General features: G+C 75.3%; 45 protein-coding genes and 1 pseudogene (2 of these 46 only partly in view). 21 read left to right on the top strand and 25 right to left on the bottom strand.

The window, feature by feature from the left end; translation table 11 throughout:
• Positions 1–436: the final stretch of a geranylgeranyl reductase family protein gene (locus OIM89_RS01190; RefSeq protein ID WP_030696861.1), read on the top strand. Its footprint begins 788 nt before the window's first position; 436 of the gene's 1,224 nt are visible here — the last part of the coding sequence; its start codon lies beyond the left edge, outside the window; the stop codon is at positions 434–436.
• A gap of 410 nt (positions 437–846) precedes the next feature.
• On the opposite strand, the gene OIM89_RS01185 is transcribed toward OIM89_RS01190, so the two are convergent.
• Together OIM89_RS01185 and OIM89_RS01180 are read right to left on the bottom strand one after the other, a co-directional pair.
• Positions 847–1,527, bottom strand: a complete 681-nt coding sequence (locus OIM89_RS01185) for a response regulator (RefSeq protein WP_030696860.1) — start codon at positions 1,525–1,527, stop codon at positions 847–849.
• A complete protein-coding gene (locus tag OIM89_RS01180; protein WP_319802333.1) occupies positions 1,524–2,609 on the bottom strand; it encodes a sensor histidine kinase in 1,086 nt (361 codons plus the stop codon). Before OIM89_RS01180 ends, OIM89_RS01185 begins: the two co-directional genes overlap by 4 nt.
• 221 nt (positions 2,610–2,830) lie before the next feature.
• Between OIM89_RS01180 and OIM89_RS01175 the strand changes: the two genes are divergently transcribed.
• Positions 2,831–3,499, top strand: coding sequence for a hypothetical protein (locus tag OIM89_RS01175; protein ID WP_264490890.1), 669 nt, complete (start codon positions 2,831–2,833; stop codon positions 3,497–3,499).
• Between the two features lie 686 nt (positions 3,500–4,185).
• On the opposite strand, the gene OIM89_RS01170 is transcribed toward OIM89_RS01175, so the two are convergent.
• A complete protein-coding gene (locus OIM89_RS01170) occupies positions 4,186–5,403 on the bottom strand; it encodes an MFS transporter (protein WP_030699926.1) in 1,218 nt (405 codons plus the stop codon).
• Between the two features lie 117 nt (positions 5,404–5,520).
• Here OIM89_RS01170 and OIM89_RS01165 point away from each other — a divergent pair, with 117 nt between their 5' ends.
• Complete coding sequence (locus OIM89_RS01165; RefSeq protein WP_030699925.1) at positions 5,521–6,180, top strand: alpha-ketoglutarate-dependent dioxygenase AlkB family protein; 660 nt, start codon at positions 5,521–5,523, stop codon at positions 6,178–6,180.
• A 51-nt stretch (positions 6,181–6,231) separates the two neighbouring features.
• Positions 6,232–7,470 (top strand): ROK family protein, encoded by a 1,239-nt coding sequence (locus OIM89_RS01160; RefSeq protein ID WP_030699924.1) that lies wholly within the window; start codon positions 6,232–6,234, stop codon positions 7,468–7,470.
• 88 nt (positions 7,471–7,558) lie between these two features.
• Here OIM89_RS01160 and OIM89_RS01155 read toward each other — a convergent pair whose 3' ends face one another.
• Complete coding sequence (locus OIM89_RS01155) at positions 7,559–8,095, bottom strand: ATP-binding protein (RefSeq protein ID WP_030699923.1); 537 nt, start codon at positions 8,093–8,095, stop codon at positions 7,559–7,561.
• Between the two features lie 248 nt (positions 8,096–8,343).
• Positions 8,344–8,664: a hypothetical protein gene (locus tag OIM89_RS01150; RefSeq protein WP_257203829.1), complete on the bottom strand. Its 321-nt coding sequence runs from the start codon at positions 8,662–8,664 to the stop codon at positions 8,344–8,346.
• A gap of 324 nt (positions 8,665–8,988) precedes the next feature.
• Between OIM89_RS01150 and OIM89_RS01145 the strand changes: the two genes are divergently transcribed.
• Entirely contained in the window at positions 8,989–10,125 is a 1,137-nt protein-coding gene (locus tag OIM89_RS01145; RefSeq protein WP_047466777.1) for a PLP-dependent cysteine synthase family protein, read from the top strand.
• 12 nt (positions 10,126–10,137) lie between these two features.
• Here OIM89_RS01145 and OIM89_RS01140 read toward each other — a convergent pair whose 3' ends face one another.
• Positions 10,138–10,944, bottom strand: a complete 807-nt coding sequence (locus tag OIM89_RS01140; RefSeq protein WP_030699920.1) for a DeoR/GlpR family DNA-binding transcription regulator — start codon at positions 10,942–10,944, stop codon at positions 10,138–10,140.
• A gap of 268 nt (positions 10,945–11,212) precedes the next feature.
• Between OIM89_RS01140 and OIM89_RS01135 the strand changes: the two genes are divergently transcribed.
• A complete protein-coding gene (locus tag OIM89_RS01135; RefSeq protein ID WP_047466778.1) occupies positions 11,213–13,651 on the top strand; it encodes a hypothetical protein in 2,439 nt (812 codons plus the stop codon).
• Here OIM89_RS01135 and OIM89_RS01130 read toward each other — a convergent pair.
• The 4 genes from OIM89_RS01130 to OIM89_RS01115 form a co-directional block, all read right to left on the bottom strand.
• Positions 13,621–16,050, bottom strand: a complete 2,430-nt coding sequence (locus OIM89_RS01130; RefSeq protein WP_030699918.1) for a right-handed parallel beta-helix repeat-containing protein — start codon at positions 16,048–16,050, stop codon at positions 13,621–13,623. The two genes, OIM89_RS01135 and OIM89_RS01130, sit on opposite strands and share 31 nt — an antisense overlap.
• A gap of 126 nt (positions 16,051–16,176) precedes the next feature.
• Complete coding sequence (locus OIM89_RS01125) at positions 16,177–16,782, bottom strand: hypothetical protein (protein ID WP_030699917.1); 606 nt, start codon at positions 16,780–16,782, stop codon at positions 16,177–16,179.
• A gap of 86 nt (positions 16,783–16,868) precedes the next feature.
• Positions 16,869–17,738: an MOSC domain-containing protein gene (locus OIM89_RS01120; protein ID WP_264490889.1), complete on the bottom strand. Its 870-nt coding sequence runs from the start codon at positions 17,736–17,738 to the stop codon at positions 16,869–16,871.
• A gap of 76 nt (positions 17,739–17,814) precedes the next feature.
• On the bottom strand, positions 17,815–18,333 hold the full coding sequence (locus OIM89_RS01115; RefSeq protein ID WP_264490888.1) for a DUF6643 family protein: 519 nt from the start codon (positions 18,331–18,333) through the stop codon (positions 17,815–17,817).
• A 337-nt stretch (positions 18,334–18,670) separates the two neighbouring features.
• Here OIM89_RS01115 and OIM89_RS01110 point away from each other — a divergent pair.
• The 9 genes and pseudogenes from OIM89_RS01110 to OIM89_RS01070 all read left to right on the top strand — a co-directional run bounded on the left by OIM89_RS01110 (position 18,671) and on the right by OIM89_RS01070 (position 28,429).
• Positions 18,671–19,602, top strand: a pseudogene (locus OIM89_RS01110) (TerD family protein).
• Between the two features lie 90 nt (positions 19,603–19,692).
• Positions 19,693–20,478, top strand: coding sequence for a glutamate racemase (locus OIM89_RS01105; protein WP_217467773.1), 786 nt, complete (start codon positions 19,693–19,695; stop codon positions 20,476–20,478).
• Between the two features lie 60 nt (positions 20,479–20,538).
• A complete protein-coding gene (locus OIM89_RS01100) occupies positions 20,539–21,135 on the top strand; it encodes a hypothetical protein (RefSeq protein WP_030696084.1) in 597 nt (198 codons plus the stop codon).
• Positions 21,136–21,237: 102 nt separating this feature from the next.
• Complete coding sequence (locus OIM89_RS01095; protein ID WP_264490887.1) at positions 21,238–22,674, top strand: DEAD/DEAH box helicase; 1,437 nt, start codon at positions 21,238–21,240, stop codon at positions 22,672–22,674.
• Between the two features lie 59 nt (positions 22,675–22,733).
• Positions 22,734–24,353, top strand: a complete 1,620-nt coding sequence (lnt, locus tag OIM89_RS01090) for an apolipoprotein N-acyltransferase (RefSeq protein ID WP_264490886.1) — start codon at positions 22,734–22,736, stop codon at positions 24,351–24,353.
• A gap of 77 nt (positions 24,354–24,430) precedes the next feature.
• A complete protein-coding gene (locus OIM89_RS01085; protein WP_030696081.1) occupies positions 24,431–24,985 on the top strand; it encodes an NUDIX hydrolase in 555 nt (184 codons plus the stop codon).
• A 92-nt stretch (positions 24,986–25,077) separates the two neighbouring features.
• On the top strand, positions 25,078–25,878 hold the full coding sequence (locus OIM89_RS01080) for a 3-hydroxybutyrate dehydrogenase (RefSeq protein WP_047466785.1): 801 nt from the start codon (positions 25,078–25,080) through the stop codon (positions 25,876–25,878).
• Positions 25,879–25,942: 64 nt separating this feature from the next.
• The gene (locus OIM89_RS01075; protein WP_195730007.1) at positions 25,943–26,416 is read left to right on the top strand and encodes a hypothetical protein; all 474 of its coding nucleotides are present in this window, start codon (positions 25,943–25,945) and stop codon (positions 26,414–26,416) included.
• A gap of 75 nt (positions 26,417–26,491) precedes the next feature.
• Positions 26,492–28,429, top strand: coding sequence for a helix-turn-helix domain-containing protein (locus tag OIM89_RS01070; protein WP_030696087.1), 1,938 nt, complete (start codon positions 26,492–26,494; stop codon positions 28,427–28,429).
• A gap of 191 nt (positions 28,430–28,620) precedes the next feature.
• Here the strand turns inward: OIM89_RS01070 and OIM89_RS01065 are convergent, their stop codons facing one another.
• The 5 genes from OIM89_RS01065 to OIM89_RS01050 form a co-directional block, all read right to left on the bottom strand.
• Positions 28,621–30,045, bottom strand: coding sequence for an MFS transporter (locus OIM89_RS01065; protein WP_047466788.1), 1,425 nt, complete (start codon positions 30,043–30,045; stop codon positions 28,621–28,623).
• Between the two features lie 132 nt (positions 30,046–30,177).
• Positions 30,178–30,333 carry a CGNR zinc finger domain-containing protein gene (locus OIM89_RS29930; protein WP_078858093.1) on the bottom strand — a complete coding sequence of 52 codons (156 nt, stop codon included), beginning with the start codon at positions 30,331–30,333 and terminating at the stop codon, positions 30,178–30,180.
• A 66-nt stretch (positions 30,334–30,399) separates the two neighbouring features.
• The gene (locus OIM89_RS01060) at positions 30,400–31,275 is read right to left on the bottom strand and encodes a phosphatase PAP2 family protein (protein WP_264490885.1); all 876 of its coding nucleotides are present in this window, start codon (positions 31,273–31,275) and stop codon (positions 30,400–30,402) included.
• A gap of 12 nt (positions 31,276–31,287) precedes the next feature.
• Entirely contained in the window at positions 31,288–32,250 is a 963-nt protein-coding gene (locus OIM89_RS01055; RefSeq protein ID WP_151167386.1) for a hypothetical protein, read from the bottom strand.
• Entirely contained in the window at positions 32,247–32,588 is a 342-nt protein-coding gene (locus OIM89_RS01050; RefSeq protein WP_030696076.1) for a PadR family transcriptional regulator, read from the bottom strand. The genes OIM89_RS01055 and OIM89_RS01050 overlap by 4 nt, the downstream gene beginning before the upstream one ends.
• A 117-nt stretch (positions 32,589–32,705) precedes the next feature.
• Here OIM89_RS01050 and OIM89_RS01045 point away from each other — a divergent pair, with 117 nt between their 5' ends.
• Positions 32,706–33,308, top strand: coding sequence for a helix-turn-helix domain-containing protein (locus OIM89_RS01045; RefSeq protein WP_195730006.1), 603 nt, complete (start codon positions 32,706–32,708; stop codon positions 33,306–33,308).
• A 107-nt stretch (positions 33,309–33,415) separates the two neighbouring features.
• Positions 33,416–34,297, top strand: a complete 882-nt coding sequence (locus tag OIM89_RS01040) for a class I SAM-dependent methyltransferase (protein ID WP_151167380.1) — start codon at positions 33,416–33,418, stop codon at positions 34,295–34,297.
• Between the two features lie 59 nt (positions 34,298–34,356).
• Here OIM89_RS01040 and rpmF read toward each other — a convergent pair whose 3' ends face one another.
• Complete coding sequence (gene rpmF / locus OIM89_RS01035; RefSeq protein ID WP_023415765.1) at positions 34,357–34,527, bottom strand: 50S ribosomal protein L32; 171 nt, start codon at positions 34,525–34,527, stop codon at positions 34,357–34,359.
• Between the two features lie 461 nt (positions 34,528–34,988).
• Here rpmF and OIM89_RS01030 point away from each other — a divergent pair, with 461 nt between their 5' ends.
• The 3 genes from OIM89_RS01030 to OIM89_RS01020 all read left to right on the top strand — a co-directional run bounded on the left by OIM89_RS01030 (position 34,989) and on the right by OIM89_RS01020 (position 37,264).
• The gene (locus OIM89_RS01030) at positions 34,989–35,375 is read left to right on the top strand and encodes a hypothetical protein (RefSeq protein ID WP_264490884.1); all 387 of its coding nucleotides are present in this window, start codon (positions 34,989–34,991) and stop codon (positions 35,373–35,375) included.
• Between the two features lie 51 nt (positions 35,376–35,426).
• Positions 35,427–36,710, top strand: a complete 1,284-nt coding sequence (locus tag OIM89_RS01025) for a YhgE/Pip domain-containing protein (protein ID WP_151167377.1) — start codon at positions 35,427–35,429, stop codon at positions 36,708–36,710.
• Positions 36,711–36,781: 71 nt separating this feature from the next.
• Positions 36,782–37,264 carry a GreA/GreB family elongation factor gene (locus OIM89_RS01020; RefSeq protein WP_195730005.1) on the top strand — a complete coding sequence of 161 codons (483 nt, stop codon included), beginning with the start codon at positions 36,782–36,784 and terminating at the stop codon, positions 37,262–37,264.
• Positions 37,265–37,289: 25 nt separating this feature from the next.
• Here OIM89_RS01020 and OIM89_RS01015 read toward each other — a convergent pair whose 3' ends face one another.
• The 7 genes from OIM89_RS01015 to OIM89_RS00985 form a co-directional block, all read right to left on the bottom strand.
• A complete protein-coding gene (locus OIM89_RS01015) occupies positions 37,290–37,571 on the bottom strand; it encodes a hypothetical protein (RefSeq protein WP_226964794.1) in 282 nt (93 codons plus the stop codon).
• 98 nt (positions 37,572–37,669) lie between these two features.
• Positions 37,670–38,638 (bottom strand): DUF4073 domain-containing protein, encoded by a 969-nt coding sequence (locus OIM89_RS01010; protein WP_195730004.1) that lies wholly within the window; start codon positions 38,636–38,638, stop codon positions 37,670–37,672.
• A gap of 642 nt (positions 38,639–39,280) precedes the next feature.
• On the bottom strand, positions 39,281–40,951 hold the full coding sequence (gene ptsP / locus OIM89_RS01005; protein ID WP_264490883.1) for a phosphoenolpyruvate--protein phosphotransferase: 1,671 nt from the start codon (positions 40,949–40,951) through the stop codon (positions 39,281–39,283).
• Positions 40,948–41,226, bottom strand: a complete 279-nt coding sequence (locus OIM89_RS01000) for an HPr family phosphocarrier protein (RefSeq protein ID WP_030696068.1) — start codon at positions 41,224–41,226, stop codon at positions 40,948–40,950. Before OIM89_RS01000 ends, ptsP begins: the two co-directional genes overlap by 4 nt.
• Before the next feature lie 77 nt (positions 41,227–41,303).
• Positions 41,304–43,316, bottom strand: coding sequence for a fructose-specific PTS transporter subunit EIIC (locus OIM89_RS00995; protein WP_264490882.1), 2,013 nt, complete (start codon positions 43,314–43,316; stop codon positions 41,304–41,306).
• Positions 43,317–43,428: 112 nt separating this feature from the next.
• On the bottom strand, positions 43,429–44,376 hold the full coding sequence (gene pfkB / locus OIM89_RS00990; protein ID WP_030696066.1) for a 1-phosphofructokinase: 948 nt from the start codon (positions 44,374–44,376) through the stop codon (positions 43,429–43,431).
• Positions 44,373–45,134, bottom strand: a complete 762-nt coding sequence (locus OIM89_RS00985) for a DeoR/GlpR family DNA-binding transcription regulator (protein WP_047466796.1) — start codon at positions 45,132–45,134, stop codon at positions 44,373–44,375. Before OIM89_RS00985 ends, pfkB begins: the two co-directional genes overlap by 4 nt.
• 902 nt (positions 45,135–46,036) lie before the next feature.
• Between OIM89_RS00985 and OIM89_RS00980 the strand changes: the two genes are divergently transcribed.
• Positions 46,037–46,279, top strand: coding sequence for a DUF6411 family protein (locus OIM89_RS00980; RefSeq protein ID WP_047466797.1), 243 nt, complete (start codon positions 46,037–46,039; stop codon positions 46,277–46,279).
• A 51-nt stretch (positions 46,280–46,330) separates the two neighbouring features.
• On the opposite strand, the gene OIM89_RS00975 is transcribed toward OIM89_RS00980, so the two are convergent.
• Both OIM89_RS00975 and OIM89_RS00970 read right to left on the bottom strand, forming a co-directional pair.
• Positions 46,331–57,103 carry a non-ribosomal peptide synthetase gene (locus tag OIM89_RS00975; protein ID WP_264490881.1) on the bottom strand — a complete coding sequence of 3,591 codons (10,773 nt, stop codon included), beginning with the start codon at positions 57,101–57,103 and terminating at the stop codon, positions 46,331–46,333.
• Positions 57,096–57,671 carry the 3' end of a non-ribosomal peptide synthetase gene (locus OIM89_RS00970; protein WP_264490880.1) on the bottom strand. The gene runs 7,188 nt beyond the window's last position, so 576 of the gene's 7,764 nt are visible here — the last part of the coding sequence; the start codon falls outside the window, past its right edge — the gene reads right to left on this strand; its stop codon occupies positions 57,096–57,098. Before OIM89_RS00970 ends, OIM89_RS00975 begins: the two co-directional genes overlap by 8 nt.

Genomic DNA, 57,671 nt, shown 5'->3' with positions numbered 1-57,671 from the left:
CTCGCTCTCCTCGGGACACCTGACGCGCTGCCGGACCGACGACTCGCCGCTCTCCCGGGGGCGCGTGGTGGTCTGCGGGGACGCGGCCGGGCTGCTGGAGCCCTGGACGCGGGAGGGGATCTCGTACGCGCTGCGTTCGGGGCGGCTCGCGGGGGAGTGGGCGTTGCGGATCGCCGAGGCCCATGACGCGGTGGACGCGCGGCGGCAGGCTCTCAACTACGCCTTCGCCATCAAGGCGGGGCTCGGGGTGGAGATGGCTGTGGGGCGACGGCTCCATCAGCTCTTCGCCCGGCGGCCCGGGGTGTTGCATGCGGCGCTGACCGGGGTGCGGCCTGCGTGGAACGCCTTTGCCAAGGTGACGCGTGGGGGGACCACGCTGGGGGAGCTGATTCGGAATCATCCGGTCGCGGCGCGGATGCTCGCTGGGCGGGAGTGAGGCTGGCGCCTCGGGCTTCGGCTGGGGGTCTGTTTCGGCTGGGCTCCGTCTTTCGCCTGGGGTCGGCTTGACCGTGCCGGTCACTGACGGGCCCTCGGGCGCCGGCCGGGCTGTCTTCGGCCTGAGCTCCGGATCGACCGTGGCGGTCACCGATGGCCTCAAACGCCGGCCGGGCTACAGGGGTTCGCGGTTTCTCCGGTGCGGGGGTGGGGTGGGGCCGCGCCGGGGTACCTCCTCACAAACTGCAGGGTGCGGGGTCAATCGGAGTATGGCTGCCTCGTGTGCAGTTTGCTGCGGGGGCACCCCGGCACGTTCCCACCCCACGGTCTCGTACGCGGCCGACCGCCGGTGGGAGGGAGGGGCCCTGTTGGCGCAGGCGGGTTCCGTGTCGGGGGCGGAGGGTCTGCGGGCTACTTTCGGGGGGTCGGGTCGGCCAGGCCGTTTTCCCAGGTCCAGGCGGCGATGCCTACGCGATTGCGGGCTTTCAGTTTGGTCTGGATGTTGGCGATGTGGGTTTTGGCGGTGCCTGGTGAGATGGAGAGGTTTTCGGCGATCTCGGCGTTGGTGAGGCCCTTGGCGACCAGCCGGGCGGTCTCGGTCTCCCGGGCGGTGAGAGGTGACAGGGGTGGGGGTGCTGCCGGGGTGGGGGAGGGGGCGAGGGTCTGGAGGAGCCGGACGGTGATCTGGGGGCTGATGAGGATGTCGCCGGACATCGCGGCTCTGACCCCCTCGATCAGCAGGCCGGGGCCCGAGCGCTTGAGCAGGAATCCGCAGGCGCCGTCGTGCAGTGCCGTGCGCACGTAGTTGTCGTGGTCGAAGGTGGTGACGACGAGGACGCGTATCGGGTCGGGTACCCCGGGGCCCGTGAGGCGGCGGGTGAGTTCGAGGCCGTCCACGCCCGGCATGCGGATGTCGGCGAGGACCAGGTCGGGCCGCAGGGCGCGGGCGAGGTTGACGGCGGCGAGGCCGTCCGCCGCCTCGCCGACGACGCTCATGTCGGGCTGCGAACCGAGGATCAGGCGGAAGCCGCTGCGTACGTCCTCCTGGTCGTCGGCGATCAGGATGCGGGTCGGGCCGAGGGGCGTCGTCATGGTGTCTCTTCCGGGAACGTGGCAGGCAGGACGGCGGTGAGCTGCCAGCCGCAGTCGCCGTGCGGCCCGGCCGAAAGAGTTCCGCCGAGCGTCTGGGCGTGCGCGGTGAGAGCGGGGAGGCCGAGGCCACCCCGGGGAACGCGGCGGCGGGCCGGGGTGGAGCGGGCGTCGCCGTCGTCGGTGACCCGGAGCTCCACAGCGGCGGCCGTGGGGGTGAACACGACGGTGACGCGGGAGGCGTCGGGGGCGTGCCGGCGCACGTTGGTCAGCGCCTCGACGACGATGCGGTACGCCACGGTGCCCACCTCGCGCGAGAGTGCCTCAGAGACCGGGAGAGGCAGGTCCAGGTGCGCTTCGGTGGCTCCTGCTGACGTGAAGTCCTCGATCAGGGAGGGGAGGTGTGCAACGCCGGGGAGCGGCTCGGTGGCAGGCGCCGCTTCCGGGCCGTGCAGCATCTGTACCGTCCGGTCCATCGCGGCCAGGGCGCTCAGACCGGCCTTCTCTATGCGCTCCAGGGCGAGTACCGCCTGAGAGGGGTCGGTGGTGGCGACGAAGCGGGCCGCCTGGGCCTGGACGACGATCCCGCTGATGTCGTGGGCGACGAAGTCGTGCAGATCGCGGGAGAGCTGAAGACGCTGGGCACTGCGTGCCTCGGCCACCGCGCTCCGGCGACGCCGTTCCTGGCGGCGGGGGTAGGCGCCGGCCGCCACTGCGGCGACCGCCGGAAGCAGCCAGAAGGTGGCGATGCCGACAGCTTCCGGAAAGGACTCACCCGCGACCAGCGGCAGCGGCCACAAGGCCACCGCGAGAGCGGTCAGCGGAACGGCGACCGTGAGCTCCCGCAGAGGCGACCACCGGGTGACCACGCCCAGGAGAAGCAGCAGGACGGCGACCTCCGCCAGCTTCCAGCCGCCCCCTGGACCCGCCTCCGGCAGGGCGAAACTGGTGACCAGGGAGAGCACCGCACAGACCGTGGCCGGGCGGGCGAGGCGCCCGAGCCGCTGACGAACCGTGACACGCGGACGGGCGACCACCCACACCAGCGTGGCTGCGGCCGCGACCGACGGCAGCGCCCCCAACACCCCGGCAATCAGGCCGGTTGATTCCCCTAATTCCCCCATGGGGAGCAGCGTACGGGCGGGCGACGCGGCCACGCTCTCTGCCGAACGGCAGAGAAGAGCCGGGCGGCGGCGCGATCTTTCTGCCGACCGGCGGATGGGAACGAGGGCGCTTCAGCGGTGAGCCTTGACCCGTCCAACCCACCACGGCAACACAAACGCCCTTCCAAGCACAGGAGTTCGTCATGCGCATCACCGCAATCGGAGCCACTGTGGCAGCCGTCGCCGTCCTCGCGAGTCCGGTTGCCTCCGGTCCCGCACCCGCAGCCTTCGCAGCCCCCAAAGCCCCTGCCGCGTCCGTCGCGAACAACGCGAAGAAGCCCGCGAAGACCGCGAGCGTCCACGGGGAGGCGCGCATCTCCTACATCGAGTCGATCCACGACGACATCCGCTTCACCATCCACGCCGAACAGAGGCCGTTCACCCGGCCGATGCCTCCCACGGCTCCCGAAGGGCTGTCCACGGATGCCCGGGGCACGCTGAAGTTCTCCCACACCCGGGGCGAGGCCACGGGGTGGGCGGAGGCCACGGTGGACTGCCTGGTCACCAGCGGCCGGACGGCGACTCTGACCGCGGTCGTGACGAAGTCGAACGTCGAGGAGCCCGGCGCCCGGCTGGGCATCAGCGTCCAGCAGGGTGGCAAGGGCGAGCCGGACCGCCTCGGCTTCTCCTGGGGAGTGGTCAACGTCGACCCGGAGAACGTCGACGAGAACGGCCAGCTCGTCAGGCCGCAGGCCGGTTCGTGCATGGCCCCCGCACCGTTCACGACCGTGATCAAGGGCGGCTTCAAGGTGGTCCACGCCGAGATCACCAAGTCTCCGACGCAGCCCGAGGCCGCGATCCCCCGTGACTGACACCCTGACCGCAACGCCCGCACCGGTAGCGTCGCAGGTCCCCCGCTCCATCCGCTTGGCTTCCCGGCCTTCCGGTTGTGACCGTGCCGGTCACTGACTGGCCTCAAGCGCCGGCCGGGCTGTCAGGGTCGCGGTTCCTCCGGCACGGGGGTGGGGCGGGGCCGCGCCGGGGTACCTCCTCACAAACTGCATGGTGCGGGGTCAATTGGAGCATGGCGGCCGTGTGTGCAGTTTGCTGCGGGGGCACCCCGACACGACCCCACCCCACGGTCTCGTACGCGGCCAACCGCCGGAGGGCGGATGAGGCCGTCCCCCATACCGGGCCTCTCCACAGCGACCACCCTCGTCGGTCCCGCTCGCCACAGAGATCAATCGGGGACGGTCTGTCTTTTCCCCCACCCACCGGCGGGACGACGCCGACGAAACGGAAGGGCGGGGACGGGTCGGGGTGCCCCCGCAGCAAACTGCACACACGGCCGCCTTGAAGCGACTGACCCCGCACCCTGCAGTTTGTGAGGAGGTACCCCGACCCGGCCCCGCCCGACCCAGACGGCGAACGAACCGCGAACCCCTACAGCCCGGCCGGCGTTTGAGGCCATCAGTGACCGGCACGGGCAAAATCGGCAGACGGCCGAAAAGCCCAGCCACCCCACAGCCCCCCGGCCGGGCACCCTGGCCACCCCGACTCAAGCCCGGGCAGCCCCCCGGGCCCCCCACCCCACCAAGGCGGCCAATCCGGCAAGCAAGGCCACACTGACCAACGCCACAGGCAAAGACCCCCACTCCGCCATGAACCCGATGGCCGGCGGCCCCAGAAGCATCCCGCCGTACCCCAGGGTAGAGGCGGCCGCCACCCCACTGGGCCCAGTCAACGCCCCGGCCCGCTCGATAGCCACCGGAAAGAGATTGGCCAGCCCGAGCCCGGTCACGGCGAACCCGAGCAGCGCCACCCACAGCGAGGGCGCGAGCGCCCCGAAGAGCATGCCGACCCCGGCCACGATCCCCCCACCGACCAGCGTGGCGGTACGCCCGACCCGTTCGAGCAGCGCCGTTCCGCTGAGCCTCCCCACCGTCATCGCCAGCGCGAACACCGCGTACCCGGCGGCAGCCACCCCCGGCCGGGCGGCCAGGTCCTCCTGGAGGTGAAGGGCACCCCAGTCGGCCAGCGCCCCCTCGCCGTAGGCGGTGCAGAAGGCGATGAGCCCGAAGACGGCGACCAGCGCGCGGGCCCGCCCGGCGAGCGGCGCCCCCGACGCCCCCTCGGCCGGCTCGGGCCGTACGGGAGCGGGCATCGGCTGCCGGAGGAGCACGGGCGCGGTGGCGAGCGTGACCAGCAGGGTGACGACGCCGAGCAGCAGCAGGTGCCAGGTGGGCGACAGGTACCCGGCCACCGCCCCGCCGAGCCCCGCTCCGACCATCCCGCCGAGGCTGAAGGCGGCGTGGAAGGTGGGCATGACGGGGCGTCCGAGGGCGGCGACCACGTCGACGGCGGCGCTGTTCATCGCCACGTTGATCCCGCCGTAGGCCGCCCCGAAGACGAGGAGGACCAGGCCGAGGGCGAGCGCGGAGTGGGTGAGGGGCGGCAGCGTCACCCCGAGGGCGAGCAGCAGCGCGCCGGCGACGGTGACGGGCCGGCTGCCGTACCGCCGGCAGAGCCGCCCGGTCAGCGTCATCGTGACCACCGCGCCCGCGGAGACGCCCAGCAGCGCCAGGCCGAGGTCGCTCGCGGACGCCTGAGTCTGCTCCTTGATGGCGGGGATACGCACGACCCAGCCGGCGAAGACGAAGCCGTCGAGGGCGAAGAAGACGGTGAGGGCCCGGCGGAGGACCGACAGGGAGGAGGGGGGCGAGGAGGGTGAGGAGGCGCTGCGCGGGGTGGACCCGGGTTTGTTTATGAGCGGCACAAAATCAGGGTACGGGGTCGGGGGAGCAGGGCACAATCGGCGGGACAGCGCTGTCCCGGCAGGGTTCGGCGGCCCCGGAGCCCGGTCCCGAGGGCGCGCGTGTGCGAGCATTCCGGTATGGCCGCGCTCATCCCCCGCTCCCGCACCACGCCCGCCCCGGGCGCCGCGCACGTACCGGAGTGGCTGTCCGAGGAGCGGCAGCGGGAGCTGGTCGAGGCGTGCCGCGGGTGGGCGAGGGGGCCGGTGCCGATGCGCCACACCGAGTTGCCCGGGGGCGGGGTGATGTCGGTGCGGAGTGTCAGCCTCGGGTGGCACTGGAGCCCGTACCGGTACACGCGCAGGGCCGGGGACGTGAACGGCGCGCCGGTCGCGCCGCTGCCGGAGTGGCTGGTGGAGCTGGGGCGGCGGGCCGTCGCCGACGCGTACCAGGACGAGGCGGCGGGACGGGCGTACCGGCCGGACGTCGCGCTGGTCAACTTCTACGGGGCGGGCGCCACCATGGGCATGCACCAGGACAAGGACGAGCGGTCCGGCGCGCCGGTCGTCTCGCTCAGCGTCGGCGACGCCTGCTTGTTCCGGCTCGGCAACACCGAGGGGCGCGGCAGGCCCTGGCAGGACCTCCGGCTGGAGAGCGGGGACCTGCTGGTCTTCGGCGGGCCGTCCCGCTTCGTGTACCACGGGGTGCCCAAGGTGTACCCCGGCACCGCCGAGCCCTCCGTCGGCCCCGCCACGGGCCGCCTCAACCTCACCCTGAGGGAGACCGGCCTGCCCGGCTGAACCCCGGCGGCGGGCGCGGGGGCGGCGCCCGGACATGGGAGACTCGCCGTCATGAACGGCAAGTCGGCGCCCCGCACGGTCGGCGGCACACCCCCACGGACCCGGCTCGAAAGAGGGCGCGGCGCGCTCGGCCCCGCCCTGGAACTCGTCCGCACCGGCCGCGCCCCCACCCGGGCCGTCCTCACCTCGGAGCTCGGCGTCACCCGCGCCACCGCCGGGGTCGTCGCCGCCGAACTCGCCACGCTGGGCCTCATCCGCGTCGACGCCCGCCCCACCGCCGAGGGCTCCCAGGGGCGCCCCTCGCACCGCCTGTCGGTCGACCCGGAGGGGCCGGTCGTCCTCGCCGCGCAGGTGCACTCCGACGGTTTCCGGGCCGCCCTGGTCGGCCTCGGCGGGCAGATCGTCGCCACCACCCCCGGCTGCGAGACCGTCGGCGCCGATCCGGCCGAGGTGATCGGCGCCGTGGTGGACGCCGGGGCGGGGCTGCTCGCCGAGACCGGGCGGCGCTGTGCGGGCGCCGGGCTGGCGGTCCCCTCGGCCGTCGCCGAGCCCGACGGCACCGCCCTCAACCCGCTCCACCTCGCCTGGCCGCCAGGGGCCCCGGTCCGCGAGATCTTCCGCCGGTGCGTGGCCGAGGCCGGGGTGCCGGGCCCCGCCTTCGCCGCCAACGACGTCAACCTCGCCGCCCTCGCCGAACACCGCCACGGCGCCGGTCGCGGTGCCCGTGACCTGCTCTGTGTGGCCACCGGGCACCGGGGCGTGGGCGGCGCGCTGGTGCTCGACGGGCGGCTGCACAGCGGCAGTTCCGGCCTGGCCCTGGAGGTCGGCCACCTCACCGTCGACCCCGACGGCCGCCCCTGCCACTGCGGCGGCCGGGGCTGCCTCGACGTCGAGACCGACCCGCTGGCCTTCCTCGCCGCCGCAGGCCACCGGCCGGGCCCTCAGGGTTCCCTGCTCCAGCAGGCGCGCGACCTGATCGCGGCCCGCCCCGACGACCCGGCCGTACGCGAGGCCGTCACCGTCCTCGTCGACCGCCTCGGCTTCGGCCTGGCCGGCCTGGTCAACATCCTCAACCCGGACCGGGTCATCCTCGGCGGGCTCCACCGCACCCTGCTGGAGGCCGCCCCCGAACGGCTGCGGGCCGTCGTCGCCGACCGCAGCCTGTGGGGGCGCAGCGGCAGCGTGCCGATCCTCTCCTGCACACTCGACCACAACAGCCTCGTCGGCGCCGCCGAGCTGGCCTGGCAGCCGGTGCTGGACGACCCCCTGGCGGCCCTGGCCACCGTCTGAGCGTCACCGTCCGGACGCCGGTGGCGGAGGAACGGCCCCGCGGGCCCCTCGGGGAAGGGACCTGCGGGGCCGTCCGTTCACCGCGGGGTCAGCCGGCGAAGGCCGACCGGGCGGGAGCGGAGGGGCCGGCGGCGAGACCGGGGAGCGCGCTGTCCAGGGCTGCTTCGGGGAACGGGCCCGGCGTCGTCGCGCCGTACAGGGCCGCGCCGCCCGGCTCGGCCGGGACAGGGCAGGGGGCGGGCAGGGTGAACCACACGACTTTCCCGCTGGTCTCCCAGGGGCGTACGCCCCAGCACTCGCTGACGGCGGCGACCAGGGCCAGGCCGCGCCCGCAGGTGGCGTCCGAGGTGGCGTCCCGGACCACCGGCAGCCGCGGATCGCGGTCGCGGACGGAGACGGTGAGGCGGTCGAGCAGCAGTTCCAGCCGCACCGTGCAGCGCTTGTCCGGTTCCGCGTGCCGGTGGACGTTGGTGAGCAGCTCGGTCACGCCGAGTGCGGCTCGGTCGATGAGCGGATCGAGATGCCAGTAGCGCAGCTGTGCCGAGACGATTCTGCGTACCTGGCCTATCCGGGGCGGCAGGGCCTGGAGCTCCACCGCGCACTGCCTGGTCGGCTGGCTGATCACGGTTGCGACTCCCCGAATTGAGTCCGGCAAAGACGGCGTTCGGATGTCGGCGGCGACCGCACCCGGCCGCAGCCTGCTCAGAGGGCCGGCGGCTGGTTCTCAGCGTGATCGCCGGTAAACCCAGGGTGATGTGTGACCAGAGTGACGCAGGGGGCCGGGGCCTGCAACTCGCAAGCCCCCGGACGGCGGTGGCACTCCGTGCCCGCTCGCGCGCCGGTGCGCGCGCCCCCGGCGGACCGGCCTGCCGCTCAGCCCACCCCCCGGGCCTGGCCGACGGCTTCGCGGAGTCTGCGGACCGGCGACACGTGCGAGGCGGAGGCGGCCGCGGCGGGGCCCCCGAGGCGCAGCCGGTACCGGGTGTCGTTGAAGGCGATCACCGCCTGGTCGTTGGAGCCGAACCAGGGCCGCTCCACCCGGACTTCACGGGCCGGGGCGCTGTCGATGACCCGGCCGCAGCTGGTGAGCAGGGCGAGCCTGCCGTCCGCGACCCGGACCTGGCCGGCCCGCGTCAGCGAACGCAGCCGCCGCATGATGCCCACCCCCGTGGCCGAGAACTCCGACTTGCCCATGACGTCTCACCCCTCCAGCCCCTGGAGCCCTTGGACAGTGCCCCCCGGCGGTACGGACACCGGGACCGCACCGGACGGAACACCACGTCCCGCCGAGTGCAGTCTGCCCAACCAGAGGGCGGCGTACCACCTCTCACGGGGGCAGCACGGGGGCGCGCCCCCCTGCCCGTCATGCGCCCCCACCGCCCGGTGAAACGCCCGCCCCAGCAGTCCCTTTGAGCGCCTCAAAGTGGTGTTTATGCAGGTGAGAAGGGTGAGACGGGTGTTTATGATCGAGACGTCCGCCACCTTCGACGGCCGGACACCGAGCGTGAGGAGTCCGCGGTGACCACCCCCCAGCACGAGCAGGCCGCTGCCCGCCCCCTGCCCACCGCCGACGTCGACCGCAGCGATGCCGGTTACCGAGAGTGGCTGAAGGAGGCCGTCCGCAAGGTCCAGGCCGACGCCAACCGCTCGGCCGACACCCACCTCCTGCGGTTCCCGCTGCCCGAGGAGTGGGGCGTCGACCTGTACCTCAAGGACGAATCGACCCACCCCACCGGCTCGCTCAAGCACCGGCTGGCCCGCTCCCTCTTCCTCTACGGCCTGTGCAACGGCTGGGTCCGCCCCTCACGCCCCGTCATCGAGGCGTCCAGCGGCTCCACCGCCGTCTCCGAGGCGTACTTCGCCCAGCTCGTCGGCGTCCCCTTCATCGCCGTGATGCCGCGCACCACCAGCCCGGAGAAGTGCCGGCTGATCGAATTCCACGGCGGCCGCTGCCACTTCGTGGACGACCCGCGCACCATGTACGAGGAGTCGGCCCGCCTCGCGGCGGAGACCGGCGGCCACTACATGGACCAGTTCACCTACGCCGAGCGGGCCACCGACTGGCGCGGCAACAACAACATCGCCGAGAGCATCTACCAGCAGATGCGCCGGGAACGCCACCCCGAACCCGCCTGGGTGGTCGCCACCGCGGGCACCGGCGGCACCTCCGCGACCATCGCCCGCTACGTGCACTACATGCAGTACGACACCCGGGTCTGCGTCGCCGACCCGGAGAACTCCTGTTTCTTCGACGGCTGGCGGCTCGGCGACCCGGCGGTGCACTGCGACAGCGGCTCACGGATCGAGGGCATCGGCCGCCCCCGCATGGAACCGAGCTTCCTGCCCGGCGCCATCGACCGGATGATGAAGGTCCCCGACGCCGCCAGCGTCGCCACCGTGCGGATGCTGGAGGGCGCCATCGGCCGCCGCGCCGGGGGATCCACCGGGACCGGACTGTGGAGCGCGCTGCGCATCGTCGCCGAGATGCGCGCCGAGGGGCGCACGGGCAGCGTCGTCACGCTCCTCTGCGACCCCGGTGACCGCTACCTCGACAAGTACTACTCCGACACCTGGCTCGCCGAGCAGGGCCTGGACATCACGCCCTACGCCCGCACCCTCGACGCCTTCCTCGCCACCGGGCGCTGGCCCGGCTGACCCGGGCGCCGGTCAGCCCTGCGGCCCGGCCACCACCAGCAGCCGCAGCCGCTCGGCGACCTCGGCGCGGGCCTCCTCGTCCAGCCCCTCGTCCGTCACCAGCGTGTCGACCTCGTCCAGCGTCGCGAAGGAACTCAGGCCCACCGTGCCCCACTTGGTGTGGTCGGCGACCACCACCACCCGGCGCGCCGAACGGACCAGACAGCGGTTGGTCTCGGCCTCCGCGAGGTTGGGCGTGGACAGGCCCGCCTCGGGCGCTATGCCGTGCACGCCGATGAAGAGCACGTCGACGTGGAGCGAGCGGATGGCCTGGTCCGCGACCGGCCCGACCAGCGAGTCCGAGGGCGTGCGCACCCCACCCGTCAGCACCACCGCCGCCTGCCGCTCGGCCCCCGGCTGCGCCGCGTGAAGGACGTCGGCGACCCGCACCGAGTTGGTCACCACCGTCAGGTCAGGCACCCCGGTCAGCCGCTTGGCCAGCGCGTACGTCGTGGTGCCGCCGGAGAGGGCGATGGCGGTGCCCGGCGAGACCAGCGCCGCCGCCTCCCGGGCGATCGACTCCTTGGCGTCCGGCTCCAGCCCCGACTTGGCCTCGAACCCCGGCTCGTGGGCGCTGGCGTCGGCGGGCGGCACCGCGCCGCCGTGCACCTTCTCCAGCACACCCTGGCGGGCCAGCACGTCCAGGTCCCGACGGACCGTCATGTCCGATACGCCCAGCCGGCGCGTGAGCTCGTTGACCCGGACGCCGCCCCGCCTGCGCACCTCGTCGGCGATCAGCGCACGGCGCTGCTCCGCGAGGAGACTCTGCTGCTCGCCCACCCAACGCTCCGTCCTCCCGGTCCGGCGGCCCGCCGTCCCGGCTCCGCCCTGAGCGCGCTCATCCTCCCACGCGCCCCGGAAACACCCTCCCGGGCCCCGCCGCGGCTGGAACATGACAAGGAGATTCGGTGACGGGAGGTGTAAGGACGGCCCCTGGGGGAGATCCTTCTTCCGCGCCGGTGCGACCACCTGCCGCGCTCCCGGTACCGACCGCCCCGACCTGGGCCGTCCACCCGCGGCGACCGGCGCCCGGACTCACGGGGGAACAGTGCACCAGGACCAGCCCGCACCGCAGCCGGGCACGCCCGCGCCCGAAGCCCCGCCGCCCGCACCCGGCGGACCCCCGCCCGGCGGCGGCATCGCCGAGGACACCGCCCTCGAACTCCTCGTCCACGGCGTCGGCGGCAGCACCCCCGCCGAGATGCTCGACGACCCGTGCACCGTCCGGGTCAGCGGCGACCAGACCGCCGCCGTCCACCGCCGCGCCCAGGACGCCGACGCGGAACAGCGCCCCGAGGACTACCGCGGCAAGCCGGTCCCCGAGGCGTACGTCTGGTCCAACCTCACCAGCGGCAACGGCACCCGCGCCCTCTGGCTGCTCCTGCTGCCCTTCATGGTGGTCAACCTCGCCCACTGGATGCGCCCCTCCACCACCGGCCGACGCACCGCCGTCCGCCTCTACGGGCTGCTGGTGCGGCTGGTCGCCCTCAGCCTCACCGTGCTGCTCACCGCCGCCGCCTGCGAGGTCGCCCTCGACCTCGTCGCCTGGCAGTGCGCCGGCACCGCGAGCTGCTCCGGCGGGCGGGCCTGGCTCGGCTTCCTCGCCACCGACGCCCAGGGCAGCGGCGGCTGGTGGTCCCAGCCCGGCCGCCGCCTCGCGCTGGCCGCCCTCGTCCCCGGCGCCCTCACCGCCCTGCTCTGGTACCTCTCCCACCGCACCTGGCGCAGCTACGAGTCGCAGCAGCCGCTGCCCGCCGTCGACCGGGCCGAGCAGGAGGCCGAGGAGAACGCGCCCCACGCCGCGCTCGGCCGCCCCGGCTTCTGGTACGGCCGGCGCCTCGGCGCCCGGCTGCGTGCCGCCCACACCTCGGCCGGACTCCTCACCATCGGCGCCGCCGTCGCCGGACCCGCCGCCGACCACGACCGGCTGCCCGGCGGCCCGGCACCGCTCGGCATCGTCGGTTCCGCCCTCCAGGCCGCCCTGCTGGTCTCCGCCGTCGCCGTGGTCTGGGTCGTCTCCCGGCGCGGCCGGGCCGAGAGCCGCCTCGACGAGCACCTCGACCGCCTGGTCCGCGTCCTGCCCCTGACCGCCCTCGCCCTCACCCTGCTCAGCCTCGGCTACGCCGCCTGGTCCCGGCCCGGCTGGCAGTCGGCCGGGCGGCTCCCTGGCGACGAGACCTTCGGCGCGCTCGTCCTCGCCCAGGGCGTCCTGGTCGTCGCGCTCGCCGCCACCGCCCGCCGCCTGCACGCCACCACCCCGGAGCGCCGCACCGTCCTCAAGGGGCTCGGCGGCCCCGCCGTCGCGATGCTCGCCTGCGCGCTCGGCGGCGTGATGTCCGGCGGGGTCGCCCAGCGCGTCGCCGACTGGCTCGACAACGGCTCCACCCCCGGCGCCCCCGGCGGCCCCTTCCCCGGCCCGCCCGTCCTGCTCTCCTGGCAGGCGTCCGTCCTCCCGCCGCTCCTCGTCATCCTCCTCGCCGTCCTCGTCTGGTACGCGGTCCGCACCCACCGCCACGCCCGCCGGGAGGAGGCCCAGGTCGCCGCCGACTACCCGGGCGAGCCCCTCGACGCCACCCGCACCGCGAAGATCGCCTCGGCCCGCGCCATGGCCGCCCTCACCGACCGGGCGCCGGTCGTCGTCGGCGTCGTCTCCTCGGTCACCCTGCTGCTCGGCGCCGGGGCTCTGCTGGGCGCCTGGACCACCGGACGCGTCCCCGGCGAGGCCGCCCGCGACCTGCCCGCCGTGGTCAGCGGCGCCGCCGCCACCGCGCAGGCCCTCGGCTCCTGGCTGATCGGCTTCGGCTTCCTGCTCTTCGTCACCTGGGGGCGCCGCGCCTACCGCGATCCGGCCGCCCGCCGCACCATAGGCATCCTCTGGGACGTCGGCACCTTCTGGCCGCGCGCCGCCCACCCCTTCGCCCCGCCCTGCTACGCCGAGCGCTCCGTCCCCGACCTCACCTGGCGGATCGCCTCCTGGACCCGGGAGACCGGCGGCCGGGTCGTCCTCTCCGGCCACTCCCAGGGCAGCGTGCTGGCCGCCGCGGCCGCCTGGCAGCTTCGCCCCTCCGCCCGCCGCCGGGTCGCCCTGCTCACCTACGGCTCACCGCTGGAGCGGCTCTACGGCCGCTGGTTCCCCGCCCACTTCGGCCCGGTCGCGCTGACCACCCTGCACGGCGAGGTCGACTGCTGGCGCAACCTGTGGCGGCACACCGACCCCATCGGCGGCCCCGTCCGGGTCAGCACCGAGGGCCGCCCCGAGGTGGACCGCCCCGCGCTGGCCGACCCGCTCGCCCACGGCCGCACCGCCGCCCACCCCCTCCCGGCGCCGATCCTCGGCCACTCCGACTACCAGGCCGACCCCGCCTTCGCCGAGGAACGGGCCCGCCTGCTCGCCCGGCTGGAGCAGCCCGCCGCCGCCCTGCCCAAGCAGCTGCACGCGGCCGGCGGGCAGCCCGCTCAGGGCAGTACGGGCAGATCCTCCGGGTAGAGCAGGGTCAGCTCCTCGGTGCTCGGCGCCGAGAGCTGGGCCACCCGCCCGGCATGCCGCTCCACCATCGCCTCGAAGGTCTGCCGGGCGGTCCGGCCGTTGCCGAAGGCCGGGCCCTTCGGCAGCGCCGTGAAGTACTTGAGCAGCGCCTCGCCGGTGCCGGGGCCGAGCCGGTACTCGTGCTCGTCGGCCTGCTGCTCCACGATCCGCAGCAGCTCGTCGGGGTCGTAGTCGGAGAAGGTGATGGTCCGTGAGAAGCGCGAGGCCACACCCGGGTTGACGGAGAGGAACCGCTCCATCTCGGCGGTGTACCCGGCGACGATGACCACGACCGCCTCCCGGTGGTCCTCCATCAGCTTCACCAGGGTGTCGATCGCCTCCCGGCCGAAGTCCCGGCCGGAGTCCTCGGGCGAGAGTGCGTACGCCTCGTCGATGAAGAGGACCCCGCCGCGCGCCCGGTCGAACGCCTCCTGGGTGCGGATGGCGGTCGAGCCGATGTGCTCGCCGACCAGGTCGACCCGGGAGACCTCGACCAGGTGGCCCCGGTCGAGCACGCCGAGGGCGGCGAGGATCTCCCCGTAGAGGCGGGCCACGGTGGTCTTGCCGGTGCCGGGGGAGCCGGTGAAGACCAGGTGGCGGCGGACCGAGGCGGCCTTGAGCCCGGCCTCCCGGCGGCGCCTGCCGACCTCGATCATGTCGGTCAGCGCCCGCACCTCCCGCTTCACGCTGGCGAGGCCGACCAGCGCGTCGAGGTCGGCGAGGACGGTGTCGGCCGGGCGGGTCTCGTGGGCGGGCTCGGGGGCCGCCTCCGGCGCCGCGGGGGTGGTGGAGCGCGGGGAGGGGACGCCGCCGAGCAGGCCGACGGTCTGGGTGGCCGGCGCCGGGGGAGCGGTGGCCGGCGCGGGGGAGCCCAGCTGGGTGGACTCGTCGCTGGAGCACTCCTCCACCACGGCCCCCTCGCCGTCGGCGCCGCCTTGCGCGAACTCGAAGCCGCCCCGGGCGCACCGCTCGGTGCGGCACTTGCGCAGCGTGCTGCGGCAGCCGTCGATGATGTGGAAGCCGTATCCCTCACTGCCCGTCACCCGGCAGCCCTGGAAGGTGCCGCGGCCGCCCGCCGAGACGTAGAAGCCGGCCTCCGTCGGGGAGGTGACGGTGGTCCGTTCGATCAGGGGGTCGGCGCCCTTGGTGACGATGACGCCGGTCTGGGCGGCGTCGATGGTGCAGTTGGCGAGGGTGCCGCCGCTGCCGTGGTCGCGGAACCAGGCGCCCCGGCCCGCGCCGCTGATCCGGCAGTCGTCCAGCTCGGCGGTGGCGCCGCCGCTCACCGACACCGCGATGTTGCGCACCTGGGAGAGGTCGCTGTCGACCACGTCGGCGCGCGAACCCCGGTCCAGTACACAGAGCGCGTCCGGTACGTCGTGCACCCGGCAGCCCTCCAGCACCGCGGTGGCGCCGTCGCTGACCCAGACGGCCGGGTAGTCGCCGGTGCCGTCGTGGATCTCGCAGCGGTGGGCGTCGACCCGTGTGCCCGGGTCCCACACCGACAGGCCGTTGCGCCCGAACCGGGCCACCTCGGAGCGGGTCAGCGTCAGCACCGAACGCGAGCGCAGGTCCACCGCGTTCTCCGGCACGTCGTGGACGCGGCAGTCCGCCAGGGTCAGCACGGCGTCGGTGTCCAGCGTGACGCCGTTGCCGGTGACCCGGTGGACCGCGCAGTCGGTGAGGACCGCCGCCGCCCGGGAGGCTATCTGCACCCCGGAGCCGTTGATCTCGTAGACCTCGCAGCCCAGCGCCTCCAGGCTGGAGTGGTCGCCGGTGACCGAGAGGCCCGCGCCCGCCGCGTGGTGCACCCGGCAGCGGTCCAGTCTCGGCCGTCCGCCGCCGCGCACCGCGACCCCGGACTGGCCCGCCGCGATCACCTCGCACTCCTCGAAGATGCCTCCGCCGCCGTCCACCACGGCGATGCCGACCCCGGCCGGGTTGTCGACGGTGCAGGCGCGGACGGTGGGCCGCCCGCCCGCGCGGACCTCGATCCCGGCGGCGGACCGCGTGACGATCCGCAGGCCCGTCAGTTCCGGGGTGCCGTCCTCGACCAGGACGGCCGGCACCGCCGCGTCCTGCCCCTCGATGTGCAGCCCCTGGACCTGGGCGGAGGCCCGCACCGCCAGCGGAACCCCCTCCGGCGGCGCGATCCGCACCGACCCGGCCGACCCCTCCTGCCCGAGCAGCGTCACCGCCCGGTCCACCACGAGGTTCTCCCGGTACGTGCCCGGGGCGACGGTCAGGATGTCACCGTCGGCCGCGGCCTCCAGGGCGGCGGTGAGGGAGGCGTACTCGCCTGTGCGGCGCCGCCACCGCGAAGTACCGGTGTGCGTCACCTGGACCGTGCCCTGTGCCATGGTGTTGTTGTGCCCCCACCTCGTGTACGCGGGTCCTGCGGACTGTCGCCGGAGGAGCCCGGCCGGTCCACCGTAGCGCGCGCCGGATGGGGGAGTTGACCGGTCCGGGGTCGCGGAGCGCGACGGTCAGCTTCCGGTGCCGGTTCTGCCCCAGTCGGGGCCGACCCGCTCCCACTCCCGGTCCCAACAGGCGTACCGGAAGCGGACGATGCGCCATCGCGCGCCACGGCGCACGCCCTCGACGAGGACGCCCCACGCGGTCGCCGCGCCGATCCCGGCCAGCCAGGCGTGGGTCTGCGCCATCATCGGCGGCATCGGCGGCCGGGCGGGGGAGCCCCGCAGGTCCGTCCAGATCCGGAACCGGTCGCCGGGAGCCTCCGAACCGGGGGGCGCGACGATCCTGCCGGTGCGGGCCGTGCCGTCGGGGGCGGTCCAGTGGGCGACGACCCGGGTCCGGGTGTGCGGGGCCTGGGCCGTCTCGGGGTCGGCGTCGTAGACGGGCCGGCCGAGCGGCCGGTCGACCGTGGCGACGGTCTGCCGGCGCTGCGCGCGTTCGGCGGCGGCCGTCTCCAGCAGGGCGTGCTCGGTGGCCGAGCCGGCGGTCAGCGCCACCCAGGGGGCGCCGGCCAGCAGGAGCACGCCGCAGAGCAGCGCGAGCCACGCCTCGACGCGGTCGGTCCGGCGGTAGAGCGGATTGCGGCGCCAGCGCCACAGTCCGGGAATCGTCCGCATCGCACCCCCTCTCGGTCACGTCCGGCCGTACGGTCCGCCGTGCGGGGACGGCTGCCCGGGGCGAGCGGGATCACTCCGCGGGAACCTCAACGAGTCCCGGCGGTCGCGGACACCGCTGCCACGGGCCGCCGCGCGAGGACGGTGACCGGGTCCCCCGCGCGGACCGTGCCGGTCGATTCGGGGATCAGATTCTGCCCGAAGACGAGCTGGGAACCGAAACGGCGGTGGCGCGAGAGGGTCCGCAGCGGCTCCTTGCCGCGCGCGGCGGTGCGCTGGTCGGTGGTGGTCACCACGCACCGCCCGCACATCTTGGCGACCTTGAAGGTGACCTCACCGACCGCGATACGCGCCCACGCGTCCTCGTCCCAGGCGTCGGTGCCGGAGACGACGAGGTTGGGCCGGAAGCGCTCCATCGGCAGCGGGCCCTCCGCGGCGTGGTCGCCCTCGGCGATCAGCGCGTTGAGCGCGTCGAGCGAGCCGGTGGTGGTCACCAGCAGCGGATAGCCGTCGGCGAAGCCGACCGTCTCGCCGGGGGCCGCGAACTCCTGGTCCACGAGGCGGTCCCGCGCCGGGTCGGCGAGGTGGACCAGCCGGACCTCCCTGCCGAGGAAGGAGCTGACGCGGGCGCTCGCCGCCGCGTCCCCGAGGACGGCGCGGACCTTGTCCTTCCAGATCTCCACGGTGGCGGCCGGCGCGCCGGGACCGGGCACCGGCACCTCGCACGGGTCCTGGCCCGGCACGGCCAGCATCAGGCCGCCGCCGGGCAGCGGCGTGACGGAGATCAGCGCCAGGGTGGGGAAACCGCGCTGGGTGACGCACCGGTCCTCCGCGTCGACCAGCATCCAGCGCCGGTCACCGGCCAGCCCCCACGGCTCGACGGTGGCCTTCGGCAGGGTGAGACCGCGGGTCCCCTTGACGGGGTAGACGTGGAGCGAGGTCAGCTCGGCGTTCGGCATGGGGCCATCCTGCCACCCGCCCGCCGAGCCGTACCTCCCGATTCGTCCGTCGTCCCTCCTCGGGCGGAGCCGCAGGTCAGTAGCCGCCCCGGTAGGGGCGGTTGTACGGGTCCTCGTACGGATGCTGCTGCGGCGGGGCCGGGTTCGGCCGGGGAGCGGCCGGGCGCATCGCCTCGTACCCCGAGGGCTGGGCCGCCGGCCGCATCGCCTCGTACCCCGCTGGTGCGGGGCGCGGCTGCTGGGGCTGGTGGGGCGGCTGCGGCTGGGCGTAGGGCTGCGCGGGCTGGTAGCCGCGCGGGGGCGCCTGCTGCTGCGGGATGTACGGAGCCGACGCCTGCTGGAAGGCGGGGGCCGGGGCCTGTGCCTGCTGCGGGTACCCGTACGCGGCGGGCTGCGGCGACGGGGCGGCCGGGAGCGCGGGAAGCGCCGAGGGCAGGGCGGGGAGCGAGGAGCCCGTGTCGTACATCGAGGGGACCCGGATGGGGGCGATCTGCGGCGTGCCCCGCTCCGCCACGAGCGAGTCGTAGATCGGGGTGTCCGGGAAGGATGGCGCGGAATAGTAGCCGCTGCCGTAGCTGGCGCGGGGGGAGGTCATGGCACCTAAGTTAAGCCCACGATGCGGTCATTGGGGAGACCGATAAGAGGGTTGTTTTCGGGTCCGGGGGCCATGCGGCCTCACCGATGTGGGTGAACATGCTGAAATCATGCCAACTCTCGGCTTTCGATGAGGTAAGAAAATCCGCCTCCGGGAGGAGGTGACGTGCCGTCTGCCAGTGATCTTTCCCCGGAAGGGCTGCTTCCGGGTGGCCGGAGGCGCTCCGTCCCCTTCGGTGCCGGACGACTTCGGGACAACTCGCCCGCACCGGGCCTACGGTGGGCGTGATCGCGCGACGGAGCGGCGGCGGACCGCGAGGGGCGGCATGGCAGTGGTGATGTCCAAGGGGGCCAACACACCGGTCCCGCAGGCGCCGGTCCGGCTCCGTCTGCACTGGCGGCACGGCGCGGGGGTGCCCGACGCCCGGACCGCCGCCCTCCTGGTCACGGGGGACGGCCGCGTGGCGCACGGGTCGTCCTCGTCGCCGTGGTGGGCAACGGCACCTTCGGCGCGGTGCCCGGGCTCGACGTCACCGTGACCGACGCCGCCGGCGACCGCGAACTGGCCCGCTACGAGAGCCGGGACACCACCACGGAGACCGCCTTCGTCGCGGGCGAGCTGTACCGGCGGCAGGGCGGCTGGAAGTTCCGCGCCGTCGGCCAGGGGTACGCGGGTGGCGCCACCGAACTGGCCGTCGCAGCCGTCACCCTCACCAAGGCGGCCCCCTCCGTCTCCCTCACCAAGCAGGGCGCCACCACCGGCGCGCTCCACGTCAACCTCAACTGGCAGGCCCCGCTCGACCTCGACCTCGGTGCCCTCTACGAGCTGGCCGACGGCACCAAGGGCGTCGTCCAGGCGCTCGGCAACGCCTTCGGCGACCTCCACCGCCCGCCGTGGGTCCACCTCGACGGCGACGACCGCACCGGCGCCGTCGCCGCCGGCGAGAACCTCACCGTCAACCTCGACCACACCCGCGACTTCCGCCGTGTCCTGGTCTTCGTCACCCTCTACGAGGGCGCCGCCGACTTCTCCGGCCTGCACGCCACGGTGACCCTGCGCACCCAGCACGGCGCCCCCGTCACCTTCTCGCTCGACGAGTGCGACGTACCGTCCCCCGTCTGCGCCCTCGCCCTGCTCACCCAGGGACCTGACGGCCTCGTCGTCCACCGCGAGGCGCGCTGTCTGGTGCCCGGCCGCAGGTCCGGCCCGCAGCGCGCCCTCGACGAGGCGTACGGCTGGGGGCTGCGCTGGACGCCCGGGCGAAAGTAGCCGCGGACCACGCCCGCAGCGCCTGCTCCGGCGTCCCGGGTGCCCGCCCTGCGGCGGCGGCCCGCAGCAGGTCTCGGCTAGGGTGACCGGGTGAAGATCGCCCTCGTGGACTCAGGGATCGGCCTCCTGCCGGCCGCCGCCGCCGTGCGCCGGCTGCGCCCCGACGCCGATCTCGTCCTCTCCTCCGACCCCGACTCCATGCCCTGGGGTCCCCGCACGCCCGAGGACCTCAGCGCGCACGCCCTGGCCGCCGCCGAGGCCGCAGCCGAGCACGCCCCCGACGCCCTGGTCGTCGCCTGCAACACCGCGTCGGTGCACGCGCTGCCCGCCCTGCGCGAGCGCTTCGAGCCGGCCCTGCCCGTCATCGGCACCGTCCCCGCGATCAAGCCCGCGGCGGCCGCCGGCGGCCACGTCGCCATCTGGGCCACCCCCGCCACCACGGGCAGCCCCTACCAGCGCAGGCTCATCGCCGAGTTCTCCGGCGCCACCCCGGTGACCGAGGTGGCCTGCCCGGGCCTCGCCGACGCCGTCCAGTGGGACGACCCCACAGCCGTCGCCGCCGCCATCGCGGACGCCGCCGCCCGCACGCCGTCCACGGTCACCTCCGTCGTCCTCGGCTGCACCCACTACGAACTGGTCGGCGACGCCATCCGCACCGCCGTGGAGCACTCCGGCGCCGGCCCGCTCACCCTGCACGGCTCCGCCCCCGCGGTCGCCGCCCAGGCCCTGCGCCGCCTCGGCCTCGCCCCCGACCCGGCCGCGCCCGCCACCGGCACCCTCACCGTGCTGCTCAGCGGCCGCGCAGAGCCGCTGCCCGCCGCCGCCCTCAGCTACGAGCAGGGCCGCCTGCTGGCCCCCGTCGCCGCCGACCGCTGACGGACCGGGGCGGGTCCCTCGTACGCTTCGCGCGACCTGCCCCGGAACGCGAGCCTCCGTATGGTCGGCCGTATGAGGGAACCCGAGCCCGCCTCCCGGCCCGCCGACGACCCGCCGCACCTCCACGCTGCCGTCGAGACCTGGACGGGGCGCGCCTCCGGCCGCCTCCAGTGGTTCCTGGCGGTCGCGGGGATCGCCTGCCTCGCCCTCGGCGTCGAACTGGCCGTCGACTCCTCCTGGGCCTCCGGGGTCACCCCGCTGGTGATGGCGGTGGTCGGCTGCATCGCCGCCGGGCTGCTCATCCTCTACGGCACCCTCGCCTTCGTCCACGTCGCCGTGCGGGTCGACGACGACGCGCTGGAGGTGCGCTGCGGCCACCTCGGCTTCCCCCGCCGCCGCATCCCCCTGGGCACCGTCACCGCCGTCGACTACGCCCCGAGCGTCTGCCCGCGCCACTGGGGCGGCTGGGGGTACCGCTGGCGTCCCGAGCGGGGCATGGCCGTCGTCGTGCGGCGCGGCGAGGGCCTCGTCCTGCGCCTGGCCGACGGCCACAGCCTCACCGTCACCGTGGACGACGCCCGCGCGGCCGTACACGCCATCCGCAGCCGCCTGCCCGAGGCCGGCTCCTCGTACCAGGGGATGCCCGGCCGCCCCTGAACCGAGCCGGACGACCGTCCGCCGCGTGCCGCCCCACGGCCGGGCGAGCCCCGGACCCCGCCTCCGGCGTCCCGGCCGTCCTCCTTGACCGACAATGGGTCCATGAACCGTTCAGCCCGCCCGGACCGCACCCCTCGCCCCGCCGCCCCCGAGGGTGACTTCGCGCGCCCGGCCGGCCACACCCCCGGCCTCCCGGCCGCCGCCTCCTTCGACGAGCTCGGCCTGCCCGCCGGGATACGGGAACTGCTCACCGCACAGGGCGTGGAGACGCCCTTCCCGATCCAGGCGGCCACCCTCCCGGACGCCCTCGCGGGGCGGGACGTCCTGGGCCGGGCCCGGACCGGTTCCGGCAAGACCCTCGCCTTCGGGCTGCCCCTCCTCGTACGCACCGCGGGCCGGCGGGCCGAGGCCCGCAAGCCCCTGGCGCTGGTCCTCGTCCCCACCCGCGAGCTGGCGCAGCAGGTCACCGACGCGCTCACGCCCTACGCCCGGGGGCTGGGGCTGCGGACGGCCACCGTGGTCGGCGGCATGTCGATCGGGCGGCAGGCCACCGCCCTGCGCGAGGGGGCCGAGGTCGTCGTCGCCACCCCCGGCCGGCTCCTGGACCTCGTCGAGCGCAAGGACGTGCGCCTCAACCGGGTGGAGACCACCGCCCTCGACGAGGCCGACCAGATGGCCGACCTGGGCTTCACGGACCAGGTCACCGCCCTCCTCGACCTGGTGCGCGAGGGCGGCCAGCGCATGCTGTTCTCCGCCACCCTCGACCGGAACGTCGACCTCCTGGTGCGGACGTACCTCCACGACCCGGTGGTCCACGCCGCCGACCCCGCGGCCGCCGCCGTCACCACCATGGACCACCAGGTGCTCCAGGTGCACGGCGCGGACAAGTTCGCCACCGCCACGGAGATCGCCGCCCGCGACGGCCGCACGATCATGTTCCTGGCCACCAAGGCCGCCGTGGACCGCTTCACCGCTCACCTGCGCGGCAGCGGTGTCCGCGCCGCCGCCCTGCACGGCGACAAGTCCCAGCCGCTGCGCACCCGCACCCTCCAGCGGTTCGCCGGCGGCGAGGTGAGTGTCCTGGTGGCCACCAACGTCGCCGCGCGCGGCATCCACGTCGACGAGATCGACCTCGTCGTGAACGTCGACCCGCCGGCCGACCACAAGGACTACCTCCACCGCGGCGGCCGCACCGCCCGCGCCGGTGACTCCGGCACCGTCGTCACCCTGGTCACCCCCGACCAGCGCAAGGACGTGCTGCGGCTCATGGCGGAGGCGGGACTGCGGCCCCGGGTCACCCAGGTCCGCTCCGGCGAGGCCGGGCTGAGCCGCCTCACCGGCGCCAAGGCCCCGTCCGGCGTCCCGGTCGACGGCAGCGCCCCCAGCGCCGAGCGCCCCAAGCGCGGCGGCGCCCAGTTCCGCGGCATCGGGACCGTCCCCGGCAAGCCCGGCCGGGCCAAGAACGCGTCCCGCCGGTCCGCCGAGGAACGGAAACTGGCCGAGGCCCGCAAGGCCGCCCGCACCCGCCGGGGCCACTGAACCACAGCCCCGCCGGAGGGCCTGACCGGGCCCAGGTCACGCGCCGTAGACTCCGACGCGTGACCGCCACCATCGCCCCCGCCGACGGGACGCCCGGCCCGCCGCCGCCCGCCAGGACCGGCCGCGCCGCCCGCCTCCTGCGCGCCCTGTACCTCGCCGTCGGCGCCGGCCTCGCCGGCGTACTCCTCTACGTCAGCTTCCCGCCCCGGGTGCTGTGGTGGCTGGCCCTGCCGGCCTTCGCCGCCCTCGGGCTGCTGCTGCGGGGGCGCGGCTTCAAGGGGGGGCTGGGGCTCGGCGCCCTCTTCGGCCTCGGCTTCCTGCTGCCGCTGCTGGTGTGGACCGGCGTCGAGGTCGGCCCCGGGCCGTGGCTGGCGCTGGCGGTCGCCGAAGCCTTCTTCGTCGCCCTCGTCGGCGGCTTCACCGCGCTCGTCACCCGGCTCCCCGGCTGGCCGCTGTGGGCCGCCGCCCTGTGGACCGCCGGGGAGGCCGCGCGGGCCCGGGTGCCGTTCGGCGGGTTCCCCTGGGGCAAGGTCGCCTTCGGCCAGGCCGAGGGGGTCTTCCTGCCGCTCGCCGCCGTCGGCGGCACCCCCGTGCTCGGGTTCGCCGTCGCCCTGTGCGGCTTCGGCCTCGGCGAACTGGCCCGCCAGCTGTACCTGCGCCGCCGCACCGGGACCCTGCGCCGGGCCGCCACCGCCGGTGCCGTGGCCGCGCTCGTCCTGCCGCTCGCCGGGGCCCTCGCCGCCCGCCCGCTCGTCTCGGACCGGGCCGAGAACGGCACCGCCACCGTCGCCGTCGTCCAGGGCAACGTGCCGAGGATGGGGCTCGACTTCAACGCCCAGCGCCGCGCCGTCCTCGACTACCACGCCCGCGAGACCGCCCGCCTCGCCGAACGCGTCGCCAGGGGCGAGGTCGCCCAGCCCGACTTCGTCCTGTGGCCGGAGAACTCCTCCGACATCGACCCCTTCACCAACGACGACGCCCGCTCCGTCATCGAGCAGGCCGCCACCACCGTCAAGGCCCCCATCTCGGTGGGCGGCGTGGTCCAGGCCGAGAACGGCAAGCTCTACAACCAGCAGATCCTCTGGGACCCCGACAAGGGCCCCGTCGACACCTACGACAAGCGCGTCATCCAGCCCTTCGGCGAGTACATCCCGCTGCGCTCCCTGATCAGCGTCTTCAGCCAGGGCTACGTCGACATGGTCCGCACCGACTTCAGCCGGGGCACCGACCCGGGCGTCTTCGACCTCGCCGGGAGCCGGGTGGGCATCGCCACCTGCTACGAGGCCGCCTTCGACGGCGCCGTACGCGAGACCGTGGACGCCGGGGCGCAGATGCTCTCCGTCCCCAGCAACAACGCCACCTTCGGCTTCAGCGAGATGACCCACCAGCAACTCGCCATGAGCCGGGTGCGCGCCGTCGAGCACAGCCGTGCCGTCGCCGTCCCGGTCACCAGCGGGGTCAGCGCCGTCATCCGGCCCGACGGGGAACTGGTCCAGCGCACCGGGATGTTCGAGCCCGCCTCCCTCGTCGCCGAGGTACCGCTGCGCTCCTCGCAGACCTGGGCCACCCGGCTCGGCGCGCTCCCGGAGGCCGCCCTCGTGGCCCTCGCCGCGGCCGGCCTCGGCTGGGTCGCCACCGGCGCGGTACGCCGCCGCCGCGCCGCCGCACCGGACGCCTGACCGGGGCGTACGTCCCCGGCCACCAGGGTCCCCGCGCGCCCGCGTAGGGGCCCTGGCCAGACGTTAGGGTCGGACGCATGGCTACTCCCGACTTCCTCCGCACCCTCCGCGCCTCCGCCGGACACCAGCTCCTGTGGCTGCCCGGGGTCAGTGCCGTCGTCTTCGACGACGAGGGCCGCGTCCTGCTCGGCCGCCGCGCCGACAACGGCCGCTGGTCGATCATCGGCGGCATCCCCGACCCAGGGGAGCAGCCCGCCCAGTGCGCGGTCCGCGAGGTGTACGAGGAGACCGCCGTCCTCTGCGTCCCCGAGCGCGTCGTCCTGGTCCAGGCCCTCCAGCCGGTGACCTATCCCAACCAGGACGTCTGCCAGTACATGGACATCACCCTGCGCTGCCGCGCCGTGGGCGGTGAGCCGCGGGTCAACGACGACGAGTCCCTGGAGGTCGCCTGGTTCGCGATGGACGAGCTGCCGGAGCTGGCCGAGTTCTCCGCCTACCGGGTCAAGCAGGCCCAGGAGCCCGCCTCCGCCGCCACCTGGTTCGACCCGTCCTTCACCGACCCCCGCGAACTGCCGCGCACCGACACCCCCGAGGCACCCGGGGTGACCGGCGGCCGACCTGCCCCGCTGTGACCGCGCCCACATGGTGCCGCCCCACCACCGGGCTGCCAAGTGTGGGCGCCGGCCCTATGGGGAGCCCCTGGACCGCTGCCTAGGGTCGGATCATGACAGCGCCCCTCACCCCTGAGCCCCGTCCCGCCGCCGAGCCCTTCCTGACCGGGCGGACCGCCCTGGTCACGGGCGCGGCGGGCGGGATCGGCAGCGCCTGCGCCCTCGCCCTCGCCGGGGCCGGTGCGGCGGTCCGCGCCACCGACCGCGACACCGCCGGGCTGGACGCCCTGACCGAGCGGGCCCAGGGGCTGCCCGGCACCGTCGAGACCCGCCCGCTGGACCTGGTCGACCTCGACGCCGCCGAGGAGGCCGCCGCCGGGGTGGACATCCTCGTCAACAACGCCGGCATGCAACTGGTCCGCCCGCTCCACGAGTTCCCGCCCGACGCCTTCCACACCGTGCTCACCGTGATGCTGGAGGCGCCGTTCCGCCTCATCCGCGGCGCCCTGCCCCACATGTACGCGCAGGGCTGGGGCCGCATCGTCAACCTCTCCTCCGTCCACGGCCTGCGCGCCTCGCCCTTCAAGTCGGCCTACGTCGCCGCCAAGCACGGGCTGGAGGGCCTCTCCAAGACGGCCGCCCTGGAAGGCGCCCCGCACGGCGTCACCTCCAACTGCGTCAACCCCGGCTACGTCCGCACCCCGCTGGTCGAGCGGCAGGTCGCCGACCAGGCCGAGGCGCACGGCATCAGCCGGGACGAGGTGCTGGAGGAGATCCTGCTGCGCGACAGCGCCGTCAAGCGCCTCGCCGAACCGGACGAGGTCGCCGCCGCCGTCCTCTACCTGTGCGGCCCCCAGAGCGGCTTCGTCACCGGCTCCTCGCTGACCCTCGACGGCGGCTGGACCGCGCACTGAGCGGGGGAGCGCGGCCCCGCGAAACCCACTCGACCACGCCACCCCGGGGAGGAAGCATGGGCGGATGACATCCGACTCGGCAGCCCGTCTGCTTCAGGACAGGGCCGTCCTCTGGAGCATGGGCGAGCTCTCGGCCCCCGACGTCGTCGGCGCCGCCTGCGACGCGCTCGTCTCCGGGCTCGACAGCCCCACACTCCGCCGCCTGGCCGCCCTCACCCGGGCCGAGGCCGCCTACGACGTACGGGAGCTGTTGCCCGGAGCCCTCGACGAGCTGGGCCTCGTCTGCCCCCCGCCGGGCAGCACGGCCGGACAGGAAGCCGCCGCCCGTGTGCTCTGCCGACGCGTGCTCCGGGGGGAGCTGTTCCCGAGGGCCCTGGCCTTCTGGGCGCACCGCAGCCACGGCCACGAACTGCCCCTGACCGCACGGCTCGCCGAACTGGACGACGCGTACGACACGATCGAGTACGGCGGCCCGACGGCGGCCGGGCTGGACGCGGAGGTCACCGTCGAAGCCCGCCGCCTGGCCGCCGGCCCCTGACCCCAGCTTCCCGCCCTCCCCGTGGCCTCAGAGGCTCCAGGGGCTGGCGGGGTACCGGCACGACAGGTATTCCTGATGGACATGACGCACGACGGTCCGCACCCCACCACCGGCACCACCACCTTCGCCGCCGCCGGCGCGGAGGCGCCGTTCCTCGAACTGCTCGCCCGGGGCGCCGCCGTCGAGGCGTACGAGGAACCCGTCCCCGCCGCCCGCGCGGCCGGCGCCTCCGAGGCCGAGCTCGCCGCGCTCGACCACGCCAAGCGCCTCGCGCTGCGGGTCCGCTCCGAACTCGCCGACCGCAGGCGACGCGAGGCCGAGCTGTCCGCCCTCTTCGAGACCGCCCACGACCTCGCCGGGCCGCGCGACCTGGACTCCGTCCTCCAGGCCATCGTGCAGCGGGCCCGCTCCCTGCTCGGCACGGACGTCGCCTACCTCACCCTCAACGACCCCGCGCGCGGCGACACCTTCATGCGGGTCACCGAGGGCTCCGTCGCCGCCCGCTTCCAGCAGCTGCGCCTGGGCATGGGCGAGGGGCTCGGCGGCCTCGTCGCCCAGACCGCCCGCCCGTACGTCACCGAGGACTACTTCCACGACAGCCGCTTCCGGCACACCTCCGTCATCGACACCGGTGTCCAGGACGAAGGGCTCGTCGCCATCCTCGGCGTGCCGCTGATGCTCGGGCCGCACGTCATCGGCGTCCTGTTCGCCGCCGACCGGCGCGCCCGCGTCTTCGAACGGGCCCAGACCGCGCTGCTCGGCTCGTTCGCCGCGCTGGCCGCCGCCGCCATCGACTCTGCCAACCTCCTCGACGAGACCCGCGCCGCGCTCAGCGAACTCGAACACGCCCACGAGATCATCCAGGACCGCAGCGCCGTCATCGAACGCGCCTCCGACGTCCACGACCGCCTCGCCGAACTGGTCCTGCGCGGCGGCGGCGTCCACGACGTGGCCGCCGCCGTCTCCGAAGTCCTCGACGGCAGCGTCGAGTTCATCGACACCGTGCCCGAGGCCGCCGCCTCGGCCCTGCGCTCCGGCGGCCACGCCGTCCGCCACGGCGACGGCTGGATAGCCGCCGTCGCCGCCGGCGACCAGCAACTCGGCGGCCTCGTCCTGCGCGGCCACCCCGCCCTCGATCCGGTCGACCAGCGCACCTTCGAACGCGCCGCCATGGTCACCTCCCTGCTGCTGCTCGCCCGCCGCTTCGCCGGCGACGCCGAACAGCGCGTGCGCGGGGAACTCCTGGACGACCTGCTCGACGCCCGCCACCGCGACCCGGCCCTGCTGCGCGAACGCGCCGCCCGCCTCGGCGCCCGCCTCGACACCCCCTACGTCGTCCTCGCCGCCCAGCCCGACGCCGCCCCGGGCGCCTCCGCCGACGAGGAGGCCGCCGTCCGGCGCCGGCTGTGGGCCGCAGCCGCCCACCTCGCCGCCACCGGACACGGGCTCGCCGCCACCCGCGACGGCGGCACCGTCCTGCTGCTCCCGCTGGCCGAGGGCGACACCGCGACCGAACTGGCCCGGCGCACCGCCGTCCACCTCGGCGCCGCCGTCCACGAACCCGTCACCGTCGGCGCCTCCGCCCCGCTGCGCCCGCTGCCCGCCGCCGACGCCGCCCCGGCCGCCTACACCGAGGCCCGCCGCTGCCTCGACGCGCTGCGCCTGCTCGGCCGCTCCGGACAGGGCGCCGCCGCCGAGGACTTCGGCTTCCTCGGTCTGCTCCTCGCCGGCCCCCGCGACATCACCGGCTTCGTCGAACGCACCATCGGCCCGGTCCTCGACTACGACCGCAGGCGCGGCACCGAACTCGTCCGCACCCTCGACGCCTACTACGCGGCCGGCTCCAGCCCCGCCCGCACCAAGGACACCCTCCACGTCCACGTCAACACCGTCGCCCAGCGCCTGGACCGCGTAGCCCGCCTCCTCGGCGACGACTGGCAGAGCCCCGCCCGCACCCTGGAAATCCAACTCGCCCTCCGCCTGCACCGGTTGGCAGGGGCGCTCACCGGCTGACGACACGACCCACCAGAGCCCGGCCACAATCCAAGCCCGGCCGGCGCTTGAGGCCACCTGTGACCGGCACCGCCGGACGGACCCAGACCGAAGACGGCCAACGGCCACACCCCACCAACGCAGGCGCCCCGCCTCCCGCGACGAAGCGGGGGACGGGGCACGGCGGCCGGACCGCCGCTGAACTGACCGGGTCAGCGCACCGACCCGGCGGACGAACCTTCCTCCGACCGCCCGCCGGAGGCACCCCCCTGCGCGGGCACCCCGGCCTTCTGCGCGGCCCGCCCGGAACCGGTGGGCACGTCGGTCAGGTCACGGTGGCGCGTCTCCTGCGCCACCCCGACCGCGATCAGCGTGATCACGGCGGCGGCGATCACGTACAGCGAGATCGGCACCGAGCTGTCGTACTCGGCGAGCAGCGCCGTGGCGATCAGCGGCGCGGGCGCGCCGGCCGCGACGGAGGAGAACTGGGCGCCGATCGACGCGCCCGAGTACCGCATGCGGGTCGCGAACATCTCGGAGAAGAAGGCCGCCTGGGGCGCGTACATCGCCCCGTGGAGGACCAGGCCGACGGTGACCGCGAGGAGCAGCGCAGGGAAGCTCCCGGTGTCGATGAGCTGGAAGAACGGGAACATCCACAGGCCGACACCGGTCGCGCCGATCATGTACACGGGGCGCCGGCCGAGCCGGTCGGAGAGCGCGCCCCACATCGGGATGGTCACGAAGTGCACGGCGGAGCCGATGAGTACGGCGTTGAGGGCGGTCTGCTGGGGGAGGTCCACCGCCGTGGTCGCGTAGACGAGGATGAACGCGGTCAGCACGTAGTAGCTGATGTTCTCCGCCATCCGGGCACCCATCGCCACCAGCACGTCGCGCCAGTGGTGCCGCAGCACCGAGACCAGCGGCATCTTCTCCGCCGCGCCCTCGGAGCGCCGCGCCTCGGCGCTGGCCAGCGCCGCCTTGAACACCGGCGACTCGTCGACCGAGAGGCGGATCCACAGGCCGACCAGGACCAGCAGCCCGGAGAGGAGGAACGGGATGCGCCAGCCCCAGGTGAGGAACGCCTCCTCGGAGAGGACCGCCGTCAGCACCGCGAGCACCGCCGTCGCCAGCAACTGCCCGGCCGGGGCGCCCGTCTGCGGCCAGGAGGCCCAGAAGCCGCGCCGCTTGGCGTCCCCGTGCTCGGAGACCAGCAGCACCGCGCCGCCCCACTCGCCGCCGAGCGCGAAGCCCTGGACGAGGCGCAGCACCGTCAGGAGCAGGGGCGCCGCCGTGCCGATGGTGGCGTGCGTGGGCAGCAGGCCGATCAGGAAGGTGGCGCCGCCCATCATCAGCAAGCTGATGACCAGGAGCTTCTTCCGTCCCAGCCGGTCGCCGTAGTGTCCGAAGACCAGCGCGCCCAGCGGCCGTGCCGCGAAGCCGACGGCGTACGTCAGGAAGGAGAGCAGGGTGCCGACGAGCGGGTCGGAGTCCGGGAAGAAGACCTTGTTGAAGACGAGCGCGGCGGCCGACCCGTAGAGGAAGAAGTCGTACCACTCGATGGTGGTGCCGACCAGGCTCGCGCCGACGATGCGCTTGAGGTTGGACGGGGTCGGGGGTGAGGCAGCGGGGGCGGACATGAGCACCACTTCCGGACAGTTGGCGGGGACGTTTCCGTGTCGCCACACCGTAGGAAGGCGCTGGTCACCGGCGTATGTGGTGGGACACCACAGTTCCGGGCGCGGGAGTGCGCGCGGGCGCCACCACCGGCGTCAGCCGCCTGCGCGCCGGGTGCGGGCGTGGTGGCACCGGTCGCGGTCCCGGTTGCCGCAGTCGCCGGAACCGCACCAGCGGCGGGCGCCGTTGCGGGCGCCGTCCAGGAGGATCCAGCCGGAGCCCGGGCCCGCGCAGCGGCGGACGCGCGGCAGGTTCTTCCGGTCCGGCCTTCCTCGGCGGCGGCGACCTGCCGCCGGGCGTACCGAACCGGCGGTGGTTCAGGTTCGTGCCGGGTGCCGCTCGGGGGCCGGTGACGTGTGGTCCGGGCCCGGTGCGCGGCGGGGGAGGGGTTGCGTCGTCGTGAACCAGAACAGGGCCGCGCACAGGAAGGCCGTCGCCGCGAAGACCAGCGACTCCGTGAGCGAGTCGGCCCGCGCTCCGGCGGCGAGGGCGCCGCACGCCGACAGGGTCAGGGCGACCGCGGGCAGCGAGCGCGGGTGGCGCTTGGTGGCCGGGACGTCGGTCTGGGGCAGCAGGCGGGTCGCCAGGAGGTGGCAGGCGCAGGCCAGCAGCGTGGTGCCCAGGACGTCGCTGGGGCGGTGGTGGTACGTGGCCAGGACGGCGGCGGCGGTGACAGTGAGCCAGAGCATGCCGGCAGCCGCGACGTAGGGGCGTACGCGCGGGGAGGCGACGAGGACGGCGGCGAGGGCGAGAGCGGCCGGGACGGCCACGTGTCCGCTGGGAAAGCTCGTCTCCAGCAGGGATGCGCGGGCGCCCACCAGGTCAGGGCGGGGCAGGACGGCCCGGGCGATCTCCTTGCCGCCGATGGTCGCCACGATCATCCCGAGCGCCCCGCAGCCCAGCCGCCACCGCCTCCGTACCAGCGCGACGGCCGCGACGAGCGCCGTACCGACGACCAGGGTGGGCAGGGCGGTGTGCTCCAGGGGCGGCATCGCCGACGAGCCGTAGGCGGCCCCCGACCAGCCGTAGATCCACGCGGGCCGGGCGCCCTCGCCGCCGAACAGGGCGTTCTCCGCCCGCTGTCCGAACGGGGTCAGAACGGCGAGGAGGTAGACCGAGAGGAACGCCAGGAGGCAGCGCGGCGCCGAGATCCAGGGGCGGCGCGTCCGTGCGGGCGCGTTCTGCGGAGTCATGTGTCGTCTTCCTCACGGCAGTTCGAGGAGCATCCGGCGCTGCCGTCGCTCGGCGGCGACGGCCAGGGCCGGCAGAGGGGCGATCAGGAGCAGGAGGACGACCAGGTCCGGCAGCGAGCCCATGAACCCGTCCGGCCGGAGCACGATCGCCTGGAGGCGGACGACGGCGAACGCCGCGACCGGGATGAGCCACCGGCGGTCGCCGGTGACCGCCGTCGCCACCCACGCGGCGAGCAGCCCGGCGACCTCCACGGCGAACAGGCCGCGCTGGAAGGCCGGACTGATCGCGGTGACGTGCAGCTGGCCCGCGAGGAACAGGGCGAGGGCGACGGGGACCAGCCGGCCGTACGCATGGCGTCGCAGTCGGCCCGGGCGGCAGGCCGCCAGCACGGCGCAGGCGGCGCAGAGCGTCCCCGACAGCACCAGGTCGCGCGCGGTGAGCGGCGCCCCCAGCCCGTAGTAGCCGAGCCCGGCCTTGCCCTCGTCGCCGAAGAGCGTCGAGCTGCCGTAGGTGGCGCCGGCGTGGACCATCATGGCCGAGGCCGGCAGCGCGATCCACGCCCTGCCGCGCACGAGGGCGACCAGGCAGACCAGCGGAAGCATGCCGTAGGGCAGGAGCCGGGTCCGCGTCGGTCCGTCCGCCCACGGGTACCAGCCCGCGAAGTGGAAGGCGATGGCGTGTCCGCCGGGGTCGATGCGCAGCGCCCAGTGCCACACGTCCTGGAGGTAGGGCACCAGCGCCAGCGCGGCGAGGACGAGGGCGGCCAGCTGGACGCCGTCCAGCCACCAGGGCCGCGCCGGGTCGTCGGCGACCGCGCGGGCCCGGGCCTGCACCCCGGCGCCCACCAGGGCGGCGACCTCGCGCGGCGGCGGCCAGGAGCGTCCCGGGTACGCCTCGGCGAGGCAGCCCAGCAACTCCTCCCCGTGGCGGGCGCGGTGGGGCGCGGGATAGGCGGCGAGCAGCAGACGGTTCATGCCGGTGCCGTTCCGGCGCCCGGCCGGCGCCCGATGACGACGGCCGCCGCCTGCCGCATCCGCAGCGCCTCCCGGTGGAGCACCGCGGTGCCGTCCTCGGTGAGCCGGTAGTAGCGGCGCGCCCGCCCGTCGACGATCTCCTCGTGGTCGGCGGCGACCAGCCCCGACCGCTCCATCCGCTCCAGCGCGCCGTAGAGCGTGCCGACCGCGATCCGCAGCCGCCCGCCGGTGGCCTGCTCGGCGGCCTTGATGATGCCGTAGCCGTGCAGGGGCCCGTCCATGAGAGCGGCGAGGATGAAGTACTGCGGTTCCGTCAGGGACGGATTCTGTCGGCTCATACGGAGAGCATATATCGAGTGGCGAAGTATCTTCGCCTTCGGGGCGCCGCAAGGTCCGCCGAGGTCCGCACAGGTCCGCAGAGGCTCCGCTTGCTGTGAGCGCATACCGTATTGCTCATGGAGCAAGACACCGACGAGCTGGACGGTCTCGTACGCAAGCGCATCCGCGCCCTGCGGCTGGCGCAGGGCTGGTCCCTGGAGGAGCTCGCCGGACGGGCCAACCTCAGCCAGTCCTCCCTCAGCCGGATCGAGAACGGCCGCCGGCGCCTCGCCCTGGACCAGCTCGTCACGCTGGCCCGCGCCCTCGACACCACCCTCGACCAGCTGGTGGAGACCGCCTCCGACGATGTCGTCATCAGCCCGGTGACCGACAGCGCGCGCGGGCGCATGCAGTGGCCCGTCAAGGGCGACCCCGGCGTGACGGTCGTCCGCCAGCGGGTGACCGACCCGCCGCCGGACAACCCGGCGCGGATGCGCGCCCACCCGGGGCGGGAATGGCTGGTCGTCCTCTCCGGCACGGCGATCCTGATGCTGGGCCACCGCCGCTTCCGGGTCGAGACTCATCAGGCCGCCGAGTTCCCGACCATGCTGCCGCACGCCATGGGCGCCGAGGGCGGCCCCTGCGACGTCCTCGGGATCTTCGACCGCGACGCCCGCCGCGGCCACCAGCGCGCAACGCGCGGGGCCGTGGGCGACGACCCGGACGCCGCCCTCACCTGACCTGCTCGGCACCGCCCTCATGCGCGTCCGGCACGGCCGGGGCCCACCTTCTTGCCGAAACCGGGAGAGGCGGCTTCCGCCGGGCGCGGCCGACCTAGCGTGGCCGCATGACCCACGCACCTTCCCCTCATCCCCACCAGGCTGCCTCCGGGGCGCACCACGGCCACCACACGCACGCCGCCGACGACCAGGCGCAGATTCTCGACCTGGACGCCCACGTCCTCGCCGACCACCTCGCCGGCCTCGCCCGGTGGCTGCCCCTCCAGGCCCCGCCCGCCCGCATCCTCGACCTGGGCTGCGGCACGGGGGCGGGCACCTTCGCCCTGCTCGACCAGTTCCCCGAGGCGCACGTCACCGCCGTCGACACCTCCGCCGCCCACCTGCGCCGCCTCGGAGAGAAGGCCCGGGAGCGCGGCCTCGCGGACCGCGTCCGGACCGTGGAGGCCGACCTCGACGCCGCCGAGTGGCCCGGCCTCGGCACCCCGGACCTGGTGTGGGCCTCGGCCTCGCTGCACCACATGGCCCACCCGGACCGCGCCCTGCGCCAGGTACGCGACCTGCTCGCCCCCGGCGGGCTGCTCGCTGTGGTCGAGCTGTCCGGCTTCCCCCGCTTCCTGCCCGCGTCCGGCCCCGGGGAGCCGCCGAGCCTGGAGGAGCGCTGCCACGAGGTGAGCGCCGGCTTCCACGCCACCCACATGCCCCACCGGGGCGCCGACTGGGGCCCGATGCTGACCGGCGCCGGCTTCACCGTCGAAGGCGAACGCACGCTGACCGTGCGGATCGACGGCTCCCTTGACGAGGCGATCGGCGCCTACGCGCGCAGCGGCCTGGAGCGGCTGCGGCTCAGCGTGGCCGACGCCCTGCCGCCCGAGGAGCTGGCCGCGCTCGACCGGCTGCTCGACGCCGACGGCCCCGAGAGCATCCTGCGCCGCGACGACCTCGCCGTACGCACCGAACGCCAGGTGTGGGCGGCCCGCCGCACCGCCTGAAGCCTGAAGTCTGAAGCAGGGCTCGCGCGGCCCGGCGGCGTCCGCCGGGCCGCCGCGACTCAGTCCTCGGGCCGCAGGAGTCCGCGCTGATAGGCCCTCACCAGCCGCTGCGGCACCTGGTGGACGACCCCGTCGACGGTGACGGGCACGAGCGTGGGCGTCGTCGCCTTCCACTGGGCGCGGCGGTGGCGGGTGTTGCTGCGGGACATCTTCCGCTTCGGGACTGCCATGGGCGAGGGACCTCCTGGTCGGCTGGACTGCGGCTCGGACGCTATATGAAAATGACTTTCAACAGCAAGTTCGCTCGCATGGGCCACCCGGCACGCCGAGTGCCGCCCGGCGCGGCAGGGTGTCCCTGCGGGTTCCGCCTTCTGGCGGCCGCGCCCGGCGACACGGAACGATGAGCCCCACGGCCCGGAGGCCCCCATGCGGGAGAAACCGCTCAGCAGAGCCGGTGACGAACTGGCGCGGCTGCGCGACGACGTGATGCCCAAGCGTTCCGCGCCGCCCGCCGGTTTCGGCATCGACGAGGCGCTGGTGAGCCGCTTCGCCGACGGTGAGCTGTCCGGACGGCCGGAGGCGCACCTGGCCGGCCAGGTGGCCCGGGTGCTGCCCTGCCACTGGTCGCAGTCGAACACCTACGCCTCGCTGATGACGCGGGCCATGGAACACCTCGGCGGCCACCGCCCTGGTGACCTGGCTGGACCGCTTCCCCGGCCTGCCGCGGCTCACCGCCCGGCTCTACGTCCTCATGGGCCTCCTCGACCGGTACGGCGAGGAGAGCGCCGCGATCGACGCGCTGCGCGAGAGCCGTGCGAAGTCGCCTGTTCCGCCCGGACTCCAGGCCCACGTGGTGCCCGACACCGGCCCCGGCACCCTGTCCGGGCTCTCCTGCGAGATCGAGGAACTCCTCGGCGACGGCGAGCCCCGCAAGGCCGTCGACCTCGCCCGGGCCACCGCGGCGTGGCTGCGCGAGGTCGCGCCCCGCGCCGGTGAACTCGACCCCCGGTACGCGGATCTGGGCGAGGTCGTGGAACACAGTGAGAAAGACATCGAGGAAGCAGCCGCCGAACTCTGACGCCGCGAGATCGGACCCCGCTGCCCCCTGTCCCCGGAAGGGTGGAGTCGTATGGCTTCCGCGTCCCCTCCGCCCGCCCCCGTCGGCGGCGCGAGCGCGGGCTCCCTGCTGCGCCGCTGGAAGCTGTGGGTCTTTCCCGCCGTGCTGAGCGGGCTGGTCGCCCTGCTGCTCTCGCTGCTGTACATGGGCGGCATCCTCACCCCCGACGGCAGCCTGCACCGCCTGCCCGTCGCCCTGGTCGACGCGGACGACGGCCGGCCGCTCCCCGGCGAGCGGCAGAACCTCGGGGCGCGGCTCAGCTCGGCGATCGTCTCCTCCTCGCCGGGGGACGACGTGCGGTGGCGGCGCCTGACCCGCGCCGAGGCCCAGGACCAGCTGGCCGCGGGCAAGGTCTACGGTGCCCTGGTCGTCCCGCCGGACTTCACCGACTCGGTACGCGCGCTGGCCGAGGGGACGGCGGAGAAGCGGCCCACCCTCACCGTGCTCACCAACCCCGGTATGGGCAGCCTCGGTTCGGCCCTCGCCGACCAGGTCTCCGAGCGCGCCGCCGCCGAGGCGTCGGAGGAACTCGGCCGGCGGCTCGCCGAGTCGGCGGGCAGCGACGCCACTTCCGCCCAGCGCCTGCTCCTGCGCGACCCGGTCGCCGTCACCACCGAGGTCGGACACCCGATCGGCTCCCGCAGCGGTCTGGGGCTCAGCGCCTTCTACTACACGCTGCTGCTGGTCCTGGCCGGATTCCTGGCGGGCAACATCATCCACAACGGCGTCGACACCGGACTCGGCTACGCCGACAGCGAGCTGGGCCCCTGGCACAGTCGCCGCCCCACCGTCCCGATCAGCCGCACCTCGACCCTGCTGCTGAAGATGGGGATGACCGCCGGGCTCACCGTGCTGACCACCGCCCTGATCATGGCGGCCACCATCGGCATCCTCGGCATGGACGCGCCCCACCTTCCGCTGCTCGCCGTGTTCTCCTACTGCGCCAGCCTCGCCGTCGGCCTCGGCGTGCAGGCGATCAACGCGGCGTTCGGCGGGATCGGCCAGCTCGTCGCCATGTTCGTCTTCATCGCCCTGGCGCTGCCCTCCTCCGGCGCCACGGTGCCGCTGGAGGCCGTGCCCGAGTTCTACCGGGTCCTCGGCGTCTTCGAGCCCATGCGGCAACTGGCCTCCGGCGTCCGCTCCATCCTCTACTTCGACGCCCGGGCCGACGCGGGCCTCGCCCGCGCCTGGGTCATGATCGCGATCGGCTTCGCGGCCGCCCTCGCCTTCGGCTTCGCCATGGCCCGCTACTACGACCGCAAGGGCCTGCACCGCATGGTGCCCCGGCCGGAGTGAGGCGGCGTGCCCCCTCGGCTAGCATGCGAAAAGTCTGATATGCCCCCTTTCGCCCATCCCTAGGAGCAGGCATGACCAGCGATCCCCTGCCGATCAGCGTCGCCGCCCGCCACGCTCTGGAACAGGAACTGGCCGACGTCCGCGCCGAGCGTGAGACGGTCGCCGCCACCCTCCAGGACCCCGACATCGGCGCGGGCGACCGTGGAGACGCCGCCGACCAGCTCCAGCGCAGCGGGGACCTCGCCCGGCTGGACGCGCGGATCGAGGACATCACCACGCGGCTGCGCCAGGCCGACGACGCGGGGCCGCCGCCCGCCGGCGTGGTCGGTGTGGGTTCCACGGTGACGGTGCGGTTCGACGACGGAGCCGAGCAGACCGTGTCGATCGGCGAGGTCACGCAGGGGTACGACGCCTCCCTCGTCACGGCCGACAGCCCTCTGGGCAAGGCCCTGATGGGCTGCCGGCCCGGCGACGCGGTGCGCTACCGGACGCCCGACGGCGAGGCCGGGGCGGTCGTGGTCTCCCTCGGCGGGGCGCCGCCGGCCCAGGGCTGACCGGCGCGGCGGCACCCCCTCGGGATCACTCCTCGTAGCGGGTCGGCGGGTAGGGCGCGCGGGACCCGCGGGTGCGGTCCCCCGTGGGGATCTCGCCCGTCTCCGCCTCCCGGTCCACCTCCTCGTGGCTCGCGCGGTACGCGGCTTCGGAGCTCTCGGGGGCGTCGCCGGGCAGGCCCGCGGCCTCCCGGTCACGTACCGTCCGGCGCTCGAGCTTGTCCTCGTCCGGGCGGCGGGGCAGGCCCCGGCCGTGGTCGCGGTCCGAATCACCCTCGACGGCCCGGTTGGGCTTGTGGTGGTGTGCCATGCGTCCTCCCGCGCGTGTGCGGTCGCGTGTCGCTTCTTCCATCGTGCGCCTGTCCGGTGGGATGCGCGCGGGCTGGCGTGCCCGGGCGCCCGGGCCGGTCAGAGCTCCAGGCTGCGGATGATCTCCCCCCGGGCGAAGTCGTGGGACTCGACGGTCAGCTTGCCGTCGGCGCCGAGCAACACGCGCAGGCCCTGGGAGGCCGCGGGGTCGAGTGGCTTCTCGCCGCCCTTGCCGTCGGGGCCGTACAGCGTCTCGATCATGCCGGTGTTGAAGACGTGGAAGCCCCTGGGGTCGCCGCCCTGGACGATCTTCCGGGCCGCCCAGTCCTGGCGGTTGAGGTCCCAGTGGGTGTGGCCGGAGAAGAAGACCACGTTGGCGTGGCCGCCGAGGATGGTGAGGAGTTCGTCCTCGTCCACGAAGTCCTGGTCGTAGAAACGTGCCGCGTCCGGCCCGGTCGTCCCCGAGACCGTGCCGGGCAGTACGTGGTGGCTGAAGACCAGCACGTGGGGCGCGTTCGCGTGCTTCGCCAGGGTCGCGTCGAGCCAGGAGAGCTGAGTCCTGCCGAGCGTCACGAAGGGCGGGCTGGTGCCGTTGACGGCCGGCGCCGTCGTCCCGATGAAGAGGAGCGGCAGGCCGCCCGCCGAGGTTTCGCTGTGGACGTCGGGCATGCCCGTGTACTCCACGAAGCGCTTGACCTGGGTGTCGAACGGGTCGGCGTTGTACTGCTCGTGGTTGCCGAGCGCGGCCAGGACGCGGTCGGGGTGCGGGTGGTCGGCGATCTTCGCGTACAGCTCCTCGTACTGCGCGACCGTGCCCTGGGCGACCAGGTCGCCCGCGATGACCAGGGCGTCGGCGTCGCCGAGTCCCTTGAGCGCGTCGAGGGCCCGGCCCAGATCGGCCAGCCCGCCCTGGATGTCGCTGATCACGTCCAGGGCGACCGCCGGTGCCCGCGTGGCCGGGCGGCCGGCCGCGCCGTACGCCTGCGGTGCGGCCGGGCCGCCGAGCGGGATCGTCAGGAGGCCGAGACCGCCCGCGGTCAGGATCTTTCTCCGGGAAGGGGACGTCATGGCGCCGAACCTAGGGCGCGGCGGTTGCGGCCCGTCGGACTCCTGGTGACCGCCGGGCGGGTTTCCGTCGAAGGAGCTGACCGCATCCTCAGCCGGTCACCCTGGCCGGCCGGGGCGGTTACGGACAGGTGCCGCGCCCTCTCTTCCGGCCGTGCATTGATGGATGCCCTCCCGGCCTGAACTCGCATAACTGCCGTCTGACCAGGGGTTGATAGCCATCGCACGAGAAATCATCTGCGATGTGTCTCGCTGGGTTGCCGGCTTGTGTGCGGCGCTCGGGCTGCTCTTCCTGTTCATCTCCCGCTGGGGACCACGGCAGCGCCGCCCGGTCAAACTCCGTGCCGAGAAGGCGTACTTCTCCGCCGATCACCTCGCCTGGCTGCGCGAACGGAGAATGATCCCGCGCATCGCCGTGCCGGGGAGCCCGAGGCCGCCGAGGTGCAGTGGTCCGGCCGCTTCACGCCCGACGGCGTGACCGGGGCCGAAACGGTGCACCTCTTCACCGGCATCTACAGCGAGGGCCTGGACGCCCTGTACGGCACCCTCGCGGGGTGAGCCGGGCCGGATCGGCATGCCGACGCGGACGGGGCTCGTACAGCGCATCGCGCCGGCCGAGCCCCGTCCCCGTCGGCGCGGTCCGCGCTACACCGTCCCGCCGGCCGCCTCCGCGACCGCCGTACGCGCCCCGGCCGCGTCCGGTGCCGCCAGCGCGAGGCCGGCCAGCGTGCGGCACTCCTCCAGCGTCCGGGTGGCGAGTGCGGCGCGGACGGCGGGCAGGCAGCCGGGGGCCGCCGACAGGCTGGTCACGCCGAGGCCGGTGAGGACCAGGGCGAGCAGCGGGTCGGAGGCCGCCTCGCCGCAGACTCCGACGGGGCGGCCGTGGGCGGCCCCGGCCTCGGCGGTCTGCCGGACGAGTTCCAGCAGGGCGGGCTGCCACGGGTCCAGCAGCTCCGCCAGCGAACCGAGCATCCGGTCGGCGGCGAACGCGTACTGGGCGAGGTCGTTGGTGCCGATGCTCAGGAAGTCGCACACCTCGGCCAACTGCCCGGCGCGCAGCGCCGCCGCCGGGACCTCGACCATCGCGCCGACCGTGGGCAGCCCGTGCGCCCCGGCCTGCTCGGCGAAGGCCCGCGCCTCCGCCGGTACCGAGACCATCGGGGCCATCACCCAGACGTCGGCCCTGGTCGAGCGGGCCGCCTCGGCCACCGCCGCGAGCTGGGTGTCGAGGAGCCCGGGGTGGCGGACCGCGGTCCTCAGGCCCCGTACGCCGAGCGCCGGGTTGGGCTCGTCGGCGGCCGTCGCGAAGGGCAGGGGCTTGTCCGCGCCCGCGTCCAGGGTCCGGACGACCACCCGGCGGCCCGCGAAGGCCTCGAAGACCTGGCGGTACGCCTCGCGCTGCTCCTCGGCGCCCGGGGCGCTCGCGCGGTCCAGGTAGAGGAACTCGGTGCGGAACAGGCCCACGCCCTCGCTGTCGGCCGAGGCTGCCGCCGCCAGTTCGTGCGGCGCCCCCAGATTCACCATCAGCCGGACCGGGTGGCCGTCGGCGGTGCGGCCGGGGCCGCTGGAGGCGGCCGCCGCCCGCCTGCGCCGCTCCTCCCGGGCGGCGGCGTCCGCCACCTGCCCGGGGGAGGGGTCGGCGTGGACGGTCCCGGCGGTGCCGTCCACGAGGACGGGCGTCCCGTCCGCGAGACAGGCGGCCTCCGGGCAGGCGACGACGGCCGGCAGGCCGAGGATCTTGGCGAGGATCGCGGTGTGGCTGGTGGGGCCGCCCTCCTCGGTGACCAGCGCGAGGACCCGCGCGGGGTCGAGCAGCGCGGTGTCGGCGGGGGCCAGGTCGGCGGCGACCAGCACGTACGGGTGGCCCGGCTCGGGCAGTCCCGGCATCGGCAGCCCCAGCGTGTGCGCCACCGCCCGGTCGCGCAGGTCTTCCAGGTCGGGGACGCGTTCGGCGAAGTACCCGCCGGCCGCCCGCAGCGTGGCCGCGAAGCCGGCGAACGCCTCCGTCAGCGCGTGCGGCGCGTCCTGGCCCTGCCGGACGTGGGCCTCGGCGCTGTCGGCGAGCGCCGGGTCGGCCGCCATCATGCCGAGCGCCGTCAGTACGTCGGCCGCCTCGCCGTCGGCCGCGGCGGCCCGGCGTCCGAGGTCCTCGGCGACCGCCGTGAGCGCGGCCCGGGCCGCGGCGGTCTCGGCGGGCAGCTCCCCGGCGGCCACCTGGCGGGGCGCGGGCAGCGCCGGGGGCGGGGCCATGCGGGCCACCGGCCCCGAGGCGGTGCCGCCGCCGACGCCTATGCCGCGCAGCGGGGCGCCGGTCATGCCGACTCCGTGGCGTCGTGGTCGGCGGCGACGAGGGCGGTCAGTTCGTCGAGGGCGGCGTCGGCGCCCTCGCCCTCGGCCGCCAGGACCAGGGTCTCGCCGTGCTTGGCGCCGAGCGCGAGCACGGAGAGCATGCTGCGGGCGTCGACCGCCCGCTCTCCGGGACGGCCCACGGTGACCGCCACCGGCTGGCGTGCGGCGGCCTGGACGAAGAGGGAGGCGGGGCGGGCGTGCAGTCCGGAGCTCGAACCGATGACGACGTTGCGCTCGGGCATGGGAGGGCCTTCCTGGGAGGGAGAACTGAGGGGAGCGGTGCGGCCCGGGGCGGGGCCGGGCCGCACCTGAGAACTGGTCAGGCGGAGACGGGCTCGACTGCCGGGGTGTCCGAGGCGGCCGGGGCCGCCTCCACCGTGCGCCGGCTCTTGAGCAGGACCACCAGAGCGGCGGTGACGACCGTGCCGGCGGCGATGGCGACCACGTACAGCAGCGCGTTGCCGATCAGCGGGACGACGAACAGGCCGCCGTGCGGGGCGCGCAGGGTCGCGCCGAAGGCCATCGACAGGGCGCCGGTGACCGCGCCGCCCGCCATCGCCGAGGGGATGACCCGCAGCGGGTCGGCCGCGGCGAACGGGATGGCGCCCTCGCTGATGAAGGAGGCTCCCAGCACCCAGGCGGCCTTTCCGTTCTCCCGCTCGGCCTTGCCGAAGAGCCGGGCCCGGACGGTGGTGGCCACCGCCATGCCCAGCGGCGGGACCATGCCCGCCGCCATCACCGCGGCCATCACCTTGAGGCTGCCGTCGGTCGGCGTGGCGAGCCCGCCCACGGCGAAGGCGTACGCGACCTTGTTGACCGGGCCGCCCAGGTCGAAGCACATCATCAGGCCGAGCAGGACGCCGAGCAGGACCGCGTTGGCGCCGGAGAGCTCGCCGAGCCAGTCGGTCATCGCCTTCTGGAACGAGGCGATCGGGCCGCCCACCACGACGAACATCAGGAAGCCGACGACCGCCGAGGAGACCAGCGGGATCACCACCACCGGCATGATGCCGCGCAGCACGGGCGGAATGGTGAGCCGCTGGATCGCGGCGACCACCGCACCGGCCAGGAGACCGGCGACCAGGCCGCCGAGGAAGCCCGCGTCGATGGTGACGGCGATGGCGCCGCCGACGAAGCCGGGGACGAGCCCGGGCCGGTCCGCCATGCCGTAGGCGATGAACCCGGCGAGGACGGGCACCAGGAAGCCGAAGGCGGCCTGCCCGGTCTGGAACATCAGCGCCGCCCAGCTGGCCGCCTCGCCCCAGGCGAAGTGCTCGGCGACCGAGGGCGCGTCGCTGATCCGGTAGCCGCCGAGGGCGAAGGCGAGCGCGATGAGCAGGCCGCCCGCCGCGACGAAAGGCACCATGTAACTGACGCCGGTCATCAGCCAGGTACGCAGCCGGGTGCCGAAGCCCTCGCCCTCCGCGCCCTCGTCCATCGGCGCCGGCCTGGAGGCGTCCGGAGTCTTCGGCGCCGCCTCGGCGGTCGTGCCGGTGCCGGCCTGTGCGGCCTTCTCGCGGGCCTCCGCGATGAGGGCGGCCGGCCGGTTGATGGCGGCCTTCACGCCCACGTCGACGACCGGCTTCCCGGCGAACCGGGCCTTCTCGCGGACCTCCACGTCGTGGGCGAGGATCACCGCGTCGGCGGCGGCCACGACAGCCGGGTCGATCCGGCGGAAACCGGCCGAACCCTGCGTCTCGACCCGCAGGTCGACGCCCTCCTCCTCGCCCGCCCGCTGGAGGGCCTCGGCCGCCATGTAGGTGTGGGCGATGCCGGTGGGGCAGGAGGTGACGGCCACGACGCGGAAGGGGGAGGGGCCGGAGTCGGCGGGCGTGGTGTCCGGCTGGTCCGCGGGTCCCTCGGCCTCGGCGTCGGCGTCGGCCTCGGGCGGTGTCTCGCCCCGGATCAGGGCGGCGGCCCGGGCCGGGTCCCGCTCGGCGCGCAGGGCCTCGGTGAACGTACTGTCCGCGAGGCGGCGGGCGAGGGCCGAGAGGATGGTCAGGTGGTCGTCGTCGGCGCCGGCCGGGGCGGCTATCAGGAAGATCAGGTCGGCCGGGCCGTCCGGCGCGCCGAAGTCGATGCCCTCGGCGCTGCGGCCGAACGCCAGGGTCGGCTCGGTGACATGGGCGCTGCGGCAGTGCGGGATGCCGATGCCGCCGTCCAGGCCGGTCGGCATCTGCGCCTCCCGCGCCGCGACATCGGCGAGGAAGGCTTCGAGGTCGGTGACGCGCCCGGCGGCGGCCATCCGTTCGGCGAGCGAACGGGCGGCGGCCTCCTTCGTGTCGGCAAAGAGGTCGACGTCGACCAGGTCTGCGGTGATGAGCTGGCTCATCGCACGGCTCCTCGGGGGCGGACCGCCGTGGCGGCGGTCGGGGACGGGGACGGCGGGGCGGCCGGCCGGCGGGACGCGCGGACGCTAGCGCCGGAGCGGGAGTGGCGGGCGGTCATCGGACCGGCTCCGCGAGAGGGCGGTCGGTGGGGACGGCGTCGGTGACGGTCACCGCGTCGGGGACGAGGTCGGCCGGGGTCGGCATCACGCTGCCCGGCAGCTGCACCGCCGCCGTGCCGTGCGCGACCGCCGCCGCCAGCGCGGCCGGTCCGCGGCCGCCCGCCGCGAGGAACCCGGCGAGCGAGGCGTCCCCCGCGCCGACGTTGCTGCGGACCGCGACCGGCCCGGCGTGGCCGAACCAGGTGCCGGTGGCGTCGACGAGGAGCTGGCCGTCGGCTCCGAGGCTGGCCAGGACCGCCCGGGCCCCGCGCTCCCGCAGCTCCCCGGCGGCCTTGACGGCCTCGCCGACGGTGGCGATCGGGCGGCCCACCGCCTCGGCCAGCTCCTCGGCGTTGGGCTTGACCACGTCGGGTTCCTCGGCGAGCGTCGCGCCGAGCGCGCTCCCCGAGGTGTCGAGGGCGACACGGAGCCCGGCCCGGTGGGCGCGGGCGACCAGCTGGGCGTACCACTCGGGTCCCAGGCCGCGCGGCAGGCTGCCGCAGCAGGCGATCCAGTCGGCTCCGGCGGCCCGCGCGCGCACCGCCTCCAGCAGTGCCTCGGCCTCGGCCGCGCTCAGCTCGGGCCCGGCGGCGTTGACCTTGGTCAGGGTGGAGTCGGGCTCGACCAGGGTGATGTTGACCCGGGTGGAACCGGCGACGGGCACGCCCGCCGCCTCGATGCCGTGCTCGCCGAGCAGCCGGGCCAGCAGCGCCCCTTCGGGTCCGCCGAGCGGCACGACGGCGACGGTGCGGTGCCCGGCGGCGGCCACCGCCCGCGAGACGTTGACGCCCTTGCCGCCGGGGTCGACCCGGTCGCGGGTGGCCCGCAGGACCGCGCCCCGGTCCAGCGAGGGGAGTTCGTAGGCCCGGTCCAGGCTCGGGTTGGGGGTGAGGGTGACGATCACGCGCGGACCACCTCCGGGCCCTGTGCCTCGACGGCCCGGGCGTCCTCGTCGGTGAGGCCGCTGTCGGTGATGAGCAGGTCGACGTCGGACAGGTCCGCGAAGCGGGCGAAGTGCTGCTGGCCGAACTTGGCCGAGTCGGCGAGGAGCACGACGCGCCGCGCGGCCCGGACGGCCGACTGCTTCACCGCGGCCTCGGCGAGGTCGGGCGTGGTCAGGCCGCCGTCGAGGGCGAAGCCGTTGGTGGCGAGGAAGACCACGTCGGCCTTGATCTCGCCGAGCGCCCGCAGTGCCCAGGCGTCGACGGCCGCCCGCGTCCGGTGCCGCACCCGCCCGCCGACCAGGTGCAGGGCGATGCCCGGGTGGTCGGCGAGGCGGGCGGCGATCGGCAGGGCGTGGGTCACCACGGTCAGCGTCGACTCCACCGGGAAGACGGCGGCGAGGCGGGCGGAGGTGGTGCCCGCGTCGAGGATGACGCTGCCGTCGGCGGGCAGCTCGGCGAGGGCGGCCCGGGCGATGAGGTCCTTCTCGTCGGCGGCGAGGGTGTCCCGCTCGGCGAGGTCCGGCTCGAACCCGAGGTGGCCCGCCGGGATGGCGCCGCCGTGCACGCGGCGCACCAGCCCGGCCCGGTCCAGCGCCTTGAGGTCCCGCCGTACGGTCTCGGCGGTCACCTGGAACTCGTCGGCGAGGGAGAGCACGTCCACCCGGCCGCTCTCATGAGCCAGCCGCAGGATCTCCTGCTGACGCTCCGCTGCGAACATGTGGGTTTACATCCGTTTCGATGACCGACCTTGTGGTTTTCCCGGATGTTACGCGCGCTGGTCGAGGAAGTAAACACATTCGGGCGTGGGGCTGGGCGGGGCCCGCGCCGGGGAGGGAAGACTCGCGCTGACCAGGCTCGTCCTCCCCGGAAGGCGAGCAGCCGCCCATGACCGACCGGCAGGGACTTCGGGGCGGTGCGAACGTGGTGCACCGCAGCGGGGACGTCGCCGCCGCCTGGTGGCTCCCCGCACGGGAGCCCGCCGGGTCATCTGTCACGGCGACGCCGCCCCGCAACTGTGTCGTGCGGGAGGGCGAGGCCGTCGGGCTCATCGACTTCGACGCGGCACTCCTGGGCCCACGCGTCTCGGGCGTCGCCTGCGCCGTCCACCGGTTCGCGCCCCTGCAAGGGCCGGACAACCCCGAGAGCTTCGGCAAGCCGCAGGAGCAGCCCGCCGCGCCGCCACCTTCTGCCGGGCGTACGGCCCGGGCGTCGGCGCCGAGGTCGTCGACGCCTTCCCCGAACGGCTGCGGGTCCTGCTCGCCTTCCTGCGCGACCGGGCCGCCCACGGCGCCGAGGCGTTCCGGCGACACCTGGCGGAAGGCCACGCCGAGGCGTACGAGGCCGACATCCGCCCTGTACCGGCCCACCGCGCCACCCTGCGGAGTGCCTGCGAGGGGTGACTGCCGCCACGGATGGAGCCGTCCGTGCCGCAGGGCCCCGGCGCGGCGCGGCGCGTCACGCCTGGCCGGGCCCGGCCGGCTCGGGTGAGGTCGTCGTGGCGGCGGCTTCCGCCGCTCCCGCCACCCGCTGCCGAGGCGGGCCCGCGTCCGAGGTGCCGGTGGTTGGGGTCACCGGCGCGGGGAACACGGCGAGGGCGTCCCCACAAGTGAGGAGCTCGTCATGATGGTCGTCGGTATCGTCGCCGTCTGTGTGGTCCTGGCCGTACTGGCCTTTCTCGTCCCCCGTCTCTCCCGCCATCCCGAGCGCGGTACCCAGCGGACCCTGGGAGCGGGCTCGCGGGTGGGCGGCAAGGCGCCCGGCGTTCTCGGCCGGATCTTCAGCAAGCCGTTCCGCAGCAGTTCCAAGGCGGTCGGCCGCAGCGGCTCGGCGGGGCGCCGCACCCGTGGCCGGATGCCGTTCTGACGAGGCACCGCTCCGGCGGCCACGCGCCGCCTCCCTCCCTGGCCCAGGAACTCACCGGCCTCCGTCCGTCGGCAGAGGACCGACCGTCCGGCACGTCGGTGCCGGATCGGGCCCGGGGTACGGCATGTTCGCCGCTTCCGGGGCGCCGGCCAGTTCGTGGAGCTTCGCGCGGAGGGTGTCGGCGAGGCGCTGGGCGGTTGACGGTGTGCAGTGGGCGAGGGAGTGGATGAGTTCGCCGGTGAGGCCGGCGGGGGCGCCCTCGGGGGTGCGGTGGTCGCGGAGCTGGAGGAGCAGATCCTGGTCGGTGTGGGTGGGGGCCAGGACGCGGGGGGTCACGCGCAGGCCGCCCGGCCAGTCGGTGTCCCCGGGGTGTGGGGGCTCGGTGCGCAGGTAGGAGCAGGCCACGGTGAACAGGCCCCGGCCCCGGTCGGCGCGGTCGCGGTCCAGGTGCTCCAGCACGCGTTCGTAGGGGTGGTCCTGGTGGGCGTGGGCGGCGAGAAGGCTGCGGCGTACCCGCGCGGTCAGTTCCACGCCGGTGGGCGCGCCGTGGGTACGTACGCGCAGCACCACGGGGTTGGTGACGCATCCGACGAGGCCGTCCGTGGCCGCGTCGTCCCGGCCGCTCAGGGCCACCACCACCGGTACGTCCTCGCCGGCGCCGAGCTCGCTCAGGGCCGCGGCGAAGGCGGCGTGCACCATCATGTACGGGCTGCACGCGTAACGGGTGGCGGCCTCCTCCAGGAGGCGGTGCTCCCGTGGCTCCCAGGTCAGGGGCACGTGGCCCGCCCTGCCGTCGTCCTCTCCCGTCGGCGGTTCGCCGGGCAGGGCCAACCGCGCGGGCACGCCCTCCAGTTCGGCCGCCCAGTGGCGGGCGTCGCGTGCGGCGGGACTGGCGGGGTCCCCTTCGTCGCCCCGACGCCGGGCCAGCCGGAGGGCGTGGTCGGCGTACTGCGGTGCGGGGGCCTGCCACCGGGGGGCCTCGCCCTCCAGCCGGGCCGCGTAGGCGTGCCGCAGGTCGCCGCGGAGGACGCCCAGGGAGTGCCCGTCGACGGCGACATGGTGCACCACGAGCAGCAGCAGGTGGCGTTCGGGTCCGGTGCTCAGCAGCCGGGCCCGCAGCGGCGTCCCGGTCAGCAGGTCGAAGCCGCGGGCGAGTTCGGCCTCGACGGCGGCGCGCTCCTCACCGGGGGCCAGCTCCAGGAAGCGCAGGTCGAGTGGGGCTTCGGCCGGGGACAGGATGTGCTGCTCCGGGCCGTCGGGGCCGTACGGCAGAACGGTGCGCAGGATCTCGTGCCGGGCCACGAGGTCGCCTAGGGAGTGTTCCCAGACGGTCCGGTGCAGGGGGCCTGACAGGTCGAGGGCGAGGGTGGTGAGGTAGGTGGGGCGGTGTTCCCCCAGGTAGTTGGCGGTCCACAGCCGCAGCTGGGCCGGGGAGAGCGGCAGTCGGTCCGGTCGTGCCGGAGCGGGCGCGTCGTCGGCGGGCTGCGGGGTCGTGCCCTCGCTCAGCCGCCGGTCCAGCGCCGCCGGGGTGGGCGCCTCGAAGAGGTCGCGGACGGAGACGGGCAGGCCGAGGGCGTCGCGGACACGGCCGGCCAGCCGGACGGCGCTGAGCGAGTTGCCGCCCAGGGCGAAGAAGTCGTCGTCGGCGCCGGCCGAGGGCAGGCCGAGGGAGGCGGCGAAGGCGGCGGCCAGCACTTCGGCGCGGGGCGTGGAGGCCTCGGTGGCCGGTGCGCGTTCCGGGGCGGGCAGGGCGTTCCGGTCGATCTTTCCGGTGGGGCCGAGCGGTGGCTCGGTGACGGGGACCACGGCGGCGGGTACGAGGTGGCGGGGCAGCCGGGCGGCGAGGCGGGTACGGAGGGCGGCGGTGTCCGGGGCGGCTTCGGCGCCCAGGACGTAGGCGACGAGGGAGCGGCCGGAGGCTCCCTCGCCGCGGACGACGACCCAGGCGGCCCTGACCCCGGGTTCGTCGCACAGCGCGGCCTCGATCTCGCCGGGCTCGATCCGGATGCCGTTGATCTTGACCTGCCGGTCGGCGCGGCCGAGGAAGTGCAGGCGGCCCTCCCGGTCCCAGCGGGCCAGGTCTCCGGTGCGGTAGGTGCGGGCACCGGGCGGGCCGTACGGGTCGGCGAGGAAGCGCTCGCAGGTGGCGGCGGGGGAGCCGTGGTATCCCTCGGCCAGTCCGTCACCGGACAGGTGGATCTCGCCCGGCACTCCCGGGGGGACCGGGCGCAGGGCCGCGTCGAGGAGGGTGACGCGGCACCCCGGCACCGGGGTGCCGAGCGGCAGCGGCGCGGGGACCGGGCGGCCGGGCGGCAGGACGTGGCCGAGGGAGAAGGTGGTGTTCTCGACCGGGCCGTAGAGGTGGACGACCTTCAGTTCCGGGTGCCGGACGCGGACCCGCTCCACGGACCGGGGTGAGACCACGTCACCTCCGGTGGCCAGAACGCGCAGTCCCGCGAGGGCGCCGGGGTCCTGTGCGGCGAGGACGTCCAGCAGCCCGGAGGTGAGGAAGGCCGCGGTCACGCCGCCGTCCTCCACGGCACTGCGCAGGGCCGCCCCGTCCAGCTCACCGGGGGGCGCCACCCGGACCCGCCGGCCGGTGAGCAGTGGCGCCCACAGTTCGTAGACCACCGCGTCCCAGGCGTGCGGGGAGTGCAGGAGGACGCAGCGGTGGTCCTCGTCGCGCCAGCGCGGGTCGAGGGCGCGGCTGAGCACGGAGCGGTGGGTCAGCCGGACGCCCTTGGGCTCACCGGTGGAGCCGGAGGTGAACACCACGCAGGCGGCGAGGTCCGCCGGGACGTGCCGCCCCGGCGGAACGTCGGGGCAGGCCGCGAGGGTCTCCTCGTCCGGCAGCCGGTCCAGCAGGAGGGCGGCGCCGGTCCGTTCGCGCAGGGCGCGCCGCCGCTCGGGCGGCAGGCCGGAGTGGAGGGGGACGCAGAGGGCGCCCAGTTTGGCCAGGGCCAGGTAGCAGACGGCGACCTCGGGGGAGCGGTCCAGGGCCACGGCGACCGGGGTGCCGACCTGGACCCGGCCGGCCAGGTGGTGGGCGAGCCGGTTGGCCTGGGCCTCCAGTGCGCCGTAGGTGAGGGTGCGGGTGCCGTCGGAGAGGGCGGGGCGGTCCGGGTGGGCGGCTGCCCGGGCCTCGAAGACCTGGGCGAGGTGGCACGTGTCCGCCCGCACCGGTGAGGCGGGCCCGCGCCCGGCGGCGAGGACGGCCTTCCGCGCGGGGGCGGCGAGGAGCTGGAGCCGGGCCAGGGGGCGTCGGTCGTCCGCCAGCAGGGCGTGGAAGGCGGCGGTGCAGAGCGCGGCGAGGTCGGCGGGGGTGCCGTAGTGGCCGAGGGCGCCGGGCCTGCTGTAGAGACGGCACTCGATGCGGCCGGAGCGGGGCAGGACCACCAGGCTCAGGGGGTAGTGGGTTCCGTCGTGGATCCCGGTGCCGGTGACCTCCACGCCGTCCGGCAGCCGGGTGAAGGCCGCCTCGTCCAGGGGGTAGTTCTCGAACACCACCGAGGTGTCGAAGAGGCCGGTGGTGCCGGCCGCCTCCTCGACGGCGGTGAGCCCGAGGTGGTGGTGGTCGAGCAGTTCGGCGCGGCGCGCGTGGGTGTCCTCGGCGACCTCCCTGGCGGTCCGGGCCGGATCGAGGCGGACCCGGGCGGGGACCGTGTTCAGCAACAGGCCGGGGAGGCGTTCCACCCCCGGGATCTCGGGCGGACGCTGGGCGACGGTGACGCCGAAGACGACGTCCTGGCGGCCGGTGAGGTGGTTCAGCAGCAGCGCCCAGGCGGACTCCACCAGGGTGTTGAGGGTGACGCCCCAGTGGGCCGCGCGGTCGGTGAGTGCCCGCGCCAGTTCCCCGGACAGCTCGAAGTGGTGGCTGAGGGCGGTGGGGGCCGCGGGGGCGTGGCCGGCCACCCGCGTGGGTTCGGCGCCCGCCAGTTCGTGGCGCCACGCCCCGGCGGCGGCCTCCTGGTCACGGGCGGCGAGCCACCGCGCGTACTCCCCGAGGGCGGGGGTGGGTTCGCCGGTGGCGGCGGGGTCGAGCAGTTCGCGCAGGACGAGCGGCACGGACCAGCCGTCGAGCAACAGGTGGTGGTGGGTGAAGACGAGACGCCACCGTCGCTCGCCGGTACGCAGCAGGGCGAAGCGCAGCAGCGGCGGGCGGCCGGGATCGAAGGGGCGCCGTTCGGCCTGCTCCTCCTCGTCCGTCCGGGCGGCGAGCCGGTCCTCGGGCTCCGTGGTGAGGTCCGCGGTGCGCCAGGGCAGCGCGGGCTCGTCCGCCGGGACCAGGAGGAGCGGCCGGCCGGCGTCGGGCGGGAAGCAGCCGGTGAGATGAGGGTGGCGGCGCAGCAGCGCGCGCAGGGCGGTGCGCAGGCGGTGGGGCTCCACGTCGCCGGAGAGGTCGAGGCTCAGCTGCACCAGGTAGGGGTCCTCGCCGGAGCCGGCCGGCGCGGACCCGGTGCCGGCGCCGTACAGCGCGTGGAAGAGCAGGCCCTCCTGGAGCGGTGCGGCGGGCAGCAGGTCGGCCAGGGGTCCGTACCGTTCCTCCCACGTCTCGATGTGGCTCTGGTCCACCCGTACGAGCGGGAAGTCGGAGGGGGTGGACCGGACCGGGCCGGTGCCGGGGTGGTGGTGGACGAGTTCGGCGAGGGCGGTGTGCCACAGGGCGGCCAGTTCCTCGGCCTGGCTCTCGGTCAGCACGCCGGAGGCCCAGGTCCATTCGGCGCGCAGCCGGGAGCCGGCGGGGCCGCGTTCGGCGAAGACGTCGAGGGTCAGGGGATGGGCGAGGGGCTGGCGGGGGCCGGCCTCGCCGCGCAGCGAACCGGGCAGCGGGTGCCAGGGGGCGGGGTCCTCGGTGTCGAAGCGGCCGAGGTAGTTGAAGGCCAGCGGGGCGCGGGCGTCGGGCAGCCGGCCCTCCTGGCGCAGCAGCCCGTGCGTGAGGCCGTCGTGGGGCACCTCGCGCAGCCGCTCCTTGACATGGGTGACCGCGCGGGCCGACACCTCGGCCGGGGAGCCGGTGGCGGGCGGCGGGTCCAGCAGCACGGGGTGGAGGGTGGTGAACCAGCCGACCGTGCGGGAGAGGTCGAGGTCGGCGAGGCCCGCCAGGCCGGGGCGACGGCCGTGCCCCTCCAGGTCGACGCGGACCGGGGCGCCCTGCGGGTTACCGCTCCAGCGGCGCAGCGCGAGCGACAGGGCGGCGAGCAGGATCTCGGGGACGCGGGCGCGGAAGGCGGCCGGGACGGCCGTCAGCAGCGGCTCGATCCAGGTCTCGTCCCAGGTGGAGCTGAGCCGTCCGGCGCGGTCCACGGTGTCGCTCGCCGGGTCGAGCGGGCGGCTGCCGAGGCCGGCGTGGGGAGCGGCGAGGCGGGTGCGCCACCAGGTCTCGTCGGCGCGGACCGCCTCCGACCGGGCGGCCGTGCGCAGGGCTCGGGTCCAGGCGCGCAGCGGGGTCGGTACCGGCGGGAGGGCGGCGTGCTCGCCGCGCAGGGCGTGGCGGTGGGCCAGCTCCAGGTCGGGCAGGAGCACCCGCCAGGAGACTCCGTCGACGGCGAGGTGATGGATCACCAGCAGCAGCCGGTCCTCCCGGCCGTGGAAGAGCACGGCGCGCACCACGTCGCCGCGGTCCGGGTCGAGGTGGCGGCGTGCCGCGCGCCGCTCCTGCTCGATCAGTTCGTCGCACGCGGCCGGGTCGTCCGCGCCCTCGCGGGCGAGGTCGACGTGGCGCAGGAGTTCACCGGCCGGGACGGTGCCGGGCGGCCGCACCTCCAGCTCCCAGCGGCCGCCCTGGACGGCGGTGCGGCGCAGGCGCAGGGCGTCGTGGTGGTCGACGAGCCGCTGGAGGGCTGTGCGGACGGTCGCCCCGGTCGCGGTGGCGGGCAGCGGGACCACCACGGACTGGGCGAAGCCCCCGGCGTCGCCGCCGAGCGAGGCCAGCCACTCGACGACGGGAGTGGGCTCCAGCGGGCCCGGCTCCTGGGAGGGCCGGGCGGGGACGGCGGCGGCACGGACACGCCCCTGGACGGTCCGGGCCAGGGCGCGGGGGCTCTGGTGGGCGAAGACGTCCTTGGGGCCGACCGGCACACCGGCGGCCTGGGCGCGGGCGGCGAGCTGCACGGCGAGGATGCTGTCGCCGCCGAGCCGGAAGAAGTCGGCGTCGGCGTCGACGGAGTCCCGGCCGAGCAGGGTGGCGGTCAGGGAGCGCAGGAGTTCCTCGGTGGCCGCCTCACCGGCCCGTTCCTCCTCGACGGGCGTGGGCGCGGGAGGTACGGCGGCGGGAGGCGCGGGGTCGGCAGGTCCGGCGCCGGGGCGTGGGCAGGGGAGGCCGGTGAACGGCGCCTCCGGCCGGTCGAGGGCGGCTTCCAGGAAGTGGCGTACGGCGTCGAGCAGGGCCTCGGCGGTGCGGCGTTCGAAGCGGTCGGTGGCGTACTCCAGGCAGCCGTGGAGCGTGCCGTCGGCCTCCTCGGCGACGTCCCACAGGAGGGGGTACTTGGCGACCGAGCGGTGCTGGGGCAGCTCGGTGGCGCGCAGGCCGGCGAGGCGCAGGGCGGGCCGGGCGCCGGAGCGGTGGTTGAGCATGACCTGGAAGAGCGGGTGGCGGCCCGGTTCGCGGGGCGGCCCCACGGCCTCCACGATCCGGTCGAAAGGGGCGCCGGTGTGGGCGAAGGCGGTCAGGTCGGCCGCGCGGGCCCGGTCCACGACGGTGGCGAACCCGGGGGCGCCGGTCAGGTCCAGCCGGAGCGGGAGGGCCTGGGCGAAGTAGCCGGCCAGGGGTTCCAGCGCGGGGTCCTCGCGCCCGGCGGTGACCGTGCCGACGACCACGTCCGGGCCCGCGCCCCACCGGCTGAGGGCGCAGGCGAGGGCGGCGTGCAGCGCCATGAAGGTGGTGGCACCGCGAGCGGCGGCCAGCTCCTTGAGACGGGCACCGAGCCGGGGCCCCCAGTCGAAGTCGACGGCGTCGCCCGGGTGTTCGGCGCCGGGCCGGCCGGGCCGGTCGGTGGGGAGCGGGGTTTCGGCGGGCGCCTCGCGCAGGGCCTCTCGCCAGTGGGCGAGTTCGCGGGACAGGGGGCTGCCCGGATCGTCGGGAGTGCCGAGCCGGGCCTGCTGCCAGAGAGTGAAGTCGGCGTACTGGAGGGGCAGGGGTGGCCAGCCGGGGGCCTCGCCGCGCCGCCGGCTCTCGTAGGCGGTGGCCAGGTCCCGGGTGAGGGGGCCGACGGACTGCTGGTCGGCGGCGATGTGGTGGAGGACGACGAGCAGGGTGTGCTCGTACGGGGAGCGGCGCAGGAGGGTGACGCGCCAGGGCGGGGCGGCGGCCAGGTCGAAGGGCCGCCGCAGGGCGGCCTCGTAGGCGTCGTCGTGCGCGTCCTCCTCCCCGGCCTGCGGGACTACGGTCAGCGGGTCCGGAGCCTCGGCGGCGGGGAGGACGTGCTGCCGGGGCCCGTCGCCGTCGTGCGGGAAGGTGGTGCGCAGGATCTCGTGGCGCTGTTGCACGTCGCGTGCGGCGGCACGCAGCGCCCCGGTGTCCAGCGGGCCTTCCAGCCGGACCGCCAGCGGGACGTGGTAGGCGTGACCGGTCTCCTCCATACGGTGCAGGAACCACAGGCCGCGCTGGGCGTGGGAGACGGGGACGAGGCCCGGGCGGGGTACGGGGCCGGGCCGCGCGTCGGCCGTGCCCCCCGTCTCTCCCAGGCGGACCGCCAGCCCGGCCACCGTCGGCCAGGTGAAGACGTCCCGGACACCGAGGTCGCGGGAGAGCGCGGCGCGGACCCGGCCCGCCAGCCGTCCGGCGAGCAGCGAGTCTCCGCCGAGCATGAAGAAACTCCGGTCCACGCCGACCTGGTCCGGCTCGCGGCCCAGCACCTCGGCGAAGAGGTCGCGCAGCGCGGTCTCGGCGGGGTTCCGGGGAGCGCGGCCCTCGCCGGACACCTGGCGGCCGGCGGTCCGCAGGGCGCGCCGGTCCAGCTTGCCGTTGGGGGTGAGCGGGAGGGCCTCCAGGGTGGTCCAGACCGAGGGCAGCAGATGGGCGGGGAGCACGGCGGCGGCCCGTTCGGGGGTGAGCGCCGCGCTGTCGGGGTCGGCCACCAGATGGGCGACCAGACGCCGGTCTCCCGGCCCGTACTCGGTCAGCAGGACGGCCGCGTCGCGGACGCCCGGCAGCGCGACGAGAGCGGCCTCGACCTCCGCGGGCTCCACCCGGTGGCCGCGCACCTTGACCTGCCGGTCGGCGCGCCCCAGGTACTCCAGGGCGCCGCCGGGCAGCCGCCGGGCCAGGTCGCCGCTGCGGTACGCGCGGCTTCCCGGCGGCCCGTCGGGGTCCGGGACGAACCGTCCGGCGGTGAGGGCGGGCCGGTGCCAGTAGCCGTCGGCCACGCCGGGGCCGGAGACGTACATCTCGCCCGGCACGCCGTCGGGGACGGGGCGCAGGGCGGCGTCGAGGAGGCGTATCCGCAGGTCGGGCAGGGGGCTGCCGATGACGCCTCCGGCCGGGCCGGCGGGGGCGGCGGCCGGGTCGACCAGGTGGTGGGTGACGTGCACGGTGGTCTCGGTGATCCCGTACATGTTCACCAGACGGGGGGCCGGTCCGGGGTGGCGGGCCAGCCAGGTCGCGAGCCGCCAGGGTTCGAGCGGCTCACCCCCGAAGACCACGTACCGCAGGGCGAGCCGGTCGCCGACGGCGGGGTGCTCCGCGTCGGCCTCCGCGAGCTGGCCGAAGGCCGAGGGCGTCTGGTTCAGGACGGTGACGCGTTGCTCGGCCAGCAGTTCGAGGAAGTCGTGGGGCGAGCGCGCCACGTCCTCGGGGACGATCACCAGGCGGCCGGCGTGCAGCAGGGCCCCCCACAGCTCCCACACCGAGAAGTCGAAGGCGTAGGAGTGGAAGAGGGTCCACACGTCGTCGGGCCCGAAGGTGAAGTGGCGGGCGGCGGCGGACAGGAGCCGGGTGACGTTGTGGTGGGTGACCACGACGCCCTTGGGCGTGCCGGTGGAGCCCGAGGTGTGGATCAGGTAGGCGGGAGAGCCGGGCGCCGGGGGGCGCGGCGTCACCCCGGGAGGACCATCGGCGTCGGGACCGGTGAGCGTGCCCTGACGTGGGTCGAGGGTCAGCAGGGGCGCTTCGTCCCCGCCGGACAGGGAGGCCACGGCGGCGCCGGGGTGGACGAGGGTGAGGACGGGCGCGGCGTCGGCGAGGGTGGCGCGCAGCCGTTCGGCCGGGTGGGCGGGGTCCAGCGGTACGTAGGCGGCGCCCGCCTTGAGGACGGCGAGGAGGGCGACGACCAGGCCGGCGGAGCGGGGCAGGGAGACCGCGACCCGGTCGCCGGGGCCCACTCCGCGTGCGGCGAGGTGGCGGGCCAGTTCCTCGGCCTGGGCGTCGAGCCGGGCGTAGGTCAGCCGGTCGCGCCCCGCCACCACGGCGACGGCGTCCGGGCGGGCGGCGGCCACGGCGGCGAACAGGCCGGTGAGCGTGGCCGGTTCGGCCTCGGCCTCGGGCCCGGCCGGGACGGGCGGCCGTGCGGGACGAGCAGCGCCGACCCGCCCCTGGGGAGTGGCGGGATCGGCGTCGGCGAGGGCCAGGGTGAGGTCGACGAGGCGGTCGAGCTGGGCACGGGCGGCCGGGGGAGTGCAGAGCGCCGCGGGGACGCCGAGGTCGATCCGGACCTGGGCGGCGCCATTGTCGTGGACGCCGAGGGCCAGGTGGTCGCCGCGTCCCGGAGTGACCTGGTGGACGACGGCCGGGGTGCCGGCGAAGGACAGGCCGCGTTCCGTGGTCATCGCGTTGAAGACCGGGCCCACCAGAGGCCGGCCGTCGCGGACCGCGCCCTGGTCGCGCAGCATGTCCTCGAAGCGGTAACGCTGGTGGCGCAGGACACCGAGGGTGCCGGACCAGGCGGTGGCGACCAGCTCCGCGAGGGGCGCGGCGGGGTCCACCGCCACGTGCAGCGGCACGACGTTGGCGGCGGTGCCCAGCGCCTGGCGGGCCGCCCGGCCGGTGCGCCCGGGGACGCTCAGGCCGAGGACGGTCTGCCGCTCCCCGGTGTCGGCGTGCACGGCGAGGGCGGTGGCGGCGGCGAACAGGGCGGGCCAGCGCACCTCGTGGCGGGCGGCCGCGGTGGTCAGCCGGTGCCAGCGGTCGGCGGGCAGCCACCGGATGTGGCTGACGTGGCCGGTGGCGCCCGGCGGTGCCCCTCCGGTGGCCAGTTGCGGCGCCTCGTCCCGGCCGGCCAGCCGCGCGGCCCACCAGGCGGCGTCCTGGCCGAAGCCCGCCGAACTCCGGTAGGCGGTGTCGCGCTCCAGGTGGGCGTCGAGGGTGTCGAAGAGCGTGGGTCCGGCGTGCGCCTGCCCGTCGGTGCCGGCCGCCCACGCGGTGTAGGTGGCGGCCACCCGCCGGATGAGGTTCGCGGCGGCCGTGCCGTCGCAGATGAGGTGGTGCATCCGGATGGCCCACAGGTACGCGTCGTCGGCGACACGCAGCAGGTGGTGGTCGTAGAGCGGCGCCCGCGACAGGTCGTACGGGCGCAGGCTGTTCTCCTCGATCAGCCGGAGCGCCTCCTCGTGCGGGTGCTCGGCCGCGCGCAGGTCGAGCAGGCGGACCTCCCAGTCGTCGAGGGGCTCCAGGAACTGCACCGGGCCGTCGTCCCGTTCGGCGAAGCGCACCCGGAGGGTCTCGCTGCCCGCCACGACGGCACGGACCGCGCGGGCGAACAGCATCTCGTCGACGGGGCCGTGGAGGTGGACGTACTGGGAGCCCACGTAGCGCAGGCCGGTGGGGTCCAAGACGCCGCTGTACCAGATGCCCGACTGCGCGGCGGTCAGCGGCCGGCTCCGGTCAGCCATGGTCGCCCTCCTTCTCCCCGGGGCCGCCCGGCTCCAGGACGCGGGCGATGCGGGCCAGCGAGGCGGGGCAGGCCAGGTCGCCGTGGGTGTGTTCGCTAGTGTGGACGTCGACGCGCCCGTTGACGTACGGGTGCCATCCGGCGGGGTCCGGCGAGAGGGCGCCCGGTCCTTCGTCGGGCCGGGCCCGTACGAGGAGGACGTCGCCCGTGTACCGGCCGGGCCGGTGGGTCCGCGCCAGCCGCAGGTTGTTGTCGTACGCCCCGCCCATGGCGATCAGGTGGCGCTCGGAGATGTCGGAGAGCAGGCTGTCGCCGTCCCGGACGATGCCGAGGAACCGCGCGTCGTCCAGCTCCTCGTCGCCCACGCCGGGCGGGCGCACCTCGGCGAAGTCCAGCAGCGCGCCGTACATCTGCCGGGCCCCGGCGCCCTCGGGGGCCCGGGGCAGTTCGTCCAGGTCGGCGAGGACGTGGGAGTCGAGCAGGACCAGGCGCTCCACCCGCTCCCCGGCACCCTGGAGCAGGCAGGCCATGGCGTGCGCGACCAGGCCGCCGAAGGACCAGCCGAGGAG

The sequence above is a fragment of the Streptomyces sp. BI87 genome, from assembly GCF_025957665.1.
GTDB classification, from domain to species: Bacteria; Actinomycetota; Actinomycetes; order Streptomycetales; family Streptomycetaceae; genus Streptomyces; species Streptomyces albidoflavus.
The sequence above is the reverse complement of the archived record's forward strand: the minus strand, read 5'-3'. Positions and strand labels throughout refer to the sequence as shown.

Coding starts and splice junctions, on each gene's coding strand:
- OIM89_RS01185 (WP_030696860.1), bottom strand. CDS start 1,527: ATGACGACGCCCCTCGGCCCGACCCGCATCCTGATCGCCGACGACCAG.
- OIM89_RS01175 (WP_264490890.1), top strand. CDS start 2,831: ATGCGCATCACCGCAATCGGAGCCACTGTGGCAGCCGTCGCCGTCCTC.
- OIM89_RS01165 (WP_030699925.1), top strand. CDS start 5,521: ATGGCCGCGCTCATCCCCCGCTCCCGCACCACGCCCGCCCCGGGCGCC.
- OIM89_RS01160 (WP_030699924.1), top strand. CDS start 6,232: ATGAACGGCAAGTCGGCGCCCCGCACGGTCGGCGGCACACCCCCACGG.
- OIM89_RS01150 (WP_257203829.1), bottom strand. CDS start 8,664: ATGGGCAAGTCGGAGTTCTCGGCCACGGGGGTGGGCATCATGCGGCGG.
- OIM89_RS01130 (WP_030699918.1), bottom strand. CDS start 16,050: ATGGCACAGGGCACGGTCCAGGTGACGCACACCGGTACTTCGCGGTGG.
- OIM89_RS01125 (WP_030699917.1), bottom strand. CDS start 16,782: ATGCGGACGATTCCCGGACTGTGGCGCTGGCGCCGCAATCCGCTCTAC.
- OIM89_RS01120 (WP_264490889.1), bottom strand. CDS start 17,738: ATGCCGAACGCCGAGCTGACCTCGCTCCACGTCTACCCCGTCAAGGGG.
- OIM89_RS01115 (WP_264490888.1), bottom strand. CDS start 18,333: ATGACCTCCCCCCGCGCCAGCTACGGCAGCGGCTACTATTCCGCGCCA.
- OIM89_RS01100 (WP_030696084.1), top strand. CDS start 20,539: ATGGTCGGCCGTATGAGGGAACCCGAGCCCGCCTCCCGGCCCGCCGAC.
- OIM89_RS01095 (WP_264490887.1), top strand. CDS start 21,238: ATGAACCGTTCAGCCCGCCCGGACCGCACCCCTCGCCCCGCCGCCCCC.
- OIM89_RS01085 (WP_030696081.1), top strand. CDS start 24,431: ATGGCTACTCCCGACTTCCTCCGCACCCTCCGCGCCTCCGCCGGACAC.
- OIM89_RS01080 (WP_047466785.1), top strand. CDS start 25,078: ATGACAGCGCCCCTCACCCCTGAGCCCCGTCCCGCCGCCGAGCCCTTC.
- OIM89_RS01075 (WP_195730007.1), top strand. CDS start 25,943: ATGACATCCGACTCGGCAGCCCGTCTGCTTCAGGACAGGGCCGTCCTC.
- OIM89_RS01070 (WP_030696087.1), top strand. CDS start 26,492: ATGGACATGACGCACGACGGTCCGCACCCCACCACCGGCACCACCACC.
- OIM89_RS01065 (WP_047466788.1), bottom strand. CDS start 30,045: ATGTCCGCCCCCGCTGCCTCACCCCCGACCCCGTCCAACCTCAAGCGC.
- OIM89_RS01060 (WP_264490885.1), bottom strand. CDS start 31,275: ATGACTCCGCAGAACGCGCCCGCACGGACGCGCCGCCCCTGGATCTCG.
- OIM89_RS01055 (WP_151167386.1), bottom strand. CDS start 32,250: ATGAACCGTCTGCTGCTCGCCGCCTATCCCGCGCCCCACCGCGCCCGC.
- OIM89_RS01050 (WP_030696076.1), bottom strand. CDS start 32,588: ATGAGCCGACAGAATCCGTCCCTGACGGAACCGCAGTACTTCATCCTC.
- OIM89_RS01045 (WP_195730006.1), top strand. CDS start 32,706: ATGGAGCAAGACACCGACGAGCTGGACGGTCTCGTACGCAAGCGCATC.
- OIM89_RS01040 (WP_151167380.1), top strand. CDS start 33,416: ATGACCCACGCACCTTCCCCTCATCCCCACCAGGCTGCCTCCGGGGCG.
- rpmF (WP_023415765.1), bottom strand. CDS start 34,527: ATGGCAGTCCCGAAGCGGAAGATGTCCCGCAGCAACACCCGCCACCGC.
- OIM89_RS01025 (WP_151167377.1), top strand. CDS start 35,427: ATGGCTTCCGCGTCCCCTCCGCCCGCCCCCGTCGGCGGCGCGAGCGCG.
- OIM89_RS01020 (WP_195730005.1), top strand. CDS start 36,782: ATGACCAGCGATCCCCTGCCGATCAGCGTCGCCGCCCGCCACGCTCTG.
- OIM89_RS01015 (WP_226964794.1), bottom strand. CDS start 37,571: ATGGCACACCACCACAAGCCCAACCGGGCCGTCGAGGGTGATTCGGAC.
- OIM89_RS01010 (WP_195730004.1), bottom strand. CDS start 38,638: ATGACGTCCCCTTCCCGGAGAAAGATCCTGACCGCGGGCGGTCTCGGC.
- ptsP (WP_264490883.1), bottom strand. CDS start 40,951: ATGACCGGCGCCCCGCTGCGCGGCATAGGCGTCGGCGGCGGCACCGCC.
- OIM89_RS01000 (WP_030696068.1), bottom strand. CDS start 41,226: ATGCCCGAGCGCAACGTCGTCATCGGTTCGAGCTCCGGACTGCACGCC.
- OIM89_RS00995 (WP_264490882.1), bottom strand. CDS start 43,316: ATGAGCCAGCTCATCACCGCAGACCTGGTCGACGTCGACCTCTTTGCC.
- OIM89_RS00985 (WP_047466796.1), bottom strand. CDS start 45,134: ATGTTCGCAGCGGAGCGTCAGCAGGAGATCCTGCGGCTGGCTCATGAG.
- OIM89_RS00980 (WP_047466797.1), top strand. CDS start 46,037: ATGATGGTCGTCGGTATCGTCGCCGTCTGTGTGGTCCTGGCCGTACTG.
- OIM89_RS00975 (WP_264490881.1), bottom strand. CDS start 57,103: ATGGCTGACCGGAGCCGGCCGCTGACCGCCGCGCAGTCGGGCATCTGG.